This is a genomic window from Xenorhabdus vietnamensis (assembly GCF_002127535.1).
Lineage (GTDB): Bacteria > Pseudomonadota > Gammaproteobacteria > Enterobacterales > Enterobacteriaceae > Xenorhabdus > Xenorhabdus vietnamensis.
In genome coordinates, this window is sequence record NZ_MUBJ01000019.1 from 1 (window position 1) to 57,671 (window position 57,671).

General features: G+C 44.0%; 32 protein-coding genes, 1 tRNA gene and 1 pseudogene (1 of these 34 running past the window's edge). 15 read left to right on the forward strand and 19 right to left on the reverse strand.

The features are described 5' to 3' along the window. From Xvie_RS15000 to Xvie_RS15015, 4 genes and pseudogenes are all read left to right on the forward strand, one after another. A partial coding sequence (locus Xvie_RS15000; protein WP_139838865.1) for an Immunoglobulin-like domain BIg-containing protein occupies positions 1-1,756 on the forward strand: 1,756 nt, incomplete at its 5' end. Between the two features lie 327 nt (positions 1,757-2,083). After that, positions 2,084-2,374: pseudogene (locus Xvie_RS15005) on the forward strand (type II toxin-antitoxin system CcdA family antitoxin). Between the two features lie 285 nt (positions 2,375-2,659). Then, positions 2,660-3,103 carry an STM2901 family protein gene (locus tag Xvie_RS15010; protein ID WP_086110067.1) on the forward strand — a complete coding sequence of 148 codons (444 nt, stop codon included), beginning with the start codon at positions 2,660-2,662 and terminating at the stop codon, positions 3,101-3,103. After that, positions 3,097-3,447 carry a DUF1493 family protein gene (locus Xvie_RS15015; RefSeq protein WP_086110068.1) on the forward strand — a complete coding sequence of 117 codons (351 nt, stop codon included), beginning with the start codon at positions 3,097-3,099 and terminating at the stop codon, positions 3,445-3,447. Before Xvie_RS15010 ends, Xvie_RS15015 begins: the two co-directional genes overlap by 7 nt. Positions 3,448-3,595: 148 nt before the next feature. Here Xvie_RS15015 and Xvie_RS24195 read toward each other — a convergent pair whose 3' ends face one another. From Xvie_RS24195 to Xvie_RS15055, 8 genes are read right to left on the reverse strand one after another with little or no spacing between them, the layout of a single operon-like run. Further along, a complete protein-coding gene (locus Xvie_RS24195; protein ID WP_279625680.1) occupies positions 3,596-7,351 on the reverse strand; it encodes a salicylate synthase in 3,756 nt (1,251 codons plus the stop codon). Positions 7,352-7,363: 12 nt separating this feature from the next. Next, positions 7,364-8,461, reverse strand: coding sequence for a Gfo/Idh/MocA family oxidoreductase (locus Xvie_RS15025; protein ID WP_086110070.1), 1,098 nt, complete (start codon positions 8,459-8,461; stop codon positions 7,364-7,366). Then, positions 8,458-20,352: a hybrid non-ribosomal peptide synthetase/type I polyketide synthase gene (locus Xvie_RS15030; RefSeq protein WP_086110071.1), complete on the reverse strand. Its 11,895-nt coding sequence runs from the start codon at positions 20,350-20,352 to the stop codon at positions 8,458-8,460. Before Xvie_RS15030 ends, Xvie_RS15025 begins: the two co-directional genes overlap by 4 nt. After that, complete coding sequence (locus tag Xvie_RS15035; protein WP_086110072.1) at positions 20,349-26,579, reverse strand: non-ribosomal peptide synthetase; 6,231 nt, start codon at positions 26,577-26,579, stop codon at positions 20,349-20,351. Before Xvie_RS15035 ends, Xvie_RS15030 begins: the two co-directional genes overlap by 4 nt. A gap of 59 nt (positions 26,580-26,638) precedes the next feature. Further along, positions 26,639-28,411, reverse strand: a complete 1,773-nt coding sequence (locus Xvie_RS15040) for an ABC transporter ATP-binding protein (protein WP_086110073.1) — start codon at positions 28,409-28,411, stop codon at positions 26,639-26,641. Then, entirely contained in the window at positions 28,398-30,227 is a 1,830-nt protein-coding gene (locus Xvie_RS15045; protein WP_086110074.1) for an ABC transporter ATP-binding protein, read from the reverse strand. Before Xvie_RS15045 ends, Xvie_RS15040 begins: the two co-directional genes overlap by 14 nt. After that, a complete protein-coding gene (locus tag Xvie_RS15050) occupies positions 30,217-31,470 on the reverse strand; it encodes an MFS transporter (RefSeq protein WP_086110075.1) in 1,254 nt (417 codons plus the stop codon). The genes Xvie_RS15045 and Xvie_RS15050 overlap by 11 nt, the downstream gene beginning before the upstream one ends. Further along, positions 31,467-33,443 (reverse strand): TonB-dependent receptor, encoded by a 1,977-nt coding sequence (locus Xvie_RS15055; RefSeq protein WP_086110076.1) that lies wholly within the window; start codon positions 33,441-33,443, stop codon positions 31,467-31,469. The genes Xvie_RS15050 and Xvie_RS15055 overlap by 4 nt, the downstream gene beginning before the upstream one ends. Positions 33,444-33,737: 294 nt before the next feature. On the opposite strand from Xvie_RS15055, the gene Xvie_RS15060 reads away from it, so the two are divergent. After that, entirely contained in the window at positions 33,738-34,718 is a 981-nt protein-coding gene (locus Xvie_RS15060) for a helix-turn-helix domain-containing protein (protein WP_086110077.1), read from the forward strand. 170 nt (positions 34,719-34,888) lie between these two features. On the opposite strand, the gene dsbB is transcribed toward Xvie_RS15060, so the two are convergent. After that, a complete protein-coding gene (gene dsbB / locus Xvie_RS15065) occupies positions 34,889-35,401 on the reverse strand; it encodes a disulfide bond formation protein DsbB (protein WP_086110122.1) in 513 nt (170 codons plus the stop codon). 192 nt (positions 35,402-35,593) lie between these two features. Then, positions 35,594-37,138, reverse strand: a complete 1,545-nt coding sequence (nhaB, locus tag Xvie_RS15070) for a sodium/proton antiporter NhaB (protein WP_086110078.1) — start codon at positions 37,136-37,138, stop codon at positions 35,594-35,596. A 256-nt stretch (positions 37,139-37,394) separates the two neighbouring features. Here nhaB and fadR point away from each other — a divergent pair, with 256 nt between their 5' ends. From fadR to dadX, 3 genes are all read left to right on the forward strand, one after another. Then, positions 37,395-38,117: a fatty acid metabolism transcriptional regulator FadR gene (gene fadR / locus Xvie_RS15075; RefSeq protein WP_086110079.1), complete on the forward strand. Its 723-nt coding sequence runs from the start codon at positions 37,395-37,397 to the stop codon at positions 38,115-38,117. A gap of 690 nt (positions 38,118-38,807) precedes the next feature. Further along, entirely contained in the window at positions 38,808-40,109 is a 1,302-nt protein-coding gene (locus Xvie_RS15080; protein WP_086110080.1) for a D-amino acid dehydrogenase, read from the forward strand. Between the two features lie 39 nt (positions 40,110-40,148). Further along, positions 40,149-41,216, forward strand: coding sequence for a catabolic alanine racemase DadX (dadX, locus tag Xvie_RS15085; RefSeq protein WP_086110081.1), 1,068 nt, complete (start codon positions 40,149-40,151; stop codon positions 41,214-41,216). Between the two features lie 98 nt (positions 41,217-41,314). Here the strand turns inward: dadX and Xvie_RS15090 are convergent, their stop codons facing one another. Together Xvie_RS15090 and gapA are read right to left on the reverse strand one after the other, a co-directional pair. Continuing rightward, positions 41,315-42,223 (reverse strand): D-hexose-6-phosphate mutarotase, encoded by a 909-nt coding sequence (locus Xvie_RS15090; RefSeq protein ID WP_086110082.1) that lies wholly within the window; start codon positions 42,221-42,223, stop codon positions 41,315-41,317. 129 nt (positions 42,224-42,352) lie between these two features. After that, positions 42,353-43,348: a glyceraldehyde-3-phosphate dehydrogenase gene (gapA, locus tag Xvie_RS15095; protein ID WP_086110083.1), complete on the reverse strand. Its 996-nt coding sequence runs from the start codon at positions 43,346-43,348 to the stop codon at positions 42,353-42,355. Positions 43,349-43,690: 342 nt separating this feature from the next. Here gapA and msrB point away from each other — a divergent pair, with 342 nt between their 5' ends. Both msrB and Xvie_RS15105 read left to right on the forward strand, forming a co-directional pair. Next, a complete protein-coding gene (gene msrB / locus Xvie_RS15100) occupies positions 43,691-44,104 on the forward strand; it encodes a peptide-methionine (R)-S-oxide reductase MsrB (protein ID WP_086110084.1) in 414 nt (137 codons plus the stop codon). Between the two features lie 200 nt (positions 44,105-44,304). Continuing rightward, positions 44,305-44,586, forward strand: a complete 282-nt coding sequence (locus tag Xvie_RS15105) for a YeaC family protein (RefSeq protein ID WP_086110085.1) — start codon at positions 44,305-44,307, stop codon at positions 44,584-44,586. 92 nt (positions 44,587-44,678) lie between these two features. On the opposite strand, the gene pncA is transcribed toward Xvie_RS15105, so the two are convergent. The 3 genes from pncA to sppA all read right to left on the reverse strand — a co-directional run bounded on the left by pncA (position 44,679) and on the right by sppA (position 48,350). After that, positions 44,679-45,314 (reverse strand): bifunctional nicotinamidase/pyrazinamidase, encoded by a 636-nt coding sequence (gene pncA, locus Xvie_RS15110; protein WP_086110123.1) that lies wholly within the window; start codon positions 45,312-45,314, stop codon positions 44,679-44,681. 24 nt (positions 45,315-45,338) lie between these two features. Beyond that, complete coding sequence (gene ansA / locus Xvie_RS15115) at positions 45,339-46,358, reverse strand: asparaginase (RefSeq protein WP_086110086.1); 1,020 nt, start codon at positions 46,356-46,358, stop codon at positions 45,339-45,341. A gap of 108 nt (positions 46,359-46,466) precedes the next feature. Further along, on the reverse strand, positions 46,467-48,350 hold the full coding sequence (sppA, locus tag Xvie_RS15120; RefSeq protein WP_086110087.1) for a signal peptide peptidase SppA: 1,884 nt from the start codon (positions 48,348-48,350) through the stop codon (positions 46,467-46,469). 179 nt (positions 48,351-48,529) lie between these two features. On the opposite strand from sppA, the gene Xvie_RS15125 reads away from it, so the two are divergent. Genes Xvie_RS15125 through Xvie_RS15135 form a run of 3 tightly spaced genes read left to right on the forward strand, consistent with a single transcriptional unit; the run spans position 48,530 to position 52,088 of the window. Further along, the gene (locus tag Xvie_RS15125; protein WP_086110088.1) at positions 48,530-49,081 is read left to right on the forward strand and encodes an NAD(P)H nitroreductase; all 552 of its coding nucleotides are present in this window, start codon (positions 48,530-48,532) and stop codon (positions 49,079-49,081) included. Between the two features lie 12 nt (positions 49,082-49,093). Continuing rightward, positions 49,094-50,137 (forward strand): selenide, water dikinase SelD, encoded by a 1,044-nt coding sequence (gene selD / locus Xvie_RS15130; protein ID WP_086110089.1) that lies wholly within the window; start codon positions 49,094-49,096, stop codon positions 50,135-50,137. A gap of 4 nt (positions 50,138-50,141) precedes the next feature. Then, the gene (locus tag Xvie_RS15135; protein WP_086110124.1) at positions 50,142-52,088 is read left to right on the forward strand and encodes a DNA topoisomerase III; all 1,947 of its coding nucleotides are present in this window, start codon (positions 50,142-50,144) and stop codon (positions 52,086-52,088) included. Positions 52,089-52,143: 55 nt separating this feature from the next. Here the strand turns inward: Xvie_RS15135 and xthA are convergent, their stop codons facing one another. Continuing rightward, positions 52,144-52,950, reverse strand: a complete 807-nt coding sequence (xthA, locus tag Xvie_RS15140) for an exodeoxyribonuclease III (RefSeq protein WP_086110090.1) — start codon at positions 52,948-52,950, stop codon at positions 52,144-52,146. 652 nt (positions 52,951-53,602) lie between these two features. Here xthA and Xvie_RS15145 point away from each other — a divergent pair. Further along, positions 53,603-54,466, forward strand: a complete 864-nt coding sequence (locus Xvie_RS15145) for a helix-turn-helix domain-containing protein (RefSeq protein WP_086110091.1) — start codon at positions 53,603-53,605, stop codon at positions 54,464-54,466. A 482-nt stretch (positions 54,467-54,948) separates the two neighbouring features. Here Xvie_RS15145 and Xvie_RS15150 read toward each other — a convergent pair. The 3 genes from Xvie_RS15150 to Xvie_RS15160 form a co-directional block, all read right to left on the reverse strand. Beyond that, positions 54,949-55,033: transfer RNA gene (locus tag Xvie_RS15150), tRNA-Tyr, on the reverse strand. Positions 55,034-55,257: 224 nt separating this feature from the next. Then, positions 55,258-56,106, reverse strand: coding sequence for a formyltetrahydrofolate deformylase (gene purU / locus Xvie_RS15155; protein WP_086110092.1), 849 nt, complete (start codon positions 56,104-56,106; stop codon positions 55,258-55,260). 67 nt (positions 56,107-56,173) lie between these two features. Then, positions 56,174-56,635, reverse strand: a complete 462-nt coding sequence (locus Xvie_RS15160) for a YchJ family protein (RefSeq protein ID WP_244175673.1) — start codon at positions 56,633-56,635, stop codon at positions 56,174-56,176. Between the two features lie 674 nt (positions 56,636-57,309). On the opposite strand from Xvie_RS15160, the gene galU reads away from it, so the two are divergent. Further along, positions 57,310-57,671, forward strand: the 5' end (the start) of a protein-coding gene (galU, locus tag Xvie_RS15170; RefSeq protein ID WP_086110095.1) for a UTP--glucose-1-phosphate uridylyltransferase GalU. The gene runs 556 nt beyond the window's last position; only the first 362 of its 918 coding nucleotides appear in the window; its start codon is at positions 57,310-57,312; its stop codon lies off the right edge, out of view.

Genomic DNA, 57,671 nt, shown 5'->3' on the forward strand with positions numbered 1-57,671 from the left:
GGAACAGGCCGATGCAGGGAAAACCCTCGCGATCACCGTGAAGCCGGTTAACGGCAACAATGAAGCGGGTGATCCCAAAACGGTGGATACCGGCATGACCGATACCGACATCAACAAAACTACCGCCAAAGGTGCAAAACCGGGCACTGTCCTTGATCCGGCAGCAAAACCGTCCATTGATGACCTGTTGCTGGAAGGCAAACTGTACCTGAATGAAACCTTAACCGCTAAGTATGCGTTTAATGCCCACAACGGAAATGCCACGGATAAATCCCCCTATGTCTGGAAGCGTTTAAGACCGGAGGATAAAGACGGCGGGCCAAGGGAGGAGGTATCAGACCCTGAAGCCAGGGGCACCGTTGATGGAAAAAACATCCTGAGTGGTGCCATCCCTTCTTACACGCTGGGTAAAGATGATACCGGCAGACTGCTGGAAATCACCATCACACCGAAAAATGGCCTGGGGGAAACCGGGACTGATGCGGTGATCAATACGGGTCAGGATCATACCCTTATCGGAGGAACCGCGGACGGGGCAATTATTGATCCGAACCGGGGGCCGATCATTGAGGGATTAACGATTAACGGGACACTGGAAATGGGGCAGGCACTGACAGGCTCGTACATCTTTAAGCAGAATGATAAGGATGATGTGGATAATTCCGTGTATCTCTGGGGCATTCAATACCCGGACTCCGATGATCCCACTGCACCGACCTCACCAGAGAAAAGGATCTCCGATTTGGTTGATGATCCTGACCATCACATCAGGGCAAGTGGCACCGTGCCACCGTATAACCTGAAACCCGAAGACAGCGGCCGGATTATCCAGCTCGCCATGGTACCCCGCAGTCCGCTTAAGTCGGGTAATAATAAAATGATGTTGGGGGAGTCAGTGGCAACGGATACCGTGCAGGAAGCCAAGAAAAGCAATGTCACCGGGGGCAACCCGGACGGTACCGTGAAAGGGATTGCGGATGACTTTACGATCACCTCAGAGACACCAGAAAAGGATGCTGATGGTTCAATGGCAGTGAAAGTTGAGAAAGATAAGGCCATTATACTTACTATCAATACCATAAAAACAGGAGGCCAATACGTTGGCGGAGTGCCCATTGAAGTGAAACTGGATAAGGCAATGGGACGTGCAAAAAAGGATAAAATTGACGCCACCGCGCAACTGAAGATTAACGGAGAAACTTACACCAAGGATAAATCGTACATCGGTCGTACTGATCAGGATGGTAAACTGGTTATTGAAGTCACGGATCAGAGCAGTATCGGGTTAAAAACCCCCGTGAGCATTACCATGGGTGATAAGCCCGGTGCTAAGGAAAAGACACAGGATGTTATTTTTACCGTGATTACCAGTCCTGATTCGAATAAGGCTAATTATTGGGGACATATGACTGAAGAGGTTACTACTGGAAACATCGTATTTAAAAGGCCTGCATTACTTAAGGAAATTGGGGAAGAAAATGGAAAGGGTGCTAATAGAGAAAGAGAAACCTATGCGGAGGGTATTTGGTCTAATATGATACGTCATTGTACTAATGGGGTCGCAACGCTAGAAAAAACAAAAGAATTGTGGAGAATAGAAGGGAATATGTATGTAAAATATGGTTGGCCAGATTTTATGTATACAACAGATACTATTCATTCTAGTGGTTACCATTCAAGAATAAGATTATTAGATGGTAGAGAAGATTATATTAGCGATTCGTCAGAACTACATATTCTCAGTTGTAAAAAATGAAACTCTGTCATTAAATTGACAAAATATGAAAGCTAATAAGTCTGAGTTTTCCTATCGGTTCAATATGATTCTATAAAAAATAAAGATAAACTAGTGTCTATTTAATGAATAAATAGGCACTAATTAAATTGATTATGTACATAAATTGACCCTGTTTCTAAATTTGTGTAATTGCTTGTTTTTTGTTGTGTTTAATTTATTAACTAAAGCAGGTGAAAAGATGGACAAAAAAATCAAGACTCATTTTTTCTTCTATCTCCGGTGCAAGAATCGAGGTTACCCTACGTATCATTACTGTTTCTTTTTTACTCTCTCAATGTCATGATTATGCGCAGACTAATGCACATAAAGATATATTATTATGGGAAAACTTCTACAACTTCACGATATAGCACTAAAAAAAGCACGAATGTATACCTAACTACTGCATTGATTGAAATTACTTTCAACATCAACATCAATATCAATCTGTCAGCAACACTAGATAAATTGTTGGCACAGGAAATAGAAGCCAGAAAAAGAGAACAAATGTAGGAAAAACAGGATATGAAAGCCATAAACACATTTATGGAACGAACGGGAATGCTAACAAATGATGATTTTTTCGGGAGCCTGTAATATCACAATACCCAGAAGTGGAATTATTTCCGCTTTTTATTGACGAATACCTAAGTACGGGTTTATTAGCAATTAATAGTTGCATAACCAACGCTGCTGTCGGATTATCTAATACAATATATTCACGAAATTTTTCCTGTCAGAGCTGGCTGATTGATAATGTCCATATAAGATACCGTCTCAGTAATCAAACCAAAACACACGATGAACAAAAACCAACTAACTATTCTGTCACTCAATCGGTAGTGATACATTCTTATCTCATATATAGAGAAGGAGTGCGGCATGGATACAGTTGAAGAATCAAATGGGACATATTTTTTTAATGGAATGTCTAATTTGACATCTGGAGAATTATTTTTTTGGATCTTTTTAGATGAAACAGGAAAGCAACTTGGTGTTGATGATTTGGCTACCTTGGCTTTAATCATACTCGGTCAACCAATTAAAGGCACAAGGACTAAACCAATTGGCGCAACAAAAGGAACCTCCCATCTAAGCTATCATTTACGAAAATGGTTGAAAGTTAAGGTAAGAAACTGGCCTACTTTAACCACTGGAAGTATTAAACGCTTGAAATTCAGCTATGTTAATAACTTAGGTGCTTTCGTTGGGAGATGGATACCGATCTTAGGTATTATTATATTAGCTTATGATGTTTCAACTATCGCATGGAAAACAACAAATAAGTATAATACTATCGCTCATGGTAATGATAAATTATGGTAATCAATGAAACTGAAAAGTGGGTATTTGATTGGTACCAAAAAAAATGGAATGGAACATATTTCTTCTCCAGAAAACCCTGGAAGTTAGATCTTAGTACCAGTCTGACAACGGGGTCACATCCGTGGGCTTGGGAAACTGGAGAAGAAATCATGAATGATTATTTTGAAACGTTTCAGGTTGATAAGGAAGGGTTTAATATCCTTAAATACTGGCCCGAAGAGCCGGGTTGGATCCCGAATTTCTTACTGCCTAAATCCATGAGAATACCTTACATTGAACCTGAACCATTGACCTTGAAAATGCTTGTTGAGTCAGCCAAAGCAGGGAGATGGATTTACAAATAAATAGTACTACTTCCATGATAGTTCTGAATCAACCGTTTTGCCGGCTTGACCTGAAAGCAGGCGATTTGGGGAAAACCAGATATTCTCTGGTTTCCCCCGAAATATGATGACTACCTATCCCAGTAAGCTCTTAATCTTCTTACCAGAATTAAGCGCGAACATATTTCATAATGCATTCAAGTTTTTCGCAGGTTTCCTGCCATTCTCGTTCTGGTTTTGAATCTCTGACCAACCCCGCACCAGCCTGGAGCCAACTGCGTCCTTTATGTTGATAGAAAGAACGTAATACCAGCGCGGCATCCAGTTTGCCTGTACTGTCCAGCAGCATGACACAACCACTGTAAAGCCGGCGTGGTTCTCCTTCATAACGAGCAATGGCTTCCAAAGAAGGTTTCTTCGGTATCCCTGAAGCGGTGACTGCCGGGAATAGGGCAATGAAAGCATCCCAGCGATTTTTATCTGTTTGCAGTAATCCTTTTACGCGTGATGCCAAATGCTGTACTGAGCCACGTTCACGAACAGCCATAAATTCCGTTACACAAAGCGTTTCTGCCTGACAAATCGGGGCCAGTTCTTCTAATGCGAGTTTGGCAGATACTGCGTGTTCAGCGATTTCTTTCGGATCCGAAAGTAAATCAGCTTTCAGCCGTTGATCCTGCTCCTTGTTATGTGTCAATGCTCTGGTGCCTGCCAGTGGTTGGCTATTGACCCAACCAGAACCATCGGCCTCAACCACGGTTTCTGGGCTGAAACCGTAAGCAGAAAATTCTTCATCCCGTAGGAAGAAAGAGCGGGCAGGTGTGTTAGCCTGACGGCCCAGCCAGTAACTGTGTGTTATATCAACATTTGAACCCAGCTCAACTTTGCGTGACAGGATCACTTTTTGGTAGTGACCTGCGGCAATGTCCTTAACCGCATTCGCTACATTATCCTGATAATGTTTCTCCGCGTCTGCCGTGTTGATAATTTCCAGCGCTTTTGTATATGGGAAAACGGGTGTGCCTGCTTGATCAGCCAGCCTGACTTTCTCACTTAATATGGTAATCTGGTTTTCTTCAAGCGTCCGTATCAGAACCTGTCCTTGAGTAATGCGTAATTCATGCTGTGGAACAGTGATTTTTATTAATGCTTCATTTTGCTGTTCTAATGATGGATCTAAGGGTATCCCGTATGTCATATGGGAAAATTCAAATAATGTTCTGCCATAAGCCCGCCAGTCTTTGATAGGAAGGGCGTTGAGCGCCAGCTCCAGTTTTTGGCTTAATGTACTGATATCGTATGGATGATGATTGCCTTTTGAATCAACTAGTTGCCCTGATGCATCTGCTCTGATGGTGGCTGCGCAGCCTATTCCCAATGACCATTCACCTTTGATTTCATAGAGCGTGCAAGGTTGTGCATCATTCTCTGTGAGATTGGCAAGCAAGTGAGTGACCAGATCTAACGGAGTACTGGTAATAGCGATAGTGTGTTCATGATATTGCTGCATTGGACTTCCGTGCTCTGCTTGTGCCATCTGTACTAATTGGCGTTTGTCGATTTTTCCTACGGTGGTTAATGGCCAATACGCCACAAACAACCATTGATCAGGGATTTTATGGCGCTGAACACCTTTCTGATGCAAAAATGCCTGCATCTGAGTAGGTTCTGGTTGATTGCCATTCTTTGGTATGCAAGCGCAAATTCGTTCACCCAATAGTTCATCAGGAACTGCGATGACAACGGCATCATCAATATCTGGATGTTGCAGCAGCAATGTTTCAACTTCTTGCGTCGAGATTTTCTCGCCACTGCGGTTGATTTGCTCTTTGATTCGTCCCTCAACGATCAGATTACCATCTGGTCTTATGCGAACCAGATCGCCGGTGCGGTAGAATCCATCAGTGGTGAAGGCGACGGTATTATGTTGCTCTGCACGGTAATACCCCGTAATGGTGTAGGGGCCTCGTGTCATCAGTTCGCCTACTTCACCGGGCGCAACAGGTTGCAGATTGGCATCAACAATTTTGATTTCATCTTCTTCTGATAATGGACGACCTTGGGTATTAATAATGACTTCATGGGGATCGTCCAGTCGGGTATAGCAAAGCAAGCCTTCCGCTGTACCAAATACCTGCTGTAAAGGCCCAAGGCGTGCCATAACCTGTTCTGCCAGCTCTGGTGTAAGCCGGCCACCACCGACCTGTAAGCAACGCAGGGATGAAAGATCGCTCTGTTCCCAGTCACGGGCCTGTTCCCAGAGTCGGGCCAGCGCCGGTACGAGCGCTACATGTGTCACCTTGTGTTGTTCGATCAATGGCATGGCTTCATCACAACTGGCAGTGTCACTCAGAAGTACACATCCGCCCTGAGAAAGCGTGCCCAGAATACCGGGGCTGCCTAAGGTGAAGTTATGTGCAACAGGCAATACTGCTAAATAAACGCTTTCGGTATTTATTGAACACAAGCGGGCAGAAAGCACAAAATCATAGGTATAGGCATCGTGAGTACGCGGAATTAATTTAGGAGTACCTGTCGTTCCGCCTGACAGCAGGAGCACGGCAATATCGCCATAACATGGGCCGGAAACATTGAGTGGTTCACTATCAATGGAAGCCAATGCGGTAAATTCTTCTGCTTCCCCATCAACAATGACATGCTGCATATCAGGGCAAGATGCCGCAACTTCCCGCGCCATTTCCCGATAATCAAAACCGTGGATGCAATCCGGAATAATGTACGCCACTGGGTGAGCAATCTGGCAAAGTGCATGAACATCATGTGCCCGTTGTGTCGGCATTAATAACACTGGGTGAGCACCCAACCTGAACAGAGCAAAACAGGTGACAACAAAGGAGATGCGGTTAGGCAGTTGCACCATGACATTGTCGCCACGACGTATTCCGCGCTGGAATAATCCACTTGCCAGTCTTTCCGCAGCTTGATGGAGTTCACGGTAAGTCAGCCGTTGTTCTTGATCGAGTTGTTCCTGATAGATCAGTGCGGTTTTATCACCCCAGAGACTCGCCCATCCGGCAAGCTGTTGGTCTATGGTTTCGCCATTCCAAAGATAGTCTGGCGTCATAGTAAGATTTTTTCCTGGGATTGAATAAGGTGCCATTATGCGAACTCCTTGTGGATAAACATATTGCATAAATTGGGTAACGTGACGAATAAAACTCTGTGGTTCTTGTGTGATATAAAAATGATTGCCGACAATCTCTTGGCAGCAATACGAAAGGTTTTGCTTGTCACCGGAAAGCCAATGGTGCCACTGCTGAACTTCCTGAGCGGAAGCCTCTTTGTCTTCGTTGCCATAAAGCAACAGGGTTGGTGTTTGCAGTTTGACTGAATCAGATTGAATAACATGGTGATAATGCTCCGTAGCCCAAAAATCGGCACGGAGCATGGGTAAGAACAGCGACAACAAATCAGGATCTTCCCGTAAAATCGGGCTGCAACCGCCGATATCAATCAGTTGTTCAATGAATTCATGATCAGGTAACCCACTCAATTGACGGCAGGATTGAAGATGGGGTGCATGACACCCCGAAAGTACCAGTGCCTTAGGAGAACAGTCATGCTGTTCAAGACGCTGGCACGTTTCAAAAGCGACCTGAGCCCCCATACTGTGGCCAACCAGTATCAGGTTCTCTCTCTGTGCGGGTGTGAGTGATATAAGCAAATCAGCAAGTGATTGCGCTAATGGCGCAATTTCGGTGACTGCACGTTCATTCATGCGGTTGTCACGTCCGGGATAAATCACCAGTGAAACGGCGATATCTGGGTTTTCCAGCACAGACCATTGACGAAATGCACTGCTGCTGCCCCCGGCAAAGGGGCAGATTAATAGGGTATATTTGGGTTCACCACGAGGTGTCAGACACGGGCGAATCATCGGATGTGCAGGGAGTGCCCACTTCATCAGCATTCTTCCTTAATTAGCATCAATAGTCAGCATTAATTGAACCGGATCAATCCAGACCGGTGGTTGTAAATCCTGAGTAACAGGCTCTCCCATCATGTGTAAAATTTGTTGCCACAAGCCTGCCAGCCGTAGTTGGTAATCGTAGCTAAAAGCAGGCGGGCAGAGTGCGCCATTCAATACAGAACTCAAGGCATTGAGTAGAAATGCCACACCTTCAGCACCATCACATTCAAATGCCGTCATCCAGTCTTTGGTGGCCGGACAAAGAATGTGTGATGTTGTTTGGTGCAGGTAAGCGCCATCCGGCTGGCTGGCGTTCAGATAAAGGCTTTGCTCATTGTTCAGATGATTTGGTGCATGCAGAACCGGCGTCCAGATAACCGGCCCATAACTGGCTTCTTGTGTGAGGTAACCCGCGGGCCAAATCAGCGTCGTTTTATGCATGACAAGGTTGTGCATATCTGGATCTCTGAGATCCAGATAGGACTGAACGTTTAACGTTATCGTTGTCCCTGCAAAGCTGAGTTCAAAACAATGAAATGCGCTGCCCGATTGACCCACATAAACTACCTCAACTTGTTCCGGGCAATGACATGCCTGTAACAACAGGTCAAGGGCGGAAAACAGTAACTGACGACTGGTTGTCAGATAGCCACTTACCGGACGTTGTTGTGATAATTGACTGGTTTGATGGGCTGCATGTAACCAGCTTCTGCCGGCATGGCACTGGCTGTAAAAGCTATTGACCCAAAACATAACACCATGTTTGTCAGCGGTTGCCTGATGCCTTTTGATGGCTTCTGCATCAAGGGGATGTTCCTGAATAACAGAAATCCCCCGTGCCAATAGTGCTTGGGTTAATTGATCACCTTTGCCACCAATAACTTCTGAGCGTATTACCACACAGGCGATATCGATATCGTCCGGCAATTCATCCAATGAGCGGAACAGTGGCACATTGAAATCACGGGCCAATTGCTGCGAACGAATACTTCCCTGCGCCAGAATACCGGCCAGTTCCAGATCCTGCCGGGGTTGCAGGAACGCATTAAGGTACAGTTCGCCAAATTTGGCACCGACAATCAGAACCCGCCGTGGCTTTATCATATGTTCTCCTTAACAGGCTCAATAGTTGGGACTGAACTCAGAATGTTTTTCAGACACGTAACCAGAGAGCTGACATGTTTGGGTTGGAATAGGCTGTAGTGATCACCATCAAGCTGTGTCACGTTAACTGGCCCGAAAGCCTGCCAACCAAGATCAGTTGAGGTGATTGTTGTTGGATCGAGGTAATCCATAAAATCAGGCAACGCCTGTGCTGCCCGAATAAGGCTGAAAGGCTGTGAAGTCTGTGGTGGACAGTAGTCAAGCAATGCGCGCAAATTATGGCACCATACGGCATAAAGTGCGGTCAGGGAGCTATCAATCTGCGCAGATTGTGGCAGTGCTTCATGCAGTGCTTGCAGGAATATCTCAGTATTGGCCGCGATCGCATTATTATCCAGCGCCAGATCAGGGAATTGCCCCTGTAAATCGAGCAGGAAATGACGGTGGCAGAATGTCTCATCCAGAGTCAGATCAGTACGTACATTCGGAGCGAAGCTATCAATCAGGATGCAGTGAGAAACATTTTCACCCGCAGCGCGTAATTGATGTGCTATTTCATGGGCGACTAATCCGCCGAAAGACCAGCCTGCCAGTGAATAAGGGCCTTTAGGCTGGAAGGTACGGATTTGGTTGATATAGTCAGCCGCCAGCGCTGCAACAGAAGGTTTATCGGTATTCAGGCTGGCTGGTGTAAATGCCAGACCAATCAGGCGTTGAGCGCTGAAACCAGCTGCCAAATGACGATATCCCAACAAATGTCCGCCAATAGGATGAACAATGAATAATGCAGGTTGTTCAACATTTCCCTTATTCAGTATCACTCCTTGGCAGGTGTTTTCCGGTTGATGCTCAATAAACTCAGCCAATGAATGTACGGTATCGTAAGTTTGCAGCAAACTGAGCGGGTACTGACGGTTGAACGTCTGATTGATTTTCACCATCAGTCGTACTGCCGCCAGAGAATCTCCGCCAAGGGTAAAGAAACTCTCGTGTACATTGATACCTTGTTGCTCTAACACTGATTCCCAAAGGTTTAATACAGCTTGTCCTGTCGCATTGAGAGTTGTTGCAGATGGCATTGAATTAACTTCGTGAGATTCTTCAACCAGAGTAACCAAAGTGCGTCTGTCGATTTTACCGTTGTCGGATACAGGTATCGTATCGAGAATGATAAATCTCTGTGGACACATCCAAACCGGCAGAGTTTGCTGCAACCAGTGAGGCAGTAGCGGTAAAAGTTCGGTAGATATTGGTGCGTTGTCTGTTAAACGTAAGCCCGCGACCAGTTGCAATGCACCGGTTGACGTCGTATGTGCAAACACTAATGCTTGTTGTACAGCAGGGTGCTCACATAGACGGTGTTCGATCTCGCCCAGTTCAATCCGGTAGCCACGAATTTTTATCTGGTGATCATTGCGCCCCAGAAATTCGATATTCCCGTCTGGCAGCCAGCGTCCTAAATCACCTGTGCGGTAAAGCCGCTCACCCGTTTGCGGATGGGTGATAAATGCCTGTTCTGTTTTTTCAGAATCAGCCCAATAACCCAATGCCAATCCTTGTCCGCCAATATACAGCTCACCGGTTACCCAGACCGGGCAAGGCGAAAGCGTTGAATTTGCAATAGCCGTATTAAGCACATAGAAAGTCTGATTAGCCAGAGGTTTACCATATGGGATGCTGTGCCAATTTGGATCAACGTGTGCGATAGGATAGGCAATGGACCAGATTGATGCTTCGGTTGCACCGCCCAAACTCAGCAAGTTGAGTGCGGGATGAAGAGCATATAATTTGGCCGGTAAATTGGTTGGTATCCAATCACCACTCATTAATATCCAGCGCAGACTATGCAGGGAATGCGGATAGCTACGGGCATATTCCTCAAGCAGTTGCACAAAAGCGGGAACAGAGTTCCAAACAGTGACCGATTCCTGTTGTAACCATGTCAGTAATTTATCGGGTTGCTTACTGTCACCGGGAGAAGGCATAACCAGTTTTGCCCCACGGCTCAGCGTGCCGAATAGGTCATAAACTGAGAGATCGAAGGTTAACTCTGAGATTGCCAGCACGCTATCGTGCTCATTGAGTGCGATGCGTTGGTTAATATCAAGAATGGTATTGACCACGCCCTGATGATCTATCATCACGCCTTTCGGTTTTCCGGTAGAGCCTGAAGTGAATATGACATAAGCCAGATCTTCAGGATGTACAGCTAAACGCGGCTCGCGGGTTACTGGCAAGTTGTTAAGTAATGTTTCATCCAGAGAGATGACTTGTACATTGTCAGGCCAGCCCATCTGTTGAGCGAACTTGGGTTGCGTCAGTACAGTGTCCACTTCTCCTGATGCCAGTAGCTGGTCAATTCGTTGTTGCGGATAGCTGGCATCAATAGGCAGATAAGCTCGTCCTGCCAATAAGATCGCAATGACCGCAACAACCTGCTCCCAGCCTTTTTCCATCACTATACCAATTAGAGGCGAAGTGCCAATCAAAGGCGAAGCCTGATTTTCCTGTGCTTGCAGATGAGCTGCCAGTGTCAGGCTTTGTGACCACAAAGTGTGGTAGTCGATCTGGCGAGAGGCATCGACAACAGCAATGTGTTGCGGATACTGGTTCACTGCCTGTTCAATCAACGAGCAAAGGGTGTGTGGTGGAAAGTCACTTTTTGTCGTATTACTGTTCTGGCACAAAGCGCGATCATTTGCCGGGAGCCATTCAGGAAGCGGGGTGCTCCATTGATAATCCGGTTCGAGCAGTGCAACAATACTGGCTTGATAATGAGCAAACATATTTTCTGCAACTTGAGGCTGGAACAGTTGCGGCAAGATCGCCCATTGTATGGTGACACCGCCATCTGAGCCGGAAATGAGCATACAATCGAGATAAACATGGGGGGTTTGCGCCCCAAAAAGATTCAGTGTTCCTAACCCTGATGGGCCTTTGCCCGCCGTACCGGTTGTATCGTTGAATACGATCGGCATTCCGGCATTCAGGTTGTGGCGATGCTGGTTTTTCTCTCTGAGTACTAATTGACCGTCAAACAGTGCATGTTGAAGATCGGCTAACCATTGTCTTTGTATCCGGCTTATAGCATCGCTGAATCCTGAGATACTGCGTAAATCCACTTCCAGCAATGATGTGGTAGACAGATTACCGACTAACGTATCGCAATGCTGTGGCATTAACAGGCGGTTGCCATGCAGGACATTGATAGTGAAATGCTCGCTGTTGCTCCATACCGACAAGATATGGGCAAATAGCGTAAGCATTACTTGTGATGGTGATACCCGATGTTCTGCTGCGCGTTGTTGCAAGCGCTGCCATTGTTGTGGGCTGATATACCCTGTCAGGCACTGCTGATCCAGTTGTTGTGACTGGTGATCTTTCAGTGGTAACACTGGCGCATCAGGCAATGAAGGCAAACGATCGAGCCAGTATTGTCGGCTTTGTTGCCAGGTTTCTCCGGCTTTCTCACTTTCCAGTGCCTGAATATAGTCACCAATAGCCGCTGTTGATGGCTCCGGCTGCCAGTCAGGTTGTTGATACCAATGCTGTAAATCACGCAAAATTAATGTCAGGCTTTTCCCGTCCGCTACCAGCAGGTCGACGGTCAGGTGCAGTAGATGCGTCCGGTCATCGATATGGTGCAGCGTTAAATCAAACAGAGGCCAGTTATCGCTGGGAACCCCCTGAGTACGCAGAGTCTCGCGGGCATTATTCAGTTGTGTTTCGCGCTCATCCAATACCATGTTGCGACAATCAATTACCGTCGGCGTATAGCAGGGAACTTCCGGCAGAATATGATATTGCCCATCTTCCACATAACCGCGTAATTGCGCATGATGGTTTATCACACGATTCCAGGCGGTTGTGAAACGAGCCAGATCGAGTCCGTCGATAGCCAGTTCAGCATAAAAGTGAGCAATGCCGTTACCAAACTGGAACAGTTGGCTCTCTCCCAGCCAATAAGCATATTGCAGGGGAGTGAGTGGCAGCATCTGTTCTGATGCTGGTTCAGTTTGATGTGGTGTTGCCAATGCCGCTGAATTTGTCTCAATGACCTGAAGGGTACGGCAAAATTCACTCAACTTGGGATGCTCAAATAGTTGTTGCAGATTGGCCTGTTTGTAACCTTGTCGGCGTAGTTGCACCACCATTCGGGTAGCAATCAGGCTGTCACCGCCACTTTGGAAAAAGTCACTGTGACGCTGTATTGACTGAGGAAGCAGTGAATTCCAGAGCGCCATCACTTGCTGTTCAATACCATGAAGCTGCTCGTCTGCTGTTTCCGATTGCACAGTTTCCGTGGTTAATGGCTGTATCATGCTCTCTTTGGCGGCCACTATGTTCAACCGGAAACCCGGCGATAATACAGCCAGTGGTAACTGTTCTTGCTGTTGGATATGCAATGAGTAAGGCAAAGTGGAAAATTGTGCCGCTATTTCACTGACATTCAGCCGTGCTTGCTGTTCAGCCTGCGCCAGAATCAGTTGTTGATGCAATTCTGGCCCATCTTGTCCCGGCCATTCCAGTGAAACCCGATAACCGGATTTCTCTAGACACTTACGCCAGCCTGCCAGTTCCAGCAGCGCGCTATTACCGTAATCACCATCGAGATCATCACCGCGATCATCGACCCAAGCGTTAATGCCTTCAATAAATCCGACACTGGCGAGCTGCATAGCACTTTCGCGCTTGGTTGATTCAATAATTAATAACCATCCACCGGGTTTCAGTAAGCGGGACAGACGTTTCAGGCTATTTTTCAGATGGATGGCATCATGCAGGACGTTAACCGCCATGATCAGATCATAACCAGATTCAGGGTGCTGACTAAAATCAATGCGCTGGTTAATGTCGAACAGGGCAAATTTTACGATTTCGCCATAGTGATTGAGTAACTGGCGTGCATCATCCAAGAATAGCGGTGAAACGTCAGTAAAGTGGTAACTGTCAATAGCTTGCGCATTGTATTTAAGGACTTTTTCTGATGTGGCCCCTGTTCCTGCACCCACTTCCAGTACCGTGAAATGTTCGGATGTCTGGCTCAATTGCCGGACAATTTCAGCGGCAGTTTGGTTCAGACAACGTAACGCCGGGTTCTCACTGTAGAGGCTGGCTGTGGTTTGTTTATCGGCAAACAGCAGTTCCAATGCATTGCCACGTCCGGCAAGCAGGGTGTCATGTTGGTTAATGCATGTTGCTACATAACGGCTGATAGTTTGGCACCACACTGCATTATCCAGTTTTGCCGCAGGGGCAGGGATCTGGCTGAGCGGTTGCAGACAACGGTATTCGTCACCGATTTTTTCAATAAATCCTTGTTTGCTTAATAACGTCAGCCATTGGGTAAGCAGGCGTTGATATTGTGGTGCCAGTTGTAAGCGTTGTTCGATCTCTTCACGAGTGTGGCATTCTTTTGGAGAAGTGAACAAATTATGGCGCAGTAAAGTCTGGCCCAGACCCAATAATGCTTGTTGCTCAATATGTTGCCAAGAGCGTTCAAATGCTTGTTGTTCCGCTAACGTTGGCAGCGGTAATACTTCGGTATTTATAACCAGCGGTTCTGGCAACGATAATGATAAATGATCTTCTGCTACCAGCCATAAATTGTAACCCTGAATATCGTCCTGACGTGGCTGAATTTCTGCCAGCCGTATTTCAGGTTTAGAACGCAGATTTTGCTCAGCCTGACGCAATTCAGGATGCTGTGGCCAGAAGTCATAGCGAGCATGACCAGCAGGCGGCGTATGAAGATCATAATTCCCGATGTGTTCAGGCTGGCGGCAAATCTGCGCTATTTGCACTAACAGCGCGTTATAAGCAGCAAACAGTGCTTCAATGATACCCGGCTCCAGCACATCATCCATGCAATACCAGTTAAACAGCAGATCACCATCCACTTCCATAACCTGATGATCCAGCCAGACCTGCGGGGTTTGGCTCAGGACAAAGACCGGATCACCCAGTAATTGAGTAATGGATTGTTTGATTGCGATACCTTCTTGTGCCATCCCCAACATACTGGTGAAAACGACCGGCGTTAATGGCTGCCTGCTTTGGGTTTCACCGTTTTGTTGGCGACCCAGTTCCCGCAACACTTCAACACCATTGATATGACTGTGGCTCAACCGCTGCCAGAGCAAGGATTGGGTTTTCTCCATGCTGGCACGCAGGGAGGTGGTCTTGCGTAAATCAAAATCCATCAACATGACAGAGGTAAAATCACCAATCAGTTCTTGAACCTCTGGATGGAAAGGCTGCCGGTTAAAGAATGTCAGGTTAAGAGTAAACAGCGGATGACGGCTGTACCATTCAAGTGTATGGGCAAAGAGTGTCAACAGTCCCGCAGAAGGTGTGACTCCCCAATTTTTCCAGCTTTGCTTAAGCAATTGCCAGTCAGATTGCGCCAGACGACCTTCATAAGTCGTGAATTGCGGCTGACTACGCTCAGGTAGTTGTGGGTTCAATGGCAATCTTGGCGCAGGAGGCAGTGAAAGCAATTGTTCTTGCCAGTATGCCCATGATGCCCGCCACTCTTTACTTTCACGTTGCGCCTGTTCTGCCATCACGTAGTCGCGGAAAGTAAATGTTTGTGGAGCCAATGGTTGCTGCTGGTGGTAAGCCCGTTGGAGATCGTCCATCATGATCCGGAAACTCTGTACGTCAAACTGCAACAAATCCAGATTCATATGTAAACGACAACGTTCATTCGGTAACAGCGAAACAGAGACTTCAAATAGTGGCCACTGTTCCGCGGGTGGCACTTGATAGGAAAGGATATGACGGCGCTGAGTCAAAGCCTGTTCACAGGTGATATCGTCCAGCGTTCGTAAATCATCTTGCGACAAAGCATACCAAGGCGTTTCAGGCAGAATTCTCTGCTGCCCATCTTCATCCACTATCATGCGCAACATGCCATGACGCTGAATTAAAGCATTCCATGCCTTCTCAAAACGCGGGATATCAAAGCTATTCAGCATCAGATCCCATTCAAACAGAACGTGGCAGGCCACACCACCAAAATCAATGGCCTGAGTACGGCCAATCCAGTAAGCGTGCTGAATTGGTGTCAGAGGAAATGGCTCATGATGTTGGGCGCTGTCAATTACGATCTCAGATTGAGAAGAGGCTATGGGTTGTTCAGGCAATGCATCACCAATGAGTGCATTCAGCCCTTCCAGTGTCATATTCTGGTACGCCGATTCAGCGGTTAGTCTGAAACCAAATTGCTGGTGGATCACCGAATTTAGTTCAAGGAACAGCAGGGAATCTAAACCGAATTGCAATAAATCCTGTTGTGGCTCCAGACGTTCAGGTTGTTCTAAACGCAATAGTGTCGCGACACGCTGACGCAGCCAGCTAATCCGCTGTTTACTGTCCTGATAGAGCGTGCTATCTACAGAGACTTCGGCAGAAGGTGAAGATGCAGGTTTTTCGGCCACATGAATAATGTCAGCTTGTAAACGCCGAACAATATCAGGATGACGTTCATCTAACCGCATTGCCAGATAGCAAGGCGATGAGGCACGCAGAGATTGATTGAGATGCCAGATACCCTCATTTGTGCTGAACGGTAACATGCCATCCTGCGCCAGTTTTTCCACTAATCGCCTATCGCTGGCCATGCCAATGCCACCCCAAACACCCCAAACCAACGTTTTTACCATTAACGAATCGGGTGCTGTCAGCGCTAAAGATTCCAAACAAGCGTTGGAAATTGCATAAGCACTCTGCCCCTGAGCACCTAGCATTGAAGCGGCAGAAGCATGAAGCAGCAGATAGTGTGCATGATGTTGCTGGAGTGCAGTTTGCAACGCCGATGCACTTCGGGCTTTGACGGCTAGCATCTGTGACAGACGTGGGCGCCCAAGTTCTGCCAGCCGGGTATGATCAGCGATTCCGGCAGCATGAATTGCACCAGCGATACAATCTTCTTGTGCCAGTGTTTGTACTGCGTTTAACAAGGCTGGCGTATCAGTAACATCAACGTTAATCCAGCGTATTTCACATTCGGCATTCAGTGACAACTCTTGCACAAAAGCATCCCAGTCCGCATTTTGGCGGCGGGCAAATACGGCAATTTTACGCGCACCGTGTGCCAGTAACCAACGGATGGAAATCTGACCGATACCGCCCATACCCCCAGTAACGATGTGCCAACCCTGATGAGGAATTGACATCGATTGTTGCGATAACGGCAATGGTTGACGTTGTAAAACAGGCACAGAAACTTGATTTCCGCGCACTCTCAACCAGCGGTGATTTTCATTCCTGTGTTCATTCAAATAGCCCAGTGCTAATGACAAAGCATCAGCATCGTTGATATCAGCCATATCAATCGCCTGAATACAACGATGAGGGTACTCTTCAACCGCGACACGCAGCAATGCCCAGACAGTGTATTGAGCCGGATTGATATCCTCTTTTGATAAGGTGGTTTCCGGTTGGGCACAGCAGGTAATAACAGTTAAAGACGCTGTATCATCACGTTTTAATTCGCTGATAACCTGATCACATAATTCAACAACATCATTGCCTTGGAGCAGTAATAACGTATTTGCGCTTTCAGGCTGCAAATTAATACCTGCCTGACGCCAATGATTGGCAATCGTGTCACTCGCCGTTGACGAACGAAGGGTATATGTCGCTGGAGATTTCTGTTTACCCGCAATATTTACTGTGCGCCAATGCAGGGCGTAGTGAGTATCAGGACATGGCTGTGGTTCAGGCAGCCATGATTTTTTCATGACTTGTTTTTTTATGGATAAACATTGGCGGGGCAGATCGGCACGATCACTCAACAGAGCGAATAAGCGTTCACCAGTATAAATTAATGCTGGGAAATCAGTGAGTAAACTTGCCTCCAATAACCGGCGTCTGGCATACGGCAGGGCATGGTGAGGGCGATACATTTGACTGACTGTTGGCCCGGAAACTTCCTGGTAATAGCCTTGTTGAACACAATAAGTCAGTAATTGTTCCAGCAGTGGGCGCCAGCAAGGTTGCAGCCGACCGGCCCGAATAATGTCAATAGCGCTGAAACCTTGTTCAGCTTCGCGCCCATGACATTGATATATCAATGCCTCGGTATACAGTGCTCGTAGTATTGCCGCATCGGAATTTTTCCCAATAGCAGGATCGAGCAGGAAATTGACATCCAGCCCTGTATTGGTATTGGCTGTGTGTTGCACAGATTTAGCGGCTGTGAAGCTGTAGTGCTGTTTATCAAATGGATAGAGTGGAGCATGACATTTTACCCCCGTGAGCGGGAAAAGACGCTGCCAATCCAGTTGTACACCAGCGCAGTAAAGTTGCATTAGCGCTGTGTGTTGAGTTGTCTTTGGGGAGTTGTGGCGGTGGGCTCCAGCAATCCACGTTTCTTGTGGCAGACTGACACGCCGCCCGATCCCCGTTAGTTGTGCATCAGCGCCGAACTCTACAAATAATGCAACACCTTGCTGGCGGGCAAACTCAATGGATTGATAATAACGCACCGTCTGACGCATATGGCTACGCCAGTAGTCTGGCGAACCCAATTGTTCAGGCATTGCAATATTGGCTGTCAGGGTAGAAATCAGCGGAATTTCTCCTGATGCAGGCTGTAACTGGCTATCATGCAGAGAAAAACGCAGAGAAAATTCGTCCAGAATTGAATCAAGCATGGCTGAATGCGCTGCACAGGCAACGCTAAGATGCTGGAAACGAATCTGTTGCTGTTCCAGCCGTTGTGCCAGTGTGTCAATTTCCGTCTCTGTACCAGCCCAGACCCAGTGTTTTGGGCCATTGCAAACCGCCAGATCCAATCTCAGTGAATGAGTAAAGGGAAGAATATCTTCTTCGCTGGCAAAAACTGCCAGCATCGCCCCACCTTGGGCGCATTTTTGCATCAATTTGCCCCGCACTGCGACTAGCGGCATGACTTGTTCAGGCGTGAAAATTCCGGCAACAACGGCAGCGGCGAATTCTCCGACGGAGTGCCCCAATACGTAATCAGGTTTTAATCCCAGTGCCCGCCAATGTGCCGCCAGCGCAATTTGATGCGCTACAATTGCCGGTTGTGCGTATTCAGTGGTGGCTAATGCGTCATCATGCTCTCCGAACATCACTGCTTTTAATGGTAGTGACAACTCGGAGGCACAGGCAGCACAGCAACGATCCAACATGGCTGAGAAAACAGGGGAGCTGGCATACATGGTTTTTCCCATGCCGGACCATTGACAACCTTGTCCGCTGAATTGCCACAGTTGCTTGTTTTCGCTCTTGACTTGCCCGCTAAAGATGTCTGGTGCCGGGCTATGGTTCGCAAAGGCGGATAAACTCGCAGCGTTTTTTTCAGCATCTTGTGGTGTTAATACTAACGCTAAACGCCAGGGTAGAGAGATATCGCGCCCCTGCAATGCAGTCCAGGCCAGATCTGCCTGATTTTCTGGTGTGTTATTGAGTGCCGTCGCGTAACATTGTGCCAATTGACGCAATGAAGATTCGGAAGCCGCAGAGAGCAACAAAGGTGTTGTTTGTGAAGGAACGTGTGAATGAGATTGCGATTGCAACTGATTGATACGGCGACGATGTAACTCTTCGGGTAATGCTTGCACCACGATATGGCAGTTGGTGCCACCAATACCGAATGAAGAAACGCCTGCGGTACGCAATTCTTGCGTCCAATGTTGCCCTTGTGTTGCCAGCCTGAATGGACTCTCTTCCAGTCTTAATGCTGGGTTTGGTTGCTGTACATTGATCGTTGGCGGAATATAACCATGCCAGACAGACAGAACGGTTTTAATCAAACTGGCAATGCCTGCGGCGGTATCGAGATGACCAATGTTACTTTTCACTGAACCAAGATAACAAGGCGATACTGCCGAACTACGGTCAGAAAATATGCTGCGTAATGCGTCAACTTCTATCGGATCGCCAAGAGGTGTGCCTGTACCGTGCGCTTCAATCATGCCGACATCATCAATGCTGACATCTGCCAGTTGTAATGCTTCGGTAATGACTCTGCGCTGGCCATTGACCGAAGGGGCAGTAAAGCCCACTTTTTCGTTGCCATCGTTATTAATCGCACTGCCACGCAGTACCGCCATGATGGGATCGCCATCGCGTAGCGCATCACTCAGGCGTTTCAGCGTGACAACCCCGACACCATTGCCGCCGTAGGTGCCATTGGCTTGGCTATCAAAGGGACGGCAATGCCCATCAGGTGAGAAAATCATCCCCGGTTGATACAAATAGCCGCTTTCTTGTGGGAAAGAAACTGCCACACCACCGGCCAGTGCCATGTCGCATTCACCGGAACGCAGGTTTTCACAAGCCATATGTACGGCAACCAGTGAACTTGAGCAGGCTGTTTGTACTGTCAGGGCCGGGCCTTTCAGGTTTAATTTATAGGCAGTACGGGTCGCAAGATAATCTTTATCATTGCTCATTAGCGCCTGTAGTCCTTTAACTTTGCCAACATCGGTCATAGTGAATTGTGACCATGAAGGCCATGTGCTGACGCGGCTACTAGCGAAAACCCCTGTTTTCAGATGGATATTCCGTGGTGAATAACCGGCATGTTCAAGGGCATGCCAGGCCGTTTGCAGAAACAGGCGCTGCTGAGGATCGAGCATTTCTGCTTCCTGACGTGAATAGCCAAACAGCGTGGCGTCAAATTGTTCCGCGTTCTCCAGTGTCGCTGCCCGATTGACAAAATTTTCACTATCAATGACTTCAGGGGGAATACCTGCATCCAGTAATGTTTGGCGGGAGAGTGTGGTCGTACACTCAACCCCATGTTGCAGGTTATGCCAGAAAGTATCGCTATCTGGTGCCTGTGGAAAACGACAGGCAAGGCCAATCACTGCGATGGGATCACAATTATCGTAGTGAGGCGTTAAATCAGTCATTGTGCAGCTCCTTTATGACGTTTTTCCCGTTGTTGCAGACGCTTCTGTTGTTGACGTTGACGAAGAGTAATCGACTGGCGATTTTCGTCTTGGGTATCTTTTCGGCAGCGCAAGCTGAGCGCCTCTGGTGTTGGGTAAGCAAATAAATCAGTAACAGCAAGATGCTGGAAACCTGCATGTTGTAATTGACTATGTAATTGAATTAATTGAAGCGAGTTGGCTCCAGCCTCGAAAAAGTTCTGTTGTGCATCGATAGGTTGATTTATTACAGATAAAAACAGGCGTTGAATTTCGCTGCATATTTCATGGCGTACTTGTGGATCGAACCCTTCCGCATGCGGTGATGACGCAATAACTACAGAAGCGTTATCTTCGACTATGTCTTCGGCTATGTTATTTACAGCAGTCAGGCATTGCTGACGTGGCATAAGCTGTTCCAACGCTGAATGCCAGCTTTCTGGCTGTACAGCAAGGGTACGCAATAGCGCCATATAGCTGTTGAACATGTTTTTTAGCTGATGTGGCTCAAATAATTCTTCCACTGCATCCCAGTTCAGGCAAAGTTCGTTGTCAGATTCGTAAACCTGATGATCCAGCCAGATTTGTGGCGTCTGCGAGATACCCCAAACCGGTTTCATCCATGATGAATGTGAAAGGAATTGCCCTTCATGAGTTCCCAGAGCACTGGTGAAAACGACCGGCATAACGGCAGCATCGGAGCCACGGCTTTGTGCCAGTTCACGCATCACCCTGATGGCTGAGATATGGCGGTGATCCAGATCTTGCCATAACTGTTGTTGCAACCGCCGTGCACTTGGTAACCAGTTTTTCTCTGGGTGCCAGGCCAGTAGTGACAGTGACGTGAAATCTCCCAGAATATGTTTAATGTCTTCGTGCCAGTGTGGGCGATCGAAAAGGGTAAGATTAAGGGTTAATTCCGGCTTGGTGCTGAAAGCGGACAAAACAGCCGCGTAAGCTGCGATGAGAAGCGCAGAAGGCGTTATCTGATGAGGTACAGCATGTTGTTTTAACTGATTCCATTCATGTGCAGATAATCGATCGCTATAGCGTATAAAACGCGGGGATTGAATACTTTCCGGTGCAATACGCAATGGCAGTTGCGGAGCCAGTGGTAATGTTTTTACTTGCTCCTGCCAATATTGCAGCGAATTCTGATGCGCCGGCATTTGTTGCTGACGTAACACACAATCCCGGAATGTGACGTTCAGTGGCGGCAATTCATGTTGTTCGTTGAGATATAGCTGTTCTAATTCGGCCAGCAATATCTGCATACTCAACCCGTCTAACAGCAAATTATCCAGACTGACAAATAGTCGGGAGACAAGGCTGTTGTCTTGTGCCAGTTGGAAATCAAACACCGGCCAGTGACTGGCATCTAATACCTGATGTGACAGACGTTCGCGCAATGTGTCTGCCTCAGTAATATCAGTGAATTGGTGTTGTTTAACTGAAAATACTGGGACATCTTTCAATATCCGCTGCTGTCCATTAATAACAACAGTTCTGAGTACCGGATGGCGCTGGATCAGACGATTTAATACCCGGTTCAGACGTTGAACATCTAATTGTTCTATCTGGTATTCGATGAAGAAATGGGCACCAACTCCACTCAGGGCAAAACCGGGATGGCGTCCAACCAGATAAGCCTGCTGAACTTCGGTTAATGGGAAAGGCTGATATTCATCTTTATCTTGCTCTTTGGGTATTGAATATGCTTCCGATGAAGTTTCAGACAGAGGAGCAAGCAGAGGAGACAGTGTAGCGGTGAACGCTGCTAATTGTGAGTTACGGAAAAGATGGCTCAGTTCACCTTTAAGGCCTTGTTGTGCCAGTTCACCAATCAGACGTGTAGCTAAAAGACTATCACCGCCCAATTGGAAAAAGTCGCTGTTATGGCCTAACTGCTCTGTATTCAGCAGGCGTTGCCAGATGGCGGCAACAGTTTGTTCCAGCGTATTCAATAAGGTGATTTCACTCTGGCATGGAGCTTCTGTTTTTGTGGCGGGCAATAAGCTTTGTGCCAGTGCCTTGCGATCAATTTTACCGTTAGGAGTCAGGGGCAAGCGCGGAATAACATGCAAGCGCTGCGGGATCATATATCCCGGCAAATGTTGTGCCAGCACAGATTTAATTTTTCCCCGATCAGGAATGGTGACGCTGTCACTTGCTTGCATCAGCAATACATTAAGGTTGCCAATGGTAATTGGTGTTTCTGTCTGTATTGACAGTGGTGACAGAACAGATAACCACTGTGACGCAGAGTGTAATTGAATACCGTGAGGTGAGAGCAATTCAGTAGTAATCAAAGAGAGAGACGAGGCTTGTTGCAACTCCATTGCTAATACCAACGCACCGGGTTGTGCCAGAGGCAGCAACGCTTTGATGCAACTTACCGGATCTTCCTCCCGGTGTAATACATTGTTCAGCAGGATGATGTCTGCCTGATGTTGTAGTAATTCAGGAATTTGTTCGGGCCAGCGTTTTGCTGACGTATGAGCGTAACTGCTTAACCGTGTTTGCATCTGGTTAATCAGTGCCTGAGAACGTTCAAAGCCGATATAGGACAGATGTTGGTCAGTAATATGTTCTGCCAGCCATTGGGCACAGAGACCACTGCGTGCGTCGAACTCCATCACGGTAACAGGGCGTTGTAACCGTTGGGAAAGGGCAATAATGACGTGTTTTAACCCAGCCAGCCATTGTTGGGTTTCTGGTAGTACAAAGAGCTGTTGTTCCGGTGCGAATTGTGGATCATCAAGTAATGTGACGGCAGTCTGTTGTCCGGTAAGAATATTACGCAGTGTGGAATGCCAGCGCTCAGGGACACATCCTGCTTCATTATTGAGTTTATTAAATGAATTATTAAATGTAGCGGATGACAATGCGGCTTGGTATACGTGATGCGCAGATTCAACCGGCAGGTTGCATTCCAGTAAATCGCATTGGCAAAGATACGCCAGCATACGGGCAAACCAGTCATGGTATTCCGGTTGAAGTTGGTAGTGTTGCAGGCAATCGGTGAGTGATTGAGGTGACGTAAACGTAATACCGTGACGCGACAGATGTTCCAACAGAAATATTGCAACTTGGGATTCACTGCTATTATCAGGTTGACCGGTCTTATTGGTTATTACCTGCATTGCAGGAAACAGATCACGATAGTTTGTTGGTAATTGCGGAGCGCGATTTACTTGTTGGTATAAAGCATCGCCTTCCAATTCAAGGAACGCCACCAGCGATTTCTCTTTTTCGCCACTGGTTAATGAAACGCCTTTACTGATACCGGTTACTTGATTGAGGGCCGCATCAATTTCTCCCAGCTCAATTCGGTAACCCCCGATTTTCACCTGACTATCGCGGCGCCCCATAAATTCAAGCCAGCCTTCGGGGTGATAACACCCCAAATCACCCGTGCGATACCAGCGCTCTCCCTGATCGACGATGAATTGGGCGGCTGTGCGTTCTTCATCATTAAAATAACCTAATGCTACACCAGCACCACCAATCCAAAGTTCACCGACAACCCAGTCAGGGCAATCACGGCCATCTTCACCCACGACACGGTAACACTGGTTAGCCAACGGATAACCATAAGGAATAGAACGCCACTGTGCATCAACTTCTTTGACGATATATTCATTCGACCAGATAGCCGCTTCTGTTGCGCCTCCCATGGCACTTAATACACCATCAGGGTTGAACGCCCGATAGCGCTCAGGCAGTGACAAGCCGATCCAATCCCCGGACAGCATCACAGTGCGAAGCGTTTTCGGCGCATCTACTTCCATTCCTTCACAATAGGTCAGCAACATATCAAACAGTGCGGGCACGCTGTTCCATAATGTAATGTTATGTTGCCCGATCAGCATTTCCCAAGTTGATGGGTCGCGGCGTTGTAATTCGTTAATTAATACCAGTGCTCCTCCGGCACTGAGGATGCCAAAAATGTCATAAACGGAGAGGTCGAAATGCAGGGCAGAAAGTGCCAGCAACCGGTCACTGCTTTGAACCTGATGACGGCGGTTGATGTCCAGACAGGTATTGAGAGCGCTTTGATGGCTAATCACCACACCTTTTGGCATTCCGGTTGAACCAGAGGTATAGATGATATAAGCAGGTTCGGTCACCGCGCACTTAGGCATGTTGGCTAAAGGCGGTAATTGCTCATCCTGATGCCAGGAAATGCAGTGTACATCCTGTGACCAAGGCGTATTCTTCTGTTCAGAGTCAATGATAACAACATTGATCCCGGCACTTTCACAGATAGCATGACGTCGGTTTAATGGTTGATCTACGGGGACTGGAACATAAACACCGCCGGCATAAAGTGTGGCTAATACAGCGACAATTTGCCCGATGCCTTTTTCCATGCTAATGGCAACCCGATCTCCTGGCATAACTGGCATTTTTTGCAGTACGGCGGCCAGCCGACGGGCTGCCAGACTGAGTTCTCCATAACTCATTTTTTGGTTGTGAGTTACCAACGCAACAGCATTGGGAGTACGTTCTGCCTGTGCAAATACTCCCTCATGCAACAAGGCGTTTGGTAGCTGCTCAAGTGTGTTATTGATTTGGTGTCGCAGATGGTATTGCGATGCAGGCATCAGATCAGGGAGTTTCTCGCTCCATTGCGCAGCATTTTCTGTCAGATTCTCAATAAGCCCTTGGTAGGCAGTGAATAAAGTATCCATTAAGCCATCAGGGAAGAGCTCATCGTTGCTGTCCCACTGAATGTTGAGCGCGTTTTCATGTTCAAAAGCAACGAAATCCAACCATACCTGAGGTGTTTGTGATATTCCCCAACTTGGTTTTCCCAGAACATCACGGGTATTCTCACCGTATAAAGGCCGGCCTAAATTGCTGGTAAATACAATTGGGGCACCGTGTGGATGGTTGCCTCGTTTCTTGAGTTCACGCAGAACTTCTACGCCAGACCAGTGACGATGTTCGTAAGCTTCGGCAAATGTTGCCTGTGCATCCTTAGCCAGTTGGCAGAACGGTAAATTATCACCGGGAATATCCAATAGCAGAATGTTGGTGAAATCCGCCAAAATGTTGTCAACCGCAGGGTGCAGCGAAGCCCTGTCAAATAGTGTTAGGTTAAACAACAGGCGTGCTGAATTGCTCCAGCGACATAATAAAGCGGCAAATGCAGTTGCCAATGCCATGGTTGGCGTAACTCCGTTTTGCTGCGCTAATTGTTTAAAACGTTCCCAATGTTCAGGCGCTAACTGGAAACATCTGCGCTGAATCCGGACATTTTTTATCAGGGAAGGGTCTCGTGCCAGAGGAAGCTGGGGAGCAAGTGGCAAGGTGTCTAACCGGCTACGCCAAAATAAATCTGCTTCCTGTCGTGTTTGCCCGAATTGGCTCTGATATTGCGTTAGGTAACTGCAAAAATCATAGTCAGGAGAAATGGCAGGCAGACTGCGTTTGGCAATTACTGCGGCCAGTTCGGTAAAGAACAGACTGAAACTGGCAGCATCCATGATTAACAGGTCGATATTTGTATGCAGCCGATGTTGATTATCACCAAACAGGCTAAGTTGAATATCGAAAGTTTCACCTTCTTCAACCTGTAATACTCGATGACTTAGTTGTTCACGTATGTTGTTCAGCGCTTGTTGTTGTTCATTTGTTGTCAGGTTACGTAGATCATGAACCGTTAATTTTTTCCAATAAGCGCTGGCTATTCCTTGCTGGCGTCCATCTGGCAAAAATCGCACGCGCAACATCGGATGCCGCTGAATCAGCACATGAATCGCAGCCTCCAATTGTTCTGGTTCCAACCCGATACCATCAAACTCTTGATACAGGTGGCAGCCAACTCCCCCCAACATTTGTTCCGGTGAACGCCCGACAAAATAAGCATGTTGTACAGCCGTTAATGGGAATGGATGAGCATCTGCAATTCGTGGTAATGGCATCCGTGGCTGTGGCGTTATATCTTGGGATACTGTGTGTGAAACCGGTGCATGGCGTTGCAGAAGCTGGCTCCAGGCAGACAGGGTTGGCTTTTGATAAAGCTCACGCAGGGTAACGCGATGCCCTTGACGTCTGAACTGGTTTAGCAATGCCATTATTTGCATTGAATCCAGTCCACTGCGAATTAAATCGTCGTCATCGTCCACCGAGATATTTTTTTGATTAAACAGGCCAGAAATAAGCTGGCGCAGCGAATCAGGGGAGAGAAGATCCATGTGCATGAAAAAATCCTATAAAAATGGCAGTTACGTAATAAGTCAAAGAATGGGTGGGTTACACCTTATTCGGATGGATGTTGCGGGTGTAAGTGCCAATGCTCTTCTGAACCAAGATGATTTTTCCAGAGAGATTGATAAAGCGGGCAGCGATTCAGTAATTCGTCATGGGTGCCGCTATCACAAAGGGTTCCATGATCCATTACCAATATTTGATCAGCGCGGGTTATCGTGCTTAATCGATGGGCGATAACAAAGACCGTTTTATTCTGGGTAAGAGAATTAAACGCTTCTTGTATCAATCGCTCATTTTCCGGGTCCAGTGAAGCTGTTGCTTCGTCCAGGAATAAAACAGGTGATTGTTTTAGAATGGCGCGTGCAATGGCAAGGCGCTGGCGTTCACCGCCGGACAACGTACCGCCATCCACACCTAAAAGGGTGTCATATCCTTGCGGCAAGGCCATAATCGTATCGTGAATATTGGCAAGGCGGGCAGCTTGTTCCAATTCCAACTGAGTCGCATCCGGATCACCCAAACGGAGATTATTAGCAACAGTATCCTGAAATAGTGCCGTTTCCTGAAATACCATTGTGACGGTGTCATACAGGGCTTGAGTCTGATAATGATGAATAGGTTCACCACCCAGACGGATCTCACCTTTATCCAGTTGATAAAAAGAGAGCAATAAATAAGCCAGTGTGGATTTACCACTGCCGCTTGGCCCCACAATAGCGGTCATACTGCCCTGTGGTGCATAAAATGAAACGTTTTGGATAGCTGGCTGACTGGTTCCCGGATAGCTAAATGAAATATTGTTAACTTTAACATCGTATTTAGCTGGCGCTGCCAATGGGCCGGAAACCTGCGTTTCAACCGCTTCTATTTCTGCAATATGCGTTTCGCCTACTTGTGTCAATGCGGTGACATTGAGTAGGGGAATGATCCCGCGTAAAGGCGTAATTGTGGCAAACAGCAGCAAAATCGTGATGAGCATTTCAGAAAGTGTGAGTGCTTCCGTAGAATGAATGCGTAATGCTCCGGCCAGAATGCCAACGACCACGCTGGTATCAATGACGATGTAAAACAGGCTCAGTAGCGGTATGCTTTTGAATACTCCGCGGCGGAATGCGGTACGTAATTGTTCAATTTCTTGGTCAAAACGTTGTTCTACCGTCGTGGTGACTGCTGCTGCGCGGATAAAGGCCATGCCTTGTGCATACTCTACGATCGATTCAGATACGTCAGCCATCATAGCTGCCCGTCGATGCAATATTTCATTCAGCTTTTGACGGATAGCACCCAGGATAATTAGTCCAACCATCAGTACCAATAGGGCACTGCCAGCAACAATCCAATCGAACCAGAATAAGGCCAGATAAATAAGCGCCAGCATCGTGATCTGACAGGTGATTTGTGGGGTGGTATAGGCGGATTGATTTTCCTGCCATTGCACATCTTCGGATAATGTCAGGGCTATTTTTCCGGCACTTAATCCCCGAATAGTCGCGACAGACATACTAACAAGCCGTTGTAGCAAAGAGCGGCGGATTTCTATACCCAATCCATAAGCGGCAATGGTGAGTTGGCGTAATGCGCGAGACATAAAAGCGAACCGCAGCAACAGTAAAAGAATCAATAAAGACAGAGTAATAAGCGGCAGCATATCGTTGCCACTTTCTTTCAGATGAGTGTACTTCAGATGAGTGATAGCCCAAGCTGCGATAGCAAGTTGAGCAATAATTGCAATAGTATCAAGCTGTTTATATAACAACCCACGGAACCAGACCCGTTGTAGTTTCGGGGACAGATGTTGCTGGAGACGATTAAATAACCCCATGATAATTTACTCCTGTTCCGGTATTTTCTCCCCGCCAGGCTGCCCACTGCTTGGCATACGCGCCTTGCTGTGCGACCAGTTCATCATGAGTACCTTGCTCAATGATTTGTCCTTTATCCAAGACCACTATTTGATCAAGGTGGCGGATGGTTGGCAGACGATGGGCAATAACAATCACTGTCTTATTGCGACCTGTTTCAGTGTGACATAACGCATTGAGTGCTTGTTGCATCTCTTTTTCGCATTCAGGGTCGGCATAGGCAGTGGCTTCATCCAAGACAAGAATGGGTGCGTTTTTCAGGATGGCTGTGGCAACAGCGATACGCTGTTTTTCTCCCACAGATAAGCTGATACCGTTGTTAAGTACGGTGTTGTAGCCTTGTGGTAGCTGTTGGATAAATTGGTGTGCCTGTGCTGCGGTGGCCGCCGCTTCAACTTCCGCTTGGGAAGCATCAGGGCGGGCCAATCGGATATTATTGGCTATCGTATCGTTGAACAGGAATATCCGCTGGAAAACAAAAGAGATGTTATTGCGCAGGGTAGGCTCATCCATATTGCGGATATCAATGCCACCAACAGTAATTTTGCCTTGTTGTGGATCCCAAAGACGGGCAATTAAACTGGCTACCGTGGATTTGCCAGAACCACTGGCTCCGACCAGAGCCAGTGAACTTCCGGCAGGTACGGAAAACGAGATGTTATTTAATGCATTATCCTGCTCATCTTGATAAGAGAAGCTGACATTATGTAAGGTCACGTTATGATCAACAGGCATTTGATCGGCAGATGTTTGACCCTGAGTGCATGGTGTTAATTCAGGTTGATTCATTAACCAGTGATAACGTGTAATTAATGCCTCTTGCTGTTGCAAACGTGTCATCACAGCGAACATGGATGAGGCAATATTACCGAATGCCATAGCAGCCAAGATAAAGAAGGTGAATTCAAATACAGAGATTTCTTGTCGGCTAAATAGCCAGATTGCCAAAGGAAGAACAAACAATAGGTTAGCGCTGGATAACACAAAAAATCGGCTGGATTTGACCTGCACTTTCTCAACCCAAACATCAATAATGCGTGTCAGGGCGGTAAATGCTTCTTCCGCTCGCTGTAGCGCAATATTGCCGCCTGAATAGGTTTTTACCACAGGGATTGCATTGATAACTTCACCCATGGTTGAAGCAATACGATTTTGGGCTGCGTAAAAACGCTGAGTTGTGGTTTGAACTTTCATCTGAATATAGATGAATAATAAACAAGCGCCCAAAGTCGGGGCGAATGCCGCCAATGCTAACCGCCAATCGATGGCCAACATAACACTCAATGCGATCAATGGGCCAAACAAGGTTGCGGACATCTCTGGAATGATGTGGGCAATGCCATCTTCAAGCTGTTCGACGTCATCTAACATCATTTTCTTGATTTCGGTGCTGTCGGTTTGTATGAAGAAGCCTAAGGGAACAGACTTCAATTTACTGCTGATTTTGCGACGAACATCAGCCTGAACGTCGGCGGCGATCAAATGAGAAACAAACGTTGAGCCACTGAAAGTCAGCATAGCGGCAAAAGTGGCGCTTAATAACATGACACCGTAACTCAGTAACGTGTCATATTTCCCGTCATAGATAGACTGGGTAATCAGCCCTGCAATCGCAGCCGGTAATATTTGCAGTCCAGCGGAAACAATGGCAAGCGCAATGGCAACGTAACTTAGTGCGCGATATGGGCGCATCATATTCCACAGTGCCTTAATGACTCCGGCATCCGCGGCGCGTTGCTCTGGCGAGTTCTGTACAGAAGAATCATTATTGGGCATAGGTGCTTTCCTTTTGGAAATCGCGGCGTTTGCGTAATACCCAGAACAGGCCAACGAGGGTGAAGAGTGATGCTAAAGCGAAAAGGGAAGCATAGCCTGTTTTGGTCACAATCAGCCCACCCAGTATTGAACAGATGATCGCAATGCTCATATCTGCGGATTGCATCAACGCAAAATCCACACCAGATTGTGTACCTGCCGCCAGAGACATCATTTGGGTATATAAAGCAACAAATTTGGCCGCGGTGATTAATGTGATGAGGACGTATGCAGATGAAAGCAGGGATACAGAGGTTTCTGGTTGTTGGGCAAGCCAGAAAATTCCCGCTAACACCAGGCATTCAAGCAGCATAAGGCACAATAATGTCTGAATGGCCCCTAATTTACGTACAATGATGCCGCCAGACAGGACACCGGATAATCCGGCTAATGCACCACCGCTGGCTGCAATGATGCCTAGTTGGGTTAAATCTACTCCGCGATCGATTAAAAACGGAGAGAGCATACCGAGTGACAGGCGTGTACCCACCATACATAACAGTATTAAAACCAGTGCCTGTTTAACCGGAGTTCGGCGTAATGCACTCTTCAGGGAAGGGGTTGCCACCGCTGTTGAAACATCCGGTTCTTGCTTTCCCTGAGTTTTTCGGATGAACAAAATAGGCAGTGACATTAAGAGAATCACAATGGTTAATACACCTGCGCCAATATGCCAGCCATACAATGAAGTCAGATATAAAAACAGACCGCTGCCGATAATGGCTCCCAGATAACCGCCCCCGACCTGCATGACATTGCTCCAAGGGCGAAGTTGTGGTGGTAACCGGTCGATAGCATGGCCATCTGTGGTGGTGTCTACAATGGTCAGGCAAAGTGTTATCAGAAACAGAGCCGCAATAATCAGTGGCATATGTTCAGCGGGGTTTGCCAATGACATTGCGCAGAAAAGCAGTGTAATTAGCAGATTGCCACAGAGCATGAGGCGGCGGGGGTGAGTATCCCCCGAACCTGATTTGCGATAGCGCTCTACAATCGGCGCCCAAAGGAATTTGCATGCCCAGGGTAACATCAACAGATAAAGTAACCCTATCTTATCCGGCGTTACACCGTGGCTGCGCAAAAATGCGGGCATGCTTTGTAACGTTAACATGCCAATGGTACTTTGGATGGTGTAAACACCAGCCAAAGTCAAAAGCAGTAACGAAACGTGACGGGAATTTGCAATATTGTGCGTTTGCGTCATAATGCAACGCTCACGTCCAGCCCCACATTCAAGCCCTTACTCATCATGCTACCTTGTGTGAAACTAGAAACACGGTACTTTTTGTTGCCCAGATTTTCGCCATAAAGTTTGACGTTAACACCGTGAGCCATTTCTAAACTTAATGAAGCGTCATAGAGAGTATATGCGCCTTGTTCAAGGGTATTCGCTTCATTAAAGTAGCTTTTTGAATAGTGGCGGGCACCAGCATTTACATAGAGATTTCCTGGCAAGAATGTCTGATTAATCAGATAGTCGACATTTGCATTAAGCATGATATCTGGCGCATATGGCAGACGTTTGCCGTTGTAACTTACGCTATTTATTGTATTGGTTGCATGAGTGAAGTTTGATTTACCTACACTGCCGCCAAGAGAAAATCTGAGTCCTTGCATTGGTTTGATCTGGCTACTCAGTTCAATCCCTTTACTTTCTGCTTTTCCGGCATTGCGAATGGATTGCATGCCAATAGGTCCAACATAGATCTGCTTGTCTTTTGAACGAATATAATAAACCGCACTGTTTAATGTCACGGCATTATCAAAGAATGCGGTATTCCAACCGAATTCATAATTGTCTGAAGTTTCGGTATCGTAAGGTTTTCTATCCTCGGCAGAGGAAATAATGTTATTGAACCCGCCGGGTTTATAACCTTTAGTTGCAGAAACATAGAAACGGGTATCAGGCGTGAATTGCCAGCCCAAAGCCGCTTTAGGGGTAAATTCGTTGTTGGAAACTTGATTATCAAATGCGTCAATTTTCATGATGTCAGATCCTGAGTAGTTGATCTGAGATTTTTCATGTGACAAACGACCACCAAGGGTGAGATCCCATTGAGACGCAATGGGTAATTTAACTTCGCCAAACAGAGCTAGCGATTTTCCTTTGATTTTGTTGTGGGCATCATTATAGCTAGTATGATGTTTATTGGTTTCATCTGAGAACCAACCGCCGAGAACACTGGTTATTCCATTTGAGTAGTTGGAATTTAAACGCAGTTCTTGGGTTGTGGCGTGGTGTTTCTCTTTCCATTTACCCCCGACGAAATCACGGAAGATATCGCGATCCTGATAAGAAGTGACACTGGTCAATGCATTCTCACCGAAATCATATTCAGCTTTCAGCGCATAACTGTTGACTCGCCGTTTTAAATCAGGGGTAGAGCCATCGTATTCTTTCCGGCGGAATTGCTCGTCGGTTAAATAAAGTTCTTCGTGTGAGTTGAGATCTTCATGAGCAAAGCTAAGTTCAGCACTGAAGGGAGAATCATCCGGCGCAAATGTCAGTTGTCCTTTACCTAACCAGGTTTTGCTGGAATCAATATTTTTAGCACCCCGATTTGGTGCATCAATTTGCCCCGGCTCTTTTACCCAGCGTAGGCTCGTACTGCCATAAAGAATGCCCTCGATCAAAGGCGTTGATCCGCTGAAGGAACCACCTTGCTTTAATTTAGAATAATTACCAGAAAGGTTAAGCCAAGGGCCTTCCTTGGGAGAACGAGTGATAATATTGATAACACCTGCTTGGGCGTTTCCACCATATAAAGTGCCTTGAGGGCCACGTAATAATTCTACACGTTCTACATTAATTAATTCCTGTGTCAGAAATTGGTGATCCTGAGGAACGCCATCAACATAAATTCGAATGGAAGGTGAATAGTAATCAGGTGAACTAATGCCCCGAATTGTGGTTGCCGCATAAGTTCGGTTACCGCGAGAGCGGATTTGTAAACCGGGGAAAGCACGTTCAAGATCCTGCACCTGAGTGATACCCGCTTGCTCAAGTTCTTCGCCAGTTTTAACCAAAATGCTGCCGTCAACTTTATTTAATGCTTCTTCTCGTTTATTAGCGGTTACGATCAAAACATCTTCTTTAGCTTCAGGTGCATGTTCTGCCCAAGCTACAGGTGAAACCAGACAACATAAGACAGATGCCTTAGCATATTTTCTCTTCATATTAATACTCGTTATGCCTTGTCAAATCATGTTTTACAAAAACTAAGTGTGGTAAAACAAAAAACATCTTTGGGAGACTAACGAGAGTAGAAAATCGGGGCTAACGGGATAGGGACAAAAGTAGCGCAATGCGTACTATTGATAATGATTATCATTAATGATAAATTGCGTGATATTTACATTATGTATATATATATAAAATAAAAGCATAATGCTCTTAACATACACAACATACTGTTTTTTATGTAAATAGCATTTGAAATGGAATCTGATGCTAATTTTACAGGGGATCTCATGAAGACGATCTATAGCGAGAAATTGGGAGTTTTCACTGCTGGCCATTGCAGTTATATGCACTCACAGGTGGAGGAAAATGATATAGCTCCCTCGTTGTTAACGGAGGAACTATCTGACGGAATTCACATAAACCGGATTCGTCTTGAGCTAAATAAAGATTTCACGGAATATTGTGAAGGGCCGCCAACAGTATCAATTGCGTTTGTTCTAAGCGGAAAAGGGAAAATGGCGATTGAGAACGGCGATGATTTAGATATTAATCCGGGAACAATGGTTTTTTTCTATTCGCCTAAAATGACACGCGGCATGAATTTCTTTGGTTGTGGAACATGGCATATCCTTGATATCCGTTTTTCTCTGAACGAAATTGAAGCTCAGGAGTTGCCATCTTTTACCAAACTAACGGCTGGTTTTGAAAAAAATGCGAGTTATAGTGATGTCTTGATGATGGCTCGCCCTATTTATCCACCATTTATGCAGATAGTTAATCAAATAGAAGAATGTCAATTAAATGGTAGTGTCAGGAAGGTTTATTTAAAGGCAAAAGCGTTAGAAATACTCGCTTGTGTGACTGCTCAAATTTATGATTGCCAATATAATGCAATTAATGGTTTGCAGCGTCGTGCGGTTTATAATGCAATAAAAATAATTAACAGCGACTATCATTACCCTTGGACAATAAAATTGCTATCAAGAGCGGTGGGTTTGAATGAGCGGAAATTAAAAGAGGGATTCCGTGCGGTTGTTTTTCGTACCTTCCATCAATATCTGGAAAACGTTCGTATGACTACAGCGGAAGATCTATTGAAAAAAGGAATGAGTGTCATTGAGGTTGCGGCAGCAGTGGGTTATTCCAGCCCAAGCCATTTTTCTAAACGCTTCCGGCAACACTATTTGATCAATCCTAAAGCATGGCAGGCAAAATATGCCGTGAATCATACATTAAGGACTGAACTTATTGCAGCGGAAAGTCAATAGAAATTTTGAACGTGATATCTATTTTCTGATTAGCATTTTTTGATTGAGTCATTAATTTGGTGACTGCATTATATTTTTTATAATTAAATTTAATGAGCTGAGGCTCTGACTTACGATAGAAACATATCAATTTCCCCTGTTACACAGGGGAAATTGATTACTCTGAATATCTATTTCTGAACTCGGAAAAACTGGCTTACCAATACCAAAATGCCCACCAACAAATAAGCGGCAAAAATGCCAATCAGCCATTGAGGCATATCCAGTGTTAAAAATTCCCACTGTTTAATAGAACAATCGCCATTGGCCTGAAATACAGAAGGTAGCCAATCATTCAATGGTAACCAAGATGGGAATTGGACAAAGAACTCACAAGTATTAAACGGAGAAGGATATAGCTGCATCATGGTGTGATTCCATGCCAATTGCAATCCTTGCCATGCGCTGTAAACCCATATTAGGATCGCCAGCCAGCGTAAAGGAGTTTTAGGCGCGATTGCTCCTAACAACGCTGCCCCCAAAACACCAAACAACGCAACACGCTCATAAATGCACATTACGCAGGGTTGTAACTGCATAACATGTTGAAAATAAAGAGCTGTTGCTTCTAGGATAAGAGCGGTCAGTGCCATCAATAACCATGAGACTTGCCTTTGGGAACTCAGTTTTAAAAATTGAAACATGTTCTTTTCCCCCATCTTTTTTTCCTATCTTTTCAAGATAAATAATTGGCTTATTGTGCCGCTTTATCAGCTATAAAAAATGAAATTACAATCACCTAAACTATTTTTTCAGAAAAATGATTAACTAAAAAGCCGGATAGCGTAGATTTGCACACTATACCGGCAGGATACAATGATAAATTCGGTTAATGGTTATAGCGGAACGATCAAACCGAGTTTGACGAGATATTCAGTGGCAGGCACCAACCAAAATTCAACACTTAACAGGCCAACTAGTGTCATTACGATAGTATAAGGTAATGCCATCATTACCATGCGGCCATAAGAGAGACGGATCAGTGGAGACAGAGCAGAAGTCAGCAGGAATAGGAAAGCCGCCTGCCCATTTGGCGTTGCCACGGATGGTAAATTAGTTCCCGTGTTGATGGCGACGGCTAAATACTCATATTGTTGTTGTGAGATAAGACCGTTTTTCAGGGCTGTCATGGCTTCATTAATGTAAACTGTGCCGACGAAGACGTTATCAGAAACTGCAGATAGCAACCCATTGAACAAATAGAACAAGGAAAGCTGCGAAGCAGGTGACGATTGCAAGACAAATTGAATAAATGGCGTAAACAGTTGTTGGTCAACAATCACGGCAACCACGGAGAAAAATACCGTTAACAAAGCAGTAAATGGCAAGGCTTCTTCAAACGCTTTTCCCAATGCGTGTTCTTCAGTAATACCACAGAATGCGGTCGCTAAAATAATGACTGATAGACCAATCAAACCCACTTCGGCTAAATGAAAAGCCAGTGCCACAATCAACCAAATGCCGATCAATGCCTGAACGACAAGCTGGGCTTTTTCTTGGCGGGTGCGTTTTTCACTGGCGTTTTGGTCATAATCTCTTAAGACAGAGCGAACACGCTCAGGTAATTCAGCACCGTAACCAAACAGCTTAAAGTGTTCGACCAGCAAACAGACAGCCAAACCACAAATAAACACAGGAATGGTGACTGGTGACATGCGGATGAAGAAGGTAACAAAATCCCAGCCAGCATATTTGGCAATAATCAGGTTTTGTGGTTCACCGACCATCGTCATTACGCCGCCCAGTGCCGTACCGACCCCTGCATGCATCATCAGACTACGCAGAAACGCCCGAAATTGCTCCAACGTTTGTTTTGTATCTTCACTGTCAATGGAATTATCATCACTCAGTTCAGAGCTGTCATTGTGGGAAAGGAATTGATGATAGATGGTGTAAAACCCGACTGACACACTAATGACGACGGCAATTACAGTCAGGGCATCAAGGAAAGCGGATAAGAAAGCACTGGCCAGAGAGAATGCCAATGCCAGCATTTTTTTTGAGTGGATACTTAACAATAGCTTCGTGAAAACAAACAGCAGTAATTGTTTCATGAAGTAAATACCCGCAACCATGAAAATCAGCAATAAAATGACTTCCAGATTGTTGGCAATTTCATGACCTATTTGTTTTGGTGAAGTCATTCCGATGATGACTGCTTCAATGGCGAGTAATCCACCGGGTTGCAGGGGGTAGCATTTTAATGCCATTGCCAGTGTGAAAATAAACTCAACAACGAGCATCCAGCCAGCAACAAAGGGGCTGACTAAAAAATAGAGCAATGGATTGATGATAAGAAAAACAACAATGGCCAGTTTGTACCAATCTGGCGAACTGCCGAGAAAGTTTTTCACCATTGCATGTCGGATACTGATTTCCATAATTATTAACATTCCTCTTTGTGAATACTTGGAGCAAATCCAAACAGTTATATAGAAATATTCTGGGTATAGTACGCTCAAAATGATAGTAATTTAAGGGTGTTAGCACAGAATTAATCTATGAATTATTGTATATTTTATGAGGCCTTTCACCCTTTCATGGTTTATTCATCAGGTAACTATGTCGAACAAACACATTCTGGTATGATCAACCGCTATTATTAGCCAAGAAAACTGCTTTGGAATAATTAAAATTATGGTAATTAAGGCTCAAAGTCCTGCGAGTTTCGCGGAAGAGTATATCATTGAAAGTATTTGGAATAATCGCTTTCCACCAGGTTCCATACTGCCAGCAGAACGTGAATTATCTGAATTGATCGGTGTCACCCGTACGACTTTGCGTGAAGTGTTGCAGCGCCTTGCCCGTGATGGTTGGTTGACTATTCAGCATGGAAAACCAACCAAGGTTAATAACTTTTGGGAAACATCCGGTCTTAATATTCTGGAAACTTTGGCACGCCTTGATCATGATCGGGTTCCCCAATTGATTGATAACTTGTTAGCAGTACGGACCAATATCGCAGCCATTTTTATCCGTACCGCATTCAGGCTCAATCCCGAAAAATCACTGGAAGTTCTGGCGGAAAAAGAAAATGTGGAAGATACCGCGGAGTCTTTCAGCTCTGTGGATTATGATATTTTCCGTGGCTTGGCTTTTGCATCAGGAAACCCAATTTATGGCTTGATTATTAATGGCCTGAAAGGGTTGTATACCCGTGTTGGCCGTTATTATTTTTCCAGTCCTGAAGCGCGTAATCTCGCACTGAATTTTTACCAGCAATTAAGTTCACTGTGTCGGGAAAAATCCTATGACAAAATCATGGATTGTGTGCGTAATTATGGTAAAGAGAGTGGAATTATCTGGCATAGTATGCAAAGCATTATGCTCAATGAACTGGCAGAAGGATCAGCGAATTAACAGCAGCACGTCTTGGTTAGTTAAACACTTTGTTTTTTGATTGCCTCGCTCTTGATCGTGTTTATTTACCCCAGTTATATGGTTATATAAAAGTTCGTTCATATAATGTTTAATAATATGATGCAGAATTACCTATATTTCTGGGGCATTTCTTTAATCACTAATCACCGCTTGATATATGAGTGCTATTTAGGAGGTATTGTAAGAGATACTTAAAATAGCGCACTCAATTCTTAGTTTTTGCTCACTTTGTGAACTTATTTATGTCATCGTCTTTTTAGCGTATTAATCGACGTTGAAAACTCTCCCAACTGTTTAATTTAATTTTTTGAATTATTATTCTATTTAATCAATATCGGAATGGAATTAAATTCTTTTAATTTGCCTTTTTTAAATAAAATATAAATATTGATTTTGTGAATATAATGTTTCTTTTTTTCATGAAAATCACTTTAATGTGTATGAATCAAAGGAATAAATGGCATTTAATTTCATTTCATTCTTTTGATTTTACTTGATTTTATTTTTATCCCTGACATTTTGCAAAGAAATGAATTATCTATATTTTGTAATGAAAATGTGACTTAAATCCTAAAAATTAATTAATAGCGATGCAGTCTATTATTCTGTATTGGTTTTTTATCTTTAGCATATTATGCTTGCAAATATCACTTACCAGTAGGGGGTAGAATGAAGGTCCTTATTTTAGGTTCTGGTGTTATTGGTGTAACCAGTGCATGGTATCTTGCACAGGCAGGCCATGAAGTTATTGTAATTGATCGTCAGAATAGTGCTGCTGAAGAAACCAGTGCCGGTAATGCTGGTCAAATTTCACCAGGATATGCGACCCCTTGGGGGGCTCCGGGCATTCCACGGAAAGCGATTAAGTGGATGTTTCAACGTCATGCGCCTTTAGCTATCCGCCCTGATGGTTCTCTGTTTCAGTTACGTTGGATGTGGCAAATGCTGCGCAATTGCAATGCAAGCCATTACGCGATGAATAAAAGCAGAATGGTACGCTTGGCAGAATATAGCCGGGATTGTATTAAACAATTAAGGGTAGATACGGGTATCCAATATGAAGAGCGTCAGGGGGGAACCCTGCAATTGTTCAGAACTGCCAAGCAATTTGACAATGCTGCTAATGATATTGAAGTCTTAGAGCAAGAAGGTGTTCCCTATCAATTACTAACCGCTGCGCAATTAGCTACAGTGGAGCCAGCACTGGCCCATACTTCTCATAAATTAACTGGTGGATTGCAATTACCGAATGATGAAACTGGTGACTGTCAGGTTTTTACCAAAGAATTGGCTAAGATGGCAGAAAACGCTGGTGTTAAGTTTATATTCAATAAGCAAGTTAAACAGATTTTGGTAGACGGGAATAAAGTCACGGGTATTCAGTGTAACGATGGCATAATGACAGCCGATCACTATGTAGTGGCGATGGGATCTTATTCCACTGAAATATTGAAAGATTTGGTCAAAATACCGGTTTATCCACTGAAAGGTTATTCATTGACAATGCCGATTATGGATGAATCAAAAGCACCCGCCTCAACCGTATTAGATGAAACTTACAAGATTGCCATTACGCGCTTTGACAATCGTATTCGTGTTGGTGGCATGGCGGAAGTGGTTGGATTTAATTTGAATGTCCCCCAAAATCGTTGTGAAACATTAAAAATGGTAGTACAGGATCTGTATCACAATGGCGGTAATATCACGGAGGCTTCATTTTGGACAGGTTTGCGTCCTATGACTCCGGATGGTACACCTATCGTGGGGCCAACCAAGTATGCGAATCTCTATTTAAATACTGGGCATGGGACATTAGGTTGGACAATGGCCTGTGGTTCAGGGAAGTTACTGGCTGATTTAATTTCTGGCAAAGAGCCTGATATTGCGGCAGATGATCTCTCTGTATTCAGATACATTGATGGTTTCAATATAAAAGTGTTTCCAATGAAGCCTCATTTACATACTGCGTAAACTATTACTATAAAACTACTACTATAAGAAGGGGTCGTCATGCCACGTCCTATTTTGGCAACGATCCATCTCAATGCATTCTGCCATAATCTGTCGATTATTCGCCAAAGAGCGGGTAACAGTAAAATCTGGTCGGTAGTCAAAGCTAATGCGTATGGGCATGGGTTGGATAGAATATGGCAATCACTCATGCAGACAGATGGATTTGCGCTGCTTGACATGAATGAAGCTATTTATTTAAGGGAGCAGGAATGGCAAGGGCCAATCTTATTATTGGAAGGTTTTTTCAAGCCAGCGGATTTGCAGATTATTAATAAGTACCAATTGACGACCGCAGTCCACAGCCATTGGCAGCTCAATGAGATAGAAAAAACTAAATTGGACAATCCTATTGATATCTATTTGAAACTCAATAGTGGCATGAATCGGTTGGGATTCACCTCAGAAGAGTATCCACAGATAGTTTCAATGGTGAAAGGGATTAAAAATATCAATTCAGTAACTTTGATGAGCCATTTTGCTAACTCGGATAATGAAGTTGGTATAGATGAGCAATTTGCGGTTGTTGAACGTCTGAAAATGAACTCACTGCCTCATTGTCTGGCGAATTCTGGTGCTGTTTTATGGCACCCAAAAACACATGGAGATTGGGTACGGCCGGGCATTATTCTTTATGGTGCATCTCCGAGCGGAAAATGGCGTGATATTGCCGATATTGGATTGAAATCAACCATGACGTTACAGAGTGAAATCATTGCTGTGCATGAACTTCCCAAAGGAGAGACAATTGGCTATGGCAGTCGTTATGCGACCCAGAAGCCCATACGTGTAGGTACAGTCGCCTGTGGCTATGCGGATGGATATCCACGACACGCGCCAACGGGGACACCGGTCATGGTCAATGGTGTTCGAACCCAGTTATTGGGCGCTATTTCAATGGATATGATGACGGTTGATTTAACGCCATGTCCTCAGGCTAATATAGGTAGTGCTGTCGAGTTGTGGGGAGAAAATCTACCAGTAGATGAAGTTGCGGAATCAGCAGGAACGATTGGTTATGAGCTTCTGTGTGCTTTAGCGAAGCGCGTTCCAGTCACGGTGGTTTAATCCTTTTTATATCCAGACAGTTTCAGGCATTTCTATCCTCGGTTTGGGAATAAATGCCTGTTATATATCTGTTTGCACAATCATTTCTGAGTTTTTTGCTATTTTTTCTCGTTGCTTCCATCTAACTGACCATTGTCTGAGAATTTACGACAGCGGATAACAATAGAAAGTCTGTCAGGATTGTTATTCTTAGGTTTTAATGGATTATTGATACGCGCAGTTTCAATGCACGCCATATTCTTATAACCACTTTTGCTCATATCTTTCATGCTACTGGAAAGTTCAGCACCAGGGTTCCAACATACGACATCACTGTGGTGATAGTGGTGTATTTCAATTGTTCGTTTCCATAAAGGATCTCTGAGCAAACTAAAATCGCCCGGCTCTGTATAAATGCGGTCGGTTCTGCCGCGGAAGACTAAATCGTCATTGATATATTGCTCTCTATCGGCGAGGGTATCAATAAAATGAGAACCTAGCCCACTGACCTGAATTTGATTGATGTCACTGATATTGAAGTAAGAATGAAGGGCACAAGTGGCTTGATATTCACCGTGGGATTCTAACTCTATTTCGCAAGTTTCCCCTAATTTAAAACGGGCAATCAATGTGAACTCATGTGGCCATAACTTACGGGTATATGCATTATCCTGTAATGTAAATGTCAAAATAACGCCATTTTCATTCTCATTATGGGCTTTGAGCTCCCAAGGCAATATCCGTGCAAACCCATGGCTGGGAGCTGAGGACGAACCAAACCAAGGCCAGCAGATGGGAATACCTCCACGAATAGCAGTGCCTGCACTAAAATTGGCTTTATCACTAACCCATAAAACAGGTTTTTCGTTATTGGGCTGCCATGTAATCAGGTGTGCACCTTGAATACTGATTGCTCCGCGGGCTTTGGGGTGGGAAACAATAATTAACGGAAAACCATCAATGTTTCGCTGACTGATATAAGGGGAGATCTGTTCTACAACTGGTAATGAAAAAATTTTATCAAGCATTTGTCATGACCTTGTGTAAACTTAAATTGGCAGTTGAACCAAGGGACAAGAATAGCTCAATATTTTGAATAGATAAACATAAAAGCCATCTGTAAACAGATGGCTTTTGAACGTGGATAGAAAGCTCGATTATTTGGAGATATGAGCGATCAGATCCAGAACTTTGTTGGAATAGCCAGTTTCGTTGTCATACCAAGAAACCAGTTTTACAAAGTTGTCGTTCAGTGCGATGCCTGCTTTTGCATCGAATACAGAAGTCAGTTTTTCGCCGTTGAAATCAGTAGAAACCACGTCATCTTCAGTGTAGCCCAGAATGCCTTTCAGCTCGCCTTCTGCTGCTTCTTTGATTGCGTCACAGATTTCTGCATAAGTTGCTGGTTTAGCCAGACGCGCAGTCAGGTCAACAACAGATACGTTAGGAGTAGGAACACGGAAAGACATACCAGTCAGTTTGCCGTTCAGTTCTGGAATAACTTTGCCTACTGCTTTTGCTGCGCCAGTGGAAGAAGGGATGATGTTCTGTGCCGCACCGCGGCCACCACGCCAGTCTTTTGCAGAAGGGCCGTCAACAGTCTTCTGGGTTGCAGTTGTTGCGTGAACTGTAGTCATCAAACCTTCAACGATGCCGAATTTGTCATTGATAACTTTAGCCAGTGGAGCCAGGCAGTTAGTGGTGCAAGATGCGTTGGAAACGATATCCTGATCTGCATAGGCATTGTGGTTGACACCCATAACGAACATTGGAGTATTGTCTTTGGATGGGCCAGTCAGAACAACTTTTTTTGCGCCAGCAGCGATATGTTTGCGTGCAGTTTCGTCAGTCAGGAAAATACCCGTTGCTTCTGCAACAACATCAACACCCACTTCGTTCCATTTCAGGTTAGCTGGGTCTCTTTCAGATGTAACGCGGATGGTTTTGCCGTTAACAACCAGCTGACCGTCTTTAACTTCAACAGTACCGTTGAAGCGGCCGTGGGTTGAGTCGTATTTCAGCATGTAAGCCATGTATTCTGCATCCAACAGATCATTGATCGCAACGATTTCAATGTCTGAACGTTCTTGAGCAGCACGGAAAACAATACGGCCGATACGACCAAAACCGTTAATACCTACTTTGATAGTCATAGTATTCCACCAGCTATTTTTTAGTGAATTAAAAGTTGTTTCTAAAGTTACCAAAATCTTGTCAGCCGTCAAGCGGAATCGTGTCAACAATTGAAAAATATCAATTTAATAATCACTGTTTGGACGATTTCTATACAGCTGGGACAAGCCCTACGCACACCATTATCGGGGCATAAGGATATATTTAAAGTTACCATCGGTTAGATATGTGAGATTTATCACAATTAGTAAAGTAAATTGCTATGTTGAATGGGTTAGAATGCGTTTTGATATTTTGTTGTTAATTTTTTGTTGTTTTCGATGATTTTTTATTGAAAATCTTGGCCTTAAAAGGTGGTCATTATGACTAAAAGTCAAAATATTTCCCTTTCTATCGAACAGCTTAGTGAAATGCAGCGTTATATTACGCAAGAAGCAGGTACTGAGCCGCCATTTTCAGGAAAACTACTGCACAACAAAAAAAATGGTATTTATTATTGCTTGTGTTGCCGCCAGCCATTATTTATTTCTGATACGAAATTTGATTCGGGATGTGGATGGCCGAGCTTTTATCAACCATTGAGTGAGGGTTCCATCACATCTGTGGATGATTATTCGCATAATATGCATCGAGTAGAAGTGCGTTGTAGCCGTTGTCAGGCACATTTGGGGCATGTTTTTCCCGATGGCCCTAAGCCTACAGGGGAACGTTTTTGTATTAATTCGGCAGCATTGCGTTTTATTGATAAAGAAACAGGTGAAGAAACAGAAGGTTAATGTTATTCCTGAATATTCTGAATCTAAATAAATATTGGATTGGTAAGTTAAGAAAAAACGATTCAGCTTACTTTGGTTCATATTGATATCAATTGTTGTCGTGCTGGCTTATAGCCGTACGAATAAAACATGTCGTGAATGTAGTACATGTAGTGAGCATGTAAGTTAAAATAGTGCATATAGCTATTAAGGAAATATCAATGAAGTTGGATGATTTACTCTCCGCCATGACACCTGAAATTTATCAGCGATTAGTTCAGGCTGTTGAACTAGGGAAATGGCAGGATGGGGTGCCACTCACGCCAGAACAGAAAGAATACAGCTTACAGGCTGTGATGCTTTGGCAAGCAAGACATAATCATGATCCTGAGCATATGACGATTGGTACAGATGGTCAGATTGCCATACAAAGCAAACAAGAGTTAAAGGCTACATTTCAGTCTGAAATGATTGCAAAATTGAAACCTCAGTCGGAAAATTGAAATAAGGCTGATTGATCAACCTCGTCCTTGCAAAAACCGGACGAGGTTATATTTTATTCATTAGTTAGAGCCAAACATTGGTTTTGCTGATATTACAAAATAATCATGATTTCGTTTTGGGTGATTAATTTAGCGCCTTTTGCTGCCATTTCTCCAAATGCTTGCTGGCTGTCATTTTCCTGAATATTGACTCCACGGCAACCATCAGTAATGACATAGGTTTCATAGCCTAGTGCCAAGGCATCAAGCACAGTAAACTTTACACAATAGTCAGTGGCAATTCCCAGTACAAACAGGCGTTGTATGCTCTGCTCAGTTAGCCATTTATGTAGACGGGTTTCACTTTTATGGTCATTGTCGAAAAACGCACTGTAGCTATCTATTTGAGGGCTTTCACCTTTTCGGAAAATTTCTTGAATAGCAGATTGGTTTAACGAAGGATGTAACTCAGCACCAAATTGTCCTTGTATACAATGGTTCGGCCACCATACTTGGGGGATGCCATTGAGTTCTCCTAATTCACCAATCTTTTGTCCGGAATTTTCTGCAAAGCTCATGTGGTTAGCTGGGTGCCAATCTTGACTTGCGATGACAGTGATATTATTTTTCAGGCACAGTACAATAACGTTATTTGCTACCTCAATCACCGCTTCGCTGTCTTTGACAGCCAATGTGCCCCCAGTACAAAAGTCATTTTGTAGGTCGACAAGCAATAATGCTGTTTTCATCATATTTCTCGATTTACCTATTTATTATTCATCAGAATAACTCAATTCTCCACGCAGATTTTGTTGCATCAGGTGGCGGATTTCTTCAGGTGTATAAGATTGACTCAATAAATAATGCAATTTAGTTAAAGTTGCTTCGAAGGTCATGTCATATCCACTGGTCACCCCCGATGCTGCCAGAGAATGACCAGTAGCATAGCCTTCCATATTGACTCGGCCAGAAATACATTGTGTCAGATTAACCACAATAATGCCGCGCTCAGTGGCTTCCTGTAACGTTTTCAATAAGTCAGCCCGTTGAGGTGCATTGCCAACGCCGTATGATCGCAAAATCAATGCCTTGACCGGTTGCATCAGAATATTTTCTACCACCTGACTGGATAATCCGGGATAGATAGTCACAACGCCGATCGGTTGTGATGTGATCGGATTTACAACGAACTCTCCGTGACTGGCAGGTATGGGGTTTGTTTTAAAAGTGCGGATATTTATCCCGGCTTCCATCAGTGGAGCACAGTTAGGGGATGAGAAGGCATCAAAGCCATCAGCATGGGCTTTAATTGTTCTGTTTCCCCGAAATAACTTATTGTTGAAAAATAAGCTGACTTCGTTGATAGGATAATTTGCTGCAAGATACAGTGCATTAAGGAGATTGGTCTGTCCATCAGAACGTAATGCTTCCAGAGGAATTTGTGACCCTGTCACAATAATTGGCTTATTGAGATTTTCAAAAATGAAAGAAAGTGCTGATGCAGTGAAAGCCATGGTATCCGTACCGTGCAGAATCACAAAGCCATCATAGTCATGATAATTCTGATAAATATCATTTGCTATGATGCCCCAATCGTCAGGAGTCATATCAGAAGAATCAATCAGGGGCTGATGTTCGCGGATCGTGAATGTTGGCATTTCTGGGCGGTGAAATTCGGGCATTTTTGCGAGTTGTTGTTGTAAATGACCGGAAACGGGAATGTATCCATTGGGGGAATGTTGCATTCCAATTGTGCCGCCAGTGTAAACAACATAGATGGACTTCTTCTGCATGGTAACGCCTCAATCAAAACAGTTAGCCGGATTATAGGGAGTATCTGGAATAAAAAAAGCCTGATGGTGAAATCAGGCTTTAAATTTAGAACACTTTGTCAGTTGGTTTTAACGGATATCAACACAATTCAGACAGTATGTATAGATATTCTGTGGATCATTCATTTTGTTATAAAATGCAGCTTGTTTTTCCATATCTAGGGCAACTTCTGCAAATGGAGCTGGCAACATTGACTGAAAGGTATTGGGTAGTAATGTTTGAGCTGACGACATTAGCCCCATCATGATTTGTTCAGAGAATGAAAGTTCAGGTTGCATCCAGTTCAGTGATACTTCTTTGATGCCTGCCAATGTAGCAGCTTTTTTAACGGCATCATCAAAATCACCCAATTGATCGACTAGACCATGTTTTTTAGCATCAGTACCACTCCAAACACGCCCTTGGGCAACATTGTTTACTTCGTCCAGAGATTTATTGCGGGCACTTGCAACCAGTTTTATAAACTTATGGTAACCATGCTCAATAGATAGCTGTAGTATATCCGAGAACTCCTGATTGATACCTTTGGTTGCAGAAATATCAGCCAATGGCGTTGTTGATACACCATCAGTATTGACGCCAATGTAATTAAGGCTCTTTTCAAGGGTCTGAATAACACCAAAAATACCAATAGAGCCTGTTAATGTGCTGGGATCAGCAATAATGTAGTTAGCTGGAGTGGATATCCAGTAACCGCCAGAAGCTGCTAATCCTCCCATTGAAACGACGATAGGTTTCGCTTTTTCTGTTTTGTCATTCCGGATAGCTGCCAACTCATTGCGAATAATTTCAGATGCACTGGCACTACCCCCCGGACTGTTTATTCGTAATACAATCGCTTTTATGTTGGGGTTATAGTGTGCTTGACGCAATTGTTCAACCACAGTATCGCTTCCAACAGTACCCGAAGAATGTTTACCGTCTAAAATTGTTCCTTCAACAACAATAACAGCAATGTTGCCTTCATTACTTATATCGTTTGGTGCTGGTTTTTGATCAATGTAGTCATAGATGCTGATGTGATTGAAATGTTTTTGTTCTTCATTCCAACCGAAATGATCCGTCATTTTCTTTTCAACGATATTGCGCGGTGCAATATAGTCCACTAACTTATTTTGATGTGCATACAGTGCTGCATCTCCGCCAACTTTACGGAATTTCTCAATAAAGTTTGTTGCCCCAGGGAAAACCTGATCGGTAGGAATATGTCTGTTAGTTGCAATAGTACTTAAATAATTGTTCCAAAGCTCGCTGAGCCAGAGGCTATCAGCTTCACGAGATTCTTTTGACATGTTATCACGTAACATGGGTTCAACTGCTGATTTATAGGTTCCCACCCGGAAAACATGGGTCGACACTTTCAACCTATCTAACAATGACTTGTAGTATAAATGGTTAGTTGAGAAGCCATGGATATTAACAGAGCCTGATGGAGATAGAAATATTTCATTGGCATAGCTGGCTAAATAGTACTGTGCTTGGCTGTAATTATCACCAATTGCATAAACAAGTTTACCAGTTGCTTTAAATTCGTTTATGGCTTTGCCAATATATCGCAGTGAAGCTTGATCAGTGCCGATGAAGTTATTCAGCTTTAATACCATGCCGGTAATTTTAGGATCGCTTTTTGCCCTACGAATGCTGTCAACAACGTCGAATACGGAGATATTTCTATAATGTTCATCGGATGAATCAAAAAGACTTTCTCCCAATTGTTTAACTGGGCTGGGGGGCGTTACTCTATCAAGAACGACGCCAGACAGGTTAACGTACAATGCCCCTTGGTGGCTTTTAACAGGTGTCGAGAGTGTTGAATAAACCATAAGTCCAAAAGGAACAACAATAATAATCAGCAGGATAAAAATGAGGTTGAAAATTAATACTCGAATGAAATTTAGAAGTTTCCAACTCCATTTTAAAAATGTTGCTATAAAATGCCATAAAGTACGCATATAGCCTCCGGTTATGGAATCTAAAGAGGGGCTATCCTAATCGGCTTTTTTACAAATGTCAGCTGAAAATACTCAGAGTGACATCAAAAAATGGAAAATATCTTACGTGCACTTTCATTCATAAGTAAATAAACAGAGAATGTTAGTTTGTGACAGATTATCTTATTTAGGAGAACATAATGAATGCTTTGGAACTTTTGTTAAATCGTCGTTCAGTTTCACGTTTAACAATTCCCGCTCCAGAAGGAAATGAGTTGCAGCATATTTTAGCAGCAGGGATGAGGGCACCTGATCATGGCGCTTTACGTCCTTGGCATTTTGTTGTGATGCAGGGAGAAGGTATTAATAAATTCAGTAAACTCCTCGAAAAAGCAGCAATTGAAGGGGAATTAGGGAAAGAGGTTGAAGAGAAAGCGAAAAACGCACCCTACCGAGCACCAATGATTGTTACAGTTATCTCCAAGGTGGTTGAACATGTGAAAGTTCCGGCATGGGAGCAAGTCGTTGCTGCAGGGTGTGCTGTTCACGCCATGCAGATGGCCGCAGTTGCCCAAGGTTTTGGTGGTATATGGCGTTCAGGTTCGTGGACAGAAGATCCAATCGTTAAGGCTGGTTTAGGCTGTGAGGAGAATGACAAAATTGTTGGATTCCTCTACTTGGGAACTCCGGAACTCAAGGCTCCTGCAAAAGTTTCAACACCAGATTTGACAAACTTTGTTAGTTATTTCTAACTGGAGCGACTAATGTCAACTGAAATCCGTCTGACTCAATACAGCCATGGTGCCGGATGTGGTTGCAAAATTTCGCCCAAAGTGCTGGAAACTATCTTGCACAGTGAACAGGCAAAATTTTTCGACCCTAATCTTCTGGTAGGTAATGAAACCCGTGATGACGCTGCTGTGTATGATATTGGTAATAACACAGGTATCATTAGCACTACAGATTTTTTTATGCCTATTGTTGATGATCCATTTGATTTTGGTCGTATTGCCGCCACTAATGCTATCAGCGACATTTATGCTATGGGTGGAAAGCCAATAATGGCAATTGCGATTTTGGGGTGGCCAATTAATAAGCTGGCTCCGGAAATTGCTCAAAAAGTCATTGAAGGAGGCCGATCTGTTTGCAAGGATGCGGGCATTTCTCTGGCGGGAGGGCATTCGATTGATGCACCAGAACCTATATTTGGTTTGGCAGTGACTGGTATCATCGATATTGAACGTGTTAAGCGTAATAATCAGGCAAAAGCGGGAAGCCTCCTGTTCCTGACCAAACCTTTAGGCGTTGGTGTATTGACTACAGCTGAAAAGAAAGGCTTGCTACAGCCTGAACATCAAGGTATTGCGAAAGAAATTATGTGCCAGCTGAATAACGCTGGGGCAGATTTTGCAGGAATTGACGGTGTTACAGCTATGACGGATGTAACAGGCTTTGGTCTGTTAGGGCATTTGAGCGAAATTTGTGAAGGTTCAGGCATTCAAGCTAAAGTTAAGTTTTCACAAATTCCGAGATTGCCGAATGTTGATGTTTATATCGAAAAAGGTTGCGTACCTGGTGGCACAGGACGCAACTTTGACAGTTATGGGCACTTAGTTGGAAAGATGACAACTCTTCAACGTCATCTTCTGTGTGACCCACAAACTTCGGGTGGTTTATTGCTGGCGATTTTGCCGGATGCCGTGGAAGAGGCGAAAGCCGTTGCACGAAGCCACGACATTAATTTTATTGCTATTGGTGAACTGACTGAGCCGTGCTCAAACAGGGCATTAATTGAAGTTCTTGAATAATTCCATGCGTCTTTTTATTGCAGAGAAGCCCAGCCTCGCGAGAGCCATAGCGGATATTTTACCAAAGCCACATCGACGTGGAGATGGGTTTATTGAATGCGGTAATAACCAGTTTGTGACTTGGTGTGTTGGTCACCTATTGGAGCAGGCTGAACCAGATGCCTACGATAGCCGCTATGCTCGTTGGGTATTGGCTGATTTACCGATCATTCCTGAAAAATGGCAGTTGAAACCACGGGCAGCCGTGGCTAAACAGCTCAATACCATTAAATCCCTGTTGGAAAGGGCGAACGAAATAGTCCATGCAGGTGACCCCGATCGCGAAGGGCAATTGCTGGTGGATGAAGTACTGGATTTTTTAGATTTAGACACTGAAAAAAAACAGAATGTCCAGCGCTGTCTGATTAATGACCTGAATCCTCAGGCAGTCACAAAAGCTGTTGAACGGCTGAGGAGCAATCGGGAATTTATCCCCTTGTGTGTTTCTGCTCTCGCCAGAGCTAGGGCAGACTGGCTTTATGGTATCAATATGACCCGTGCTTATACATTATTGGGCAAAAATGCGGGTTATCAGGGTGTATTATCGGTTGGGCGTGTCCAAACACCAATTTTAGGTTTGGTTGTGCGTCGTGATGAAGAGATAGAACATTTTGTGCCGAAAGACTTCTTTGAAGTCAAAGCTCATGTTGTTACCCCAAATGATGAGCGGTTTACAGCTTTATGGCAACCAAGTGAATCTTGCATTGATTTTCAGGACGAAGAAGGAAGAATTATTCACCGGCCATTGGCTGAACATGTTGTGGAGCGTATTACCGGACAACCAGCCTATGTTTCGGCTTATCAGGACAAGCGTGAATCAGAAACGGCACCATTGCCGTTTTCACTCTCATCTTTACAGATTGAAGCGGCCAAGCGTTTTGGTTTGAGTGCTCAGGATATACTTGATATCTGTCAGCGGCTTTACGAAACCCATAAATTGATCACCTATCCACGTTCTGATTGCCGTTACCTGCCAGAAGAACATTTTGTTGGGCATCATGCGGTCTTGAATGCTATTTCGGTCCATGCTGCACATTTGCTCCCACAGGATGCATTGGATGTGAAGAAAAAAAATCGCTGTTGGGATGATAAAAAGGTTGATGCCCATCATGCAATTGTTCCCACTGCGCGCAGTAGCCAAGTCAATTTAACAGAAAATGAAGGCCATATTTATGGCTTGATTGCCCGACAGTACCTGATGCAGTTTTTCCCTGATGCAGTTTTCAGAAAATGTACGATTGAACTTGATATTGCAGGTGGAAAATTTATTGCTAAAGCGCGTTTTCTGGCAGAAGCAGGTTGGAGAACTTTGCTTGGGAACAAGGAACGGGATGAGGAGAATGAAGGTACTCCATTGCCCGTTGTTGCTAAAGGAGATGAGTTGTTGTGTGAGAAGGGAGAAGTAGTGGAAAGGCAGACACAACCACCAAGGCCTTTCACCGATGCGACATTATTGTCTGCAATGACTGGTATAGCTCGATTTGTGCAGGATAAGGCCTTGAAAAAGGTGCTTCGTGCGACTGACGGCTTGGGTACAGAAGCGACTAGAGCAGGGATAATTGAACTACTATTCAAACGGGAATTTTTGTACAGAAAAGGACGCCATATTCATGCTACCCCGGCTGGTAGGGCATTGATCCATGTATTGCCGGATATGGCAGTATTACCGGATATGACCGCACATTGGGAATCTCGGTTGATGCAAATTAGCGAAAAACAATTTCGCTATCAGGATTTTATGTTGCCGCTTCAGGAAACATTGCAGCAATTAATCTGGCAGGCAAAACAGTATCGGAATCTGAAGGCTTTTAGGGACTTACCCCCTGTTCCCGCTAATGCCAAAAAAGGGCAAGGAAAGCAGGTAAAACCCAGTAGGAGTAGGGTAAAGAAAGATCAAACCAATCAGGCATAATCCGAAATAATGATACAGCACCATAATGGATGGTGCTGTGCTTCATAATGACTGGTTATATTTTAAACTCAGTCCAAACAGGGGCATGATCGGATGGCTTTTCCATGCTGCGAATAACGTAATCAATGCCAGAAGATATACATCTTTCTGCCAATGGATGGCTGGCAAGCAATAAATCAATACGCAATCCACGGTTATCATCAAATCCTTTCGAACGATAGTCGAACCAAGAAAATTGATCATTGGTTCCGGGGTGTTTTGCACGGAATGTATCAATGAACCCCCAATTTTTTAGGCGTTCCATCCATTCTCTCTCTTCTGGTAAAAAAGAGCACTTTCCAGTTTTCAGCCAGCGTTTTTGGTTATTTTCTCCGATACCAATATCAAGATCAGTTGGGCTGATATTCATGTCTCCCATAATCAGAATATATGACTTAGGAGAATGGTTAGTTTCTAGGTAGGACTGTAGATCCTGATAAAATTTTTCTTTTGCAGGAAATTTAATCGGGTGATCACGACTTTCTCCTTGAGGAAAATAGCCATTGATTACAGTTAATAAACCAAGAGGTGTCTCTATATCGGCCATAATAATGCGGCGCTGTGCATTTTCGTCGTCAGTAGGAAAACCTTTACGGACCTCTAATGGCTGTTGACGGGTCAACAGGGCGACACCGTAGTGTGATTTTTGACCATGATAAAAGACGTGGTAACCCAGTTTGTTCACTTCTTCCAGAGGAAACATTTCGTCATGAACTTTTATTTCTTGTAATCCGATAACATCAGGCTGGTGCTGTTCAATAATAGCAGCGAGTTGATGAGGGCGTGCTCTTAACCCATTAATATTGAATGATATAAATTTCATATCGTTATAATCACCTATAAAATATGCTTATTTTTAATGTTAACAGATATAAATAAAGATGTAACTATTTATTAAATAATAAATTTTATCAAACTATCTTGATAACTCTCTATTTTACTCCTATATATAATACTATATTGATTATAATACTCTCATTACCCAAAATTTAGAGTGTCGAATCGTTTTTATATATAATAAAAAACACAAAATTAAAAAGTGGCAAATTAATTATTAGATAACAGTCTATTAATTTTAATGTGCAATATTAAATTTCTGATATTATAATTTTCCGTTAGGGTTTTTATCCTTGGAATTTATTTTATGTCATGCGTTATAAAAATTAATTAATGAAAAAGTAGAAGAGTTAATCAATCTCTGATAGAAATTTGAACTTGTAGGTCATGGTTATATTTATTAATGGCTTACAATCACGGTGGAATATTCATCATGATATAGGTAAACAATATAGTTTATCTAAACCGCATTATTGCATCAGGGACTGGCATTTTATATAAATGTCATTTGAAAAATATCTGTTTTTATTGTACAAAATTATACCTTCATAATATCAAGTTTGATTTAGCGGTTACCTGATGAGAAGGCCATTTCAAGGATATTATTTTAGCCACAAGTTACATAGGAACGGTGAATTATGTTTTTTTCTCGTAAATTAGAAGCATTCATGGCGGTGGTGGAAATGGGTTCTTTAAGCAAGGCGGCAAGAGTGATGAACCGTACGACTCCCCCAGTCGCTAAATCAATTAAAGACTTTGAAGCGACGTTAGGAAAGCGCTTATTTAAAAGGGAGAAGTTTGGGATGATTCTGACCAAAGACGGAGTGGAGTTATATAATGACTTAAAAGAGCTCTATTTGAAAGAGAAAGAAATTACAAAGAAACACATCAGTGGGAGTATTTGTAATGTTGTAAATATATACCATGATTGGGGTAAGAAAAAGCATCTTATTTCGCTTTATAAAGCAGCGGACAGAAATAATGCTCAAGTTAATATATTACGCTTCAGTTATGATAACATTGATGAAATAGTTGATTATGAGGGTAATACAATAATTTTAACTTCAGAAAAAATACTTAGCGATAGATTCAGTCTTGTGCGGAAAATTGATGGACCAAATTTGGGGATCTGCTGCCGTAGAGAGTTATTGGATGAAGTAAATGGGGACTTTACTCAATTGCTGAAAAAGAGGACATGGTTGTGTGATCCAGTACTCTATAAAGGAAATTTAATAAAGAATTTGGAAGAGGAAATGATTAAAAATGGAGAAAAAGTTAATATTCGACAGATGGATAATATAGAATGTTGTCTCAACTTTATTCAGTCGACTGATTATATTTTTATTACAGATTCCCACTCCGGGGCATTGGAAGAGGGAGAAAGCCTAGGCTTCATTCCAATATCACGGCCTGATGCGGTTAATCAGTGTTATGTATACAAATCAAAATCTCATTCAAGCGTGTTAAATCGTTTCATCGATTCTGTCAGCGATATGGAATAACCGATTGCATAAGCGGAGCGAACTATTAGATTTCCTGCTCCGCTATTGATACTTGCCCACGAAAACATTGATTTGGTCGTTAATCTAAAATGCTTTGTTGAGCTGTTTTACTTCAAATATGTTTATTTTGAATAGGTTTTTAAACAGATTTTTTCAACAGATAGCGATGAGTTTCGGCGATTGATGTAAGCAATGGAATAATCGTTTATTGATTTTGTAATGCATTGAAAGCTTTGAATAGATTTTTGATAGTGGTGGGGAAGGGAGTTCGTCATTTCATTCCTCACCTTTGGTTTATGCAGGTATTGCAGTTTTAGGTGAGTTTTGCACGTCTTGTCCTTCCATCTATAAGTTGATATACCCTACCTTTTGATACATCTTACAGACTATTTACACCATAACTTTTTGTTTATAAAGGATATTTATTTATAAAGGATAAATGTGTTTTTTTGATTTGGAAATGAGAAAATGCGAATCTTTGATGGTGGTGGGGGAAGGATTCGAACCTTCGAAGTCTGTGACGGCAGATTTACAGTCTGCTCCCTTTGGCCGCTCGGGAACCCCACCAAATTTTTGAATTGCATGCTGTCGTTGTCAGCGGACGGCATAATACCAAATAAGCCGCCGCTGTAAAGTAGATAATTGAAAATAAAGTATCGAATGATTGTTTTTTGATCTTCCTGATTGGGTTGTGACCTATTGAATAATATCATCAATAGAAAGCTCCTATACTGATGGTTATATCTTCCACTATCAGGTATAGGCACAATACTTTATCACTTCATTTCTTATCAAAGAATGACAGTACGGTTACCATAGACAAAAACTCGTTGAGAGAACACCCAGTGTAATGCTTGGCTCAACACATTTTTCTCAACATCTCGTCCTGCACGCATCATCTCTTCAGCTGTATAGGTATGATCCACATTTATTACATCTTGAGTAATGATTGGCCCTTCATCCAAATTGTCATTTACATAATGAGCTGTTGCACCAATAATTTTCACACCACGCTCATAAGCTTGATGATAGGGGCGGGCACCAATAAATGCAGGTAAGAATGAGTGATGAATATTGATTATTTGATTTGGGTAATGTTGAACAAATGCTGGTGTTAAGACTCGCATATATTTTGCAAGCACAACATAGTCGGGCTTATATTGATCAATTTGGGCCATCAATGCTTCATCATGTTGTTCGCGGGTTAAACCTTCATGACTGATGTAATGGAATGGGATATCAAATTGTTCAACCAACTGTTGTAAAGTAGTATGGTTGCCGATGACAGCAGCAATTTCGACATCTAGGCCACCATAGGCACTTTTTACTAAAATATCGCCAATACAATGCGCTTCTTTTGTTATCATGATAACGATACGACGTCGCCCTGCTGTATTTAATTCACGGCTTGATCCCGCAGGTAGAGCATCATCTAAATCGGCTAGAAGGGTTTCATCATTAAAAATTCCTTCCAGTTCTGTACGCATAAAAAATCGTCCAGTACGATGATCAACAAATTCATTATTTTGAACGATGTTTAATTGATGCTTGTAACAAATATTTGTGATTTTTGCGATTAATCCTTTGGAATCAGGACAAATTGTACGCAAGATTTTTTTTTGTATGTTTGTGTTTTGCATAGATTATGAAATCCTCAACTATTCTTCACTGTGTGTGAATTGTTATGTTTGATGTTTAGATGCTGATTTAATCACAGCACTTCTTATATTTTTTGCCTGAACCACATGGACAAGGGCTATTTCGGCCTACTTGAGGACGAACTCCATCTATGTAAAACCAACGTTGGTCAATGCGCAAAAAACGTGAGCGCTCATGAATCAATTGTCTATCTTGCTTTCCTTGTTCAATAAAGCAAGCTGAAAATTCGACATAGGCTTCGTTATTCTGTTTCTCCTGATTAGTTTCCAAGACATTTAATCCCAGCCATTGTACACCAACAAAACTTTGTTCTATTTCTGCACGCCAATTTTCAGCCTGACAATCTGGATGCCAGGTAGCGATAAGATAATCTGAATTTTGTGTGACGTAAGCACTATATCTGGAACGCATCAAGGATTCAGCATTCGGGGCAGAGTGATGGCTTTCGAGATAGGGGCTACAGCAAAGGGCGAAAGATGAGCCACTGCCGCAGGGACACATTTTTGTCAAAATAACTCCAGTTATTTAAAGTGGTTGCTGCTAGTACCAGCGGTATTGCAAAGATATGTAAGAGTATAAATAGTACAGATTTATTAGGCTATCATCGTTTGATAATACTCGAATATAGGTAAGGCTCGCAATGTTTGGAAAAAAGGCCGCTGATGGCTGAGAAATATATAACTATCTCTATCATTATTGTTTTTTCTACAAATGAAGTGATGGAGATAGATTGCGTACTGAATTTTGGTACGGAAGATAATGACATCATTTCCGCGCTATTATTAAACGTGATTTTTAACAGCCTCTTGAAACATTACGATTTTTATAAGGAAGATAACATGCAGGGCACATGATTAGCGGACTGAACAACTATTGAGTAATTAGACGGTTTCTGAATCTCTTCCATTACTATTGGTTTACTATTACACATGTAATAAGACCATTTCATCAATAATTTTATAATTATTAAGCCTCATTTTATGGTGATGTATGACATCTAATCATTGAAATGTGATTAAAAGCCAGCGCACTGTATATCTGGTGGAATTAACTGGTATACTCGTGCGCGTTATTTTTTGGCGAGTGCGATTTTCTTCACACAGACGATTTTTTCCGAGAGTTAATGCTATTGTTTAAGCTGTAAAGGCCTTTTCAGTGAAAACATAGCAGTAGGAGACGATGTAATGTCAGTAATTAATAAAAAGATAAAAAAAGCTGTTATACCCGTTGCTGGTTTGGGAACCCGGATGTTGCCAGCCACCAAAGCCATTCCGAAAGAAATGCTCCCCTTGGTGGATAAGCCGCTTATTCAATATGTCGTCAATGAATGTATCAAGGCTGGAATTAATGAGATCATTCTGGTCACTCATTCATCCAAAAATTCGATAGAAAACCATTTTGATACTAGCTTTGAGTTAGAAGCGATTCTCGAGCAAAGAGTTAAGCGCCAATTATTGGATGAAGTACAGTCTATCTGCCCAAATCATGTAACAATCATGCAAACTCGTCAAGGGATTGCAAAAGGATTGGGACATGCCGTGTTATG

What these genes read in the sequence shown, in the direction of transcription:
- Xvie_RS15010 (WP_086110067.1), top strand. Translation starts at nt 2,660, where the DNA reads ATGGATACAGTTGAAGAATCAAATGGGACATATTTTTTTAATGGAATG.
- Xvie_RS15015 (WP_086110068.1), top strand. Translation starts at nt 3,097, where the DNA reads ATGGTAATCAATGAAACTGAAAAGTGGGTATTTGATTGGTACCAAAAA.
- Xvie_RS24195 (WP_279625680.1), bottom strand. Translation starts at nt 7,351, where the DNA reads ATGAAGTGGGCACTCCCTGCACATCCGATGATTCGCCCGTGTCTGACA.
- Xvie_RS15025 (WP_086110070.1), bottom strand. Translation starts at nt 8,461, where the DNA reads ATGATAAAGCCACGGCGGGTTCTGATTGTCGGTGCCAAATTTGGCGAA.
- Xvie_RS15030 (WP_086110071.1), bottom strand. Translation starts at nt 20,352, where the DNA reads ATGACTGATTTAACGCCTCACTACGATAATTGTGATCCCATCGCAGTG.
- Xvie_RS15035 (WP_086110072.1), bottom strand. Translation starts at nt 26,579, where the DNA reads ATGCACATGGATCTTCTCTCCCCTGATTCGCTGCGCCAGCTTATTTCT.
- Xvie_RS15040 (WP_086110073.1), bottom strand. Translation starts at nt 28,411, where the DNA reads ATGGGGTTATTTAATCGTCTCCAGCAACATCTGTCCCCGAAACTACAA.
- Xvie_RS15045 (WP_086110074.1), bottom strand. Translation starts at nt 30,227, where the DNA reads ATGCCCAATAATGATTCTTCTGTACAGAACTCGCCAGAGCAACGCGCC.
- Xvie_RS15050 (WP_086110075.1), bottom strand. Translation starts at nt 31,470, where the DNA reads ATGACGCAAACGCACAATATTGCAAATTCCCGTCACGTTTCGTTACTG.
- Xvie_RS15055 (WP_086110076.1), bottom strand. Translation starts at nt 33,443, where the DNA reads ATGAAGAGAAAATATGCTAAGGCATCTGTCTTATGTTGTCTGGTTTCA.
- Xvie_RS15060 (WP_086110077.1), top strand. Translation starts at nt 33,738, where the DNA reads ATGAAGACGATCTATAGCGAGAAATTGGGAGTTTTCACTGCTGGCCAT.
- dsbB (WP_086110122.1), bottom strand. Translation starts at nt 35,401, where the DNA reads ATGTTTCAATTTTTAAAACTGAGTTCCCAAAGGCAAGTCTCATGGTTA.
- nhaB (WP_086110078.1), bottom strand. Translation starts at nt 37,138, where the DNA reads ATGGAAATCAGTATCCGACATGCAATGGTGAAAAACTTTCTCGGCAGT.
- fadR (WP_086110079.1), top strand. Translation starts at nt 37,395, where the DNA reads ATGGTAATTAAGGCTCAAAGTCCTGCGAGTTTCGCGGAAGAGTATATC.
- Xvie_RS15080 (WP_086110080.1), top strand. Translation starts at nt 38,808, where the DNA reads ATGAAGGTCCTTATTTTAGGTTCTGGTGTTATTGGTGTAACCAGTGCA.
- dadX (WP_086110081.1), top strand. Translation starts at nt 40,149, where the DNA reads ATGCCACGTCCTATTTTGGCAACGATCCATCTCAATGCATTCTGCCAT.
- Xvie_RS15090 (WP_086110082.1), bottom strand. Translation starts at nt 42,223, where the DNA reads ATGCTTGATAAAATTTTTTCATTACCAGTTGTAGAACAGATCTCCCCT.
- gapA (WP_086110083.1), bottom strand. Translation starts at nt 43,348, where the DNA reads ATGACTATCAAAGTAGGTATTAACGGTTTTGGTCGTATCGGCCGTATT.
- msrB (WP_086110084.1), top strand. Translation starts at nt 43,691, where the DNA reads ATGACTAAAAGTCAAAATATTTCCCTTTCTATCGAACAGCTTAGTGAA.
- Xvie_RS15105 (WP_086110085.1), top strand. Translation starts at nt 44,305, where the DNA reads ATGAAGTTGGATGATTTACTCTCCGCCATGACACCTGAAATTTATCAG.
- pncA (WP_086110123.1), bottom strand. Translation starts at nt 45,314, where the DNA reads ATGAAAACAGCATTATTGCTTGTCGACCTACAAAATGACTTTTGTACT.
- ansA (WP_086110086.1), bottom strand. Translation starts at nt 46,358, where the DNA reads ATGCAGAAGAAGTCCATCTATGTTGTTTACACTGGCGGCACAATTGGA.
- sppA (WP_086110087.1), bottom strand. Translation starts at nt 48,350, where the DNA reads ATGCGTACTTTATGGCATTTTATAGCAACATTTTTAAAATGGAGTTGG.
- Xvie_RS15125 (WP_086110088.1), top strand. Translation starts at nt 48,530, where the DNA reads ATGAATGCTTTGGAACTTTTGTTAAATCGTCGTTCAGTTTCACGTTTA.
- selD (WP_086110089.1), top strand. Translation starts at nt 49,094, where the DNA reads ATGTCAACTGAAATCCGTCTGACTCAATACAGCCATGGTGCCGGATGT.
- Xvie_RS15135 (WP_086110124.1), top strand. Translation starts at nt 50,142, where the DNA reads ATGCGTCTTTTTATTGCAGAGAAGCCCAGCCTCGCGAGAGCCATAGCG.
- xthA (WP_086110090.1), bottom strand. Translation starts at nt 52,950, where the DNA reads ATGAAATTTATATCATTCAATATTAATGGGTTAAGAGCACGCCCTCAT.
- Xvie_RS15145 (WP_086110091.1), top strand. Translation starts at nt 53,603, where the DNA reads ATGTTTTTTTCTCGTAAATTAGAAGCATTCATGGCGGTGGTGGAAATG.
- purU (WP_086110092.1), bottom strand. Translation starts at nt 56,106, where the DNA reads ATGCAAAACACAAACATACAAAAAAAAATCTTGCGTACAATTTGTCCT.